57 protein-coding genes and 2 tRNA genes (2 of these 59 only partly in view) are annotated in these 56,903 nt (G+C 60.9%); 36 read left to right on the top strand and 23 right to left on the bottom strand.

Going from position 1 to position 56,903, the window contains the following annotated elements; all coding sequences use genetic code 11:
- The 10 genes in view from JOE32_RS20910 to JOE32_RS20865 are tightly spaced (at most 52 nt apart) and all read left to right on the top strand, a layout consistent with a single transcriptional unit that may run on beyond the window.
- A protein-coding gene (locus JOE32_RS20910; protein WP_209988368.1) for a DUF523 and DUF1722 domain-containing protein crosses the window boundary here: on the top strand, positions 1-782 show its 3' portion. The gene continues 178 nt to the left of window position 1, outside the view; only the last 782 of its 960 coding nucleotides appear in the window; its start codon lies off the left edge, out of view; the stop codon is at positions 780-782.
- Positions 783-785: 3 nt separating this feature from the next.
- Positions 786-1,712: a MerR family transcriptional regulator gene (locus tag JOE32_RS20905; protein WP_209988365.1), complete on the top strand. Its 927-nt coding sequence runs from the start codon at positions 786-788 to the stop codon at positions 1,710-1,712.
- Complete coding sequence (phrB, locus tag JOE32_RS20900; RefSeq protein WP_209988362.1) at positions 1,713-3,155, top strand: deoxyribodipyrimidine photo-lyase; 1,443 nt, start codon at positions 1,713-1,715, stop codon at positions 3,153-3,155.
- Positions 3,148-3,573, top strand: coding sequence for a nuclear transport factor 2 family protein (locus JOE32_RS20895; RefSeq protein WP_209988360.1), 426 nt, complete (start codon positions 3,148-3,150; stop codon positions 3,571-3,573). The genes phrB and JOE32_RS20895 overlap by 8 nt, the downstream gene beginning before the upstream one ends.
- The gene (locus JOE32_RS20890; RefSeq protein ID WP_209988357.1) at positions 3,570-4,352 is read left to right on the top strand and encodes an SDR family NAD(P)-dependent oxidoreductase; all 783 of its coding nucleotides are present in this window, start codon (positions 3,570-3,572) and stop codon (positions 4,350-4,352) included. The genes JOE32_RS20895 and JOE32_RS20890 overlap by 4 nt, the downstream gene beginning before the upstream one ends.
- Positions 4,349-5,596, top strand: a complete 1,248-nt coding sequence (locus JOE32_RS20885) for an FAD-dependent oxidoreductase (protein ID WP_209988354.1) — start codon at positions 4,349-4,351, stop codon at positions 5,594-5,596. The genes JOE32_RS20890 and JOE32_RS20885 overlap by 4 nt, the downstream gene beginning before the upstream one ends.
- Complete coding sequence (locus tag JOE32_RS20880; protein ID WP_209988352.1) at positions 5,593-6,402, top strand: DUF1365 domain-containing protein; 810 nt, start codon at positions 5,593-5,595, stop codon at positions 6,400-6,402. The genes JOE32_RS20885 and JOE32_RS20880 overlap by 4 nt, the downstream gene beginning before the upstream one ends.
- On the top strand, positions 6,389-7,660 hold the full coding sequence (locus tag JOE32_RS20875; protein ID WP_209988349.1) for a cyclopropane-fatty-acyl-phospholipid synthase family protein: 1,272 nt from the start codon (positions 6,389-6,391) through the stop codon (positions 7,658-7,660). The genes JOE32_RS20880 and JOE32_RS20875 overlap by 14 nt, the downstream gene beginning before the upstream one ends.
- Positions 7,653-8,162 (top strand): DUF2878 domain-containing protein, encoded by a 510-nt coding sequence (locus JOE32_RS20870; protein WP_209988347.1) that lies wholly within the window; start codon positions 7,653-7,655, stop codon positions 8,160-8,162. The genes JOE32_RS20875 and JOE32_RS20870 overlap by 8 nt, the downstream gene beginning before the upstream one ends.
- A gap of 52 nt (positions 8,163-8,214) precedes the next feature.
- A complete protein-coding gene (locus JOE32_RS20865; RefSeq protein ID WP_004372444.1) occupies positions 8,215-8,520 on the top strand; it encodes a YkgJ family cysteine cluster protein in 306 nt (101 codons plus the stop codon).
- Between the two features lie 56 nt (positions 8,521-8,576).
- On the opposite strand, the gene JOE32_RS20860 is transcribed toward JOE32_RS20865, so the two are convergent.
- From JOE32_RS20860 to hemA, 6 genes are all read right to left on the bottom strand, one after another.
- On the bottom strand, positions 8,577-9,095 hold the full coding sequence (locus JOE32_RS20860) for an acyloxyacyl hydrolase (protein ID WP_209988344.1): 519 nt from the start codon (positions 9,093-9,095) through the stop codon (positions 8,577-8,579).
- A 112-nt stretch (positions 9,096-9,207) separates the two neighbouring features.
- On the bottom strand, positions 9,208-10,002 hold the full coding sequence (gene murI / locus JOE32_RS20855) for a glutamate racemase (RefSeq protein WP_209988341.1): 795 nt from the start codon (positions 10,000-10,002) through the stop codon (positions 9,208-9,210).
- Entirely contained in the window at positions 9,995-10,750 is a 756-nt protein-coding gene (locus tag JOE32_RS20850) for a molybdopterin-synthase adenylyltransferase MoeB (RefSeq protein WP_209990654.1), read from the bottom strand. The genes murI and JOE32_RS20850 overlap by 8 nt, the downstream gene beginning before the upstream one ends.
- On the bottom strand, positions 10,744-11,574 hold the full coding sequence (gene prmC, locus JOE32_RS20845) for a peptide chain release factor N(5)-glutamine methyltransferase (protein WP_209988339.1): 831 nt from the start codon (positions 11,572-11,574) through the stop codon (positions 10,744-10,746). Before prmC ends, JOE32_RS20850 begins: the two co-directional genes overlap by 7 nt.
- On the bottom strand, positions 11,575-12,657 hold the full coding sequence (gene prfA, locus JOE32_RS20840) for a peptide chain release factor 1 (RefSeq protein ID WP_209988336.1): 1,083 nt from the start codon (positions 12,655-12,657) through the stop codon (positions 11,575-11,577).
- A complete protein-coding gene (hemA, locus tag JOE32_RS20835) occupies positions 12,654-13,943 on the bottom strand; it encodes a glutamyl-tRNA reductase (RefSeq protein WP_209988334.1) in 1,290 nt (429 codons plus the stop codon). Before hemA ends, prfA begins: the two co-directional genes overlap by 4 nt.
- Before the next feature lie 182 nt (positions 13,944-14,125).
- Between hemA and JOE32_RS20830 the strand changes: the two genes are divergently transcribed.
- From JOE32_RS20830 to hrpT, 17 genes are all read left to right on the top strand, one after another.
- Entirely contained in the window at positions 14,126-15,850 is a 1,725-nt protein-coding gene (locus JOE32_RS20830; protein WP_209988332.1) for a tetratricopeptide repeat protein, read from the top strand.
- Positions 15,851-15,854: 4 nt separating this feature from the next.
- Positions 15,855-16,472, top strand: a complete 618-nt coding sequence (lolB, locus tag JOE32_RS20825; protein WP_057007007.1) for a lipoprotein insertase outer membrane protein LolB — start codon at positions 15,855-15,857, stop codon at positions 16,470-16,472.
- Position 16,473: 1 nt separating this feature from the next.
- Positions 16,474-17,322, top strand: a complete 849-nt coding sequence (gene ispE / locus JOE32_RS20820; RefSeq protein ID WP_209988329.1) for a 4-(cytidine 5'-diphospho)-2-C-methyl-D-erythritol kinase — start codon at positions 16,474-16,476, stop codon at positions 17,320-17,322.
- 37 nt (positions 17,323-17,359) lie between these two features.
- Positions 17,360-17,434, top strand: a tRNA-Gln gene (locus JOE32_RS20815).
- 46 nt (positions 17,435-17,480) lie between these two features.
- Positions 17,481-18,422, top strand: a complete 942-nt coding sequence (locus tag JOE32_RS20810) for a ribose-phosphate pyrophosphokinase (RefSeq protein ID WP_003171603.1) — start codon at positions 17,481-17,483, stop codon at positions 18,420-18,422.
- A 138-nt stretch (positions 18,423-18,560) separates the two neighbouring features.
- Entirely contained in the window at positions 18,561-19,172 is a 612-nt protein-coding gene (locus tag JOE32_RS20805) for a 50S ribosomal protein L25/general stress protein Ctc (protein WP_004372493.1), read from the top strand.
- Between the two features lie 168 nt (positions 19,173-19,340).
- Positions 19,341-19,925, top strand: coding sequence for an aminoacyl-tRNA hydrolase (gene pth, locus JOE32_RS20800; RefSeq protein WP_209988326.1), 585 nt, complete (start codon positions 19,341-19,343; stop codon positions 19,923-19,925).
- A 21-nt stretch (positions 19,926-19,946) separates the two neighbouring features.
- On the top strand, positions 19,947-21,047 hold the full coding sequence (gene ychF, locus JOE32_RS20795; RefSeq protein WP_057007010.1) for a redox-regulated ATPase YchF: 1,101 nt from the start codon (positions 19,947-19,949) through the stop codon (positions 21,045-21,047).
- 255 nt (positions 21,048-21,302) lie between these two features.
- A complete protein-coding gene (locus JOE32_RS20790) occupies positions 21,303-22,217 on the top strand; it encodes a sigma 54-interacting transcriptional regulator (protein ID WP_209988321.1) in 915 nt (304 codons plus the stop codon).
- Between the two features lie 214 nt (positions 22,218-22,431).
- Positions 22,432-22,587, top strand: coding sequence for a hypothetical protein (locus JOE32_RS20785; protein WP_209988320.1), 156 nt, complete (start codon positions 22,432-22,434; stop codon positions 22,585-22,587).
- 86 nt (positions 22,588-22,673) lie between these two features.
- Positions 22,674-23,039: a hypothetical protein gene (locus tag JOE32_RS20780; protein WP_209988317.1), complete on the top strand. Its 366-nt coding sequence runs from the start codon at positions 22,674-22,676 to the stop codon at positions 23,037-23,039.
- A 4-nt stretch (positions 23,040-23,043) separates the two neighbouring features.
- Positions 23,044-23,817: a type III secretion inner membrane ring lipoprotein SctJ gene (gene sctJ / locus JOE32_RS20775; protein WP_209988314.1), complete on the top strand. Its 774-nt coding sequence runs from the start codon at positions 23,044-23,046 to the stop codon at positions 23,815-23,817.
- The gene (locus JOE32_RS25065) at positions 23,810-24,391 is read left to right on the top strand and encodes a type III secretion protein (RefSeq protein ID WP_245229084.1); all 582 of its coding nucleotides are present in this window, start codon (positions 23,810-23,812) and stop codon (positions 24,389-24,391) included. Before sctJ ends, JOE32_RS25065 begins: the two co-directional genes overlap by 8 nt.
- Positions 24,369-24,959: a type III secretion system stator protein SctL gene (gene sctL / locus JOE32_RS20765; RefSeq protein WP_209988311.1), complete on the top strand. Its 591-nt coding sequence runs from the start codon at positions 24,369-24,371 to the stop codon at positions 24,957-24,959. The genes JOE32_RS25065 and sctL overlap by 23 nt, the downstream gene beginning before the upstream one ends.
- A 99-nt stretch (positions 24,960-25,058) precedes the next feature.
- On the top strand, positions 25,059-25,292 hold the full coding sequence (locus tag JOE32_RS20760; RefSeq protein WP_209988308.1) for a hypothetical protein: 234 nt from the start codon (positions 25,059-25,061) through the stop codon (positions 25,290-25,292).
- Positions 25,293-25,562: 270 nt separating this feature from the next.
- On the top strand, positions 25,563-27,695 hold the full coding sequence (gene sctC, locus JOE32_RS20755; protein WP_209988304.1) for a type III secretion system outer membrane ring subunit SctC: 2,133 nt from the start codon (positions 25,563-25,565) through the stop codon (positions 27,693-27,695).
- Positions 27,692-27,895: an HrpT family type III secretion system protein gene (gene hrpT / locus JOE32_RS20750; RefSeq protein ID WP_209988301.1), complete on the top strand. Its 204-nt coding sequence runs from the start codon at positions 27,692-27,694 to the stop codon at positions 27,893-27,895. Before sctC ends, hrpT begins: the two co-directional genes overlap by 4 nt.
- Before the next feature lie 83 nt (positions 27,896-27,978).
- Here the strand turns inward: hrpT and sctU are convergent, their stop codons facing one another.
- The 11 genes from sctU to JOE32_RS20695 are packed head-to-tail and all read right to left on the bottom strand — an operon-like array spanning position 27,979 to position 38,095.
- Positions 27,979-29,076 (bottom strand): type III secretion system export apparatus subunit SctU, encoded by a 1,098-nt coding sequence (sctU, locus tag JOE32_RS20745; protein ID WP_209988298.1) that lies wholly within the window; start codon positions 29,074-29,076, stop codon positions 27,979-27,981.
- Positions 29,073-29,861, bottom strand: a complete 789-nt coding sequence (gene sctT / locus JOE32_RS20740) for a type III secretion system export apparatus subunit SctT (protein WP_209990649.1) — start codon at positions 29,859-29,861, stop codon at positions 29,073-29,075. The genes sctU and sctT overlap by 4 nt, the downstream gene beginning before the upstream one ends.
- Before the next feature lie 10 nt (positions 29,862-29,871).
- Positions 29,872-30,135 (bottom strand): type III secretion system export apparatus subunit SctS, encoded by a 264-nt coding sequence (gene sctS, locus JOE32_RS20735; RefSeq protein ID WP_015371072.1) that lies wholly within the window; start codon positions 30,133-30,135, stop codon positions 29,872-29,874.
- A 7-nt stretch (positions 30,136-30,142) separates the two neighbouring features.
- Positions 30,143-30,796, bottom strand: coding sequence for a type III secretion system export apparatus subunit SctR (sctR, locus tag JOE32_RS20730; RefSeq protein ID WP_209988295.1), 654 nt, complete (start codon positions 30,794-30,796; stop codon positions 30,143-30,145).
- Positions 30,793-31,806 carry a FliM/FliN family flagellar motor switch protein gene (locus JOE32_RS20725; RefSeq protein WP_209988292.1) on the bottom strand — a complete coding sequence of 338 codons (1,014 nt, stop codon included), beginning with the start codon at positions 31,804-31,806 and terminating at the stop codon, positions 30,793-30,795. The genes sctR and JOE32_RS20725 overlap by 4 nt, the downstream gene beginning before the upstream one ends.
- Positions 31,803-32,261, bottom strand: a complete 459-nt coding sequence (locus tag JOE32_RS20720; protein WP_209988290.1) for a type III secretion system HrpP C-terminal domain-containing protein — start codon at positions 32,259-32,261, stop codon at positions 31,803-31,805. The genes JOE32_RS20725 and JOE32_RS20720 overlap by 4 nt, the downstream gene beginning before the upstream one ends.
- Positions 32,258-32,671 carry a YscO family type III secretion system apparatus protein gene (locus JOE32_RS20715; RefSeq protein WP_209988288.1) on the bottom strand — a complete coding sequence of 138 codons (414 nt, stop codon included), beginning with the start codon at positions 32,669-32,671 and terminating at the stop codon, positions 32,258-32,260. The genes JOE32_RS20720 and JOE32_RS20715 overlap by 4 nt, the downstream gene beginning before the upstream one ends.
- Entirely contained in the window at positions 32,658-34,016 is a 1,359-nt protein-coding gene (locus JOE32_RS20710; protein WP_209988285.1) for a FliI/YscN family ATPase, read from the bottom strand. The genes JOE32_RS20715 and JOE32_RS20710 overlap by 14 nt, the downstream gene beginning before the upstream one ends.
- Positions 34,013-34,912, bottom strand: coding sequence for an FHA domain-containing protein (locus JOE32_RS20705; RefSeq protein ID WP_209990646.1), 900 nt, complete (start codon positions 34,910-34,912; stop codon positions 34,013-34,015). Before JOE32_RS20705 ends, JOE32_RS20710 begins: the two co-directional genes overlap by 4 nt.
- A gap of 37 nt (positions 34,913-34,949) precedes the next feature.
- Positions 34,950-37,043, bottom strand: a complete 2,094-nt coding sequence (gene sctV / locus JOE32_RS20700; protein WP_209988282.1) for a type III secretion system export apparatus subunit SctV — start codon at positions 37,041-37,043, stop codon at positions 34,950-34,952.
- Positions 37,040-38,095, bottom strand: coding sequence for a TyeA family type III secretion system gatekeeper subunit (locus tag JOE32_RS20695; RefSeq protein WP_209988279.1), 1,056 nt, complete (start codon positions 38,093-38,095; stop codon positions 37,040-37,042). The genes sctV and JOE32_RS20695 overlap by 4 nt, the downstream gene beginning before the upstream one ends.
- A gap of 263 nt (positions 38,096-38,358) precedes the next feature.
- Between JOE32_RS20695 and JOE32_RS20690 the strand changes: the two genes are divergently transcribed.
- From JOE32_RS20690 to ggt, 4 genes are all read left to right on the top strand, one after another.
- Positions 38,359-38,910 (top strand): RNA polymerase sigma factor, encoded by a 552-nt coding sequence (locus JOE32_RS20690; protein WP_209988276.1) that lies wholly within the window; start codon positions 38,359-38,361, stop codon positions 38,908-38,910.
- 290 nt (positions 38,911-39,200) lie between these two features.
- Positions 39,201-39,277, top strand: a tRNA-Met gene (locus JOE32_RS20685).
- A gap of 147 nt (positions 39,278-39,424) precedes the next feature.
- The gene (locus JOE32_RS20680) at positions 39,425-40,204 is read left to right on the top strand and encodes a PhzF family phenazine biosynthesis protein (RefSeq protein WP_209988274.1); all 780 of its coding nucleotides are present in this window, start codon (positions 39,425-39,427) and stop codon (positions 40,202-40,204) included.
- A gap of 54 nt (positions 40,205-40,258) precedes the next feature.
- Positions 40,259-42,070, top strand: coding sequence for a gamma-glutamyltransferase (ggt, locus tag JOE32_RS20675; protein ID WP_209988270.1), 1,812 nt, complete (start codon positions 40,259-40,261; stop codon positions 42,068-42,070).
- Between the two features lie 226 nt (positions 42,071-42,296).
- Here ggt and ddlA read toward each other — a convergent pair whose 3' ends face one another.
- The gene (gene ddlA / locus JOE32_RS20670; protein WP_209988266.1) at positions 42,297-43,391 is read right to left on the bottom strand and encodes a D-alanine--D-alanine ligase; all 1,095 of its coding nucleotides are present in this window, start codon (positions 43,389-43,391) and stop codon (positions 42,297-42,299) included.
- Positions 43,392-43,522: 131 nt separating this feature from the next.
- Between ddlA and JOE32_RS20665 the strand changes: the two genes are divergently transcribed.
- The gene (locus tag JOE32_RS20665; protein WP_209988263.1) at positions 43,523-44,332 is read left to right on the top strand and encodes an AraC family transcriptional regulator; all 810 of its coding nucleotides are present in this window, start codon (positions 43,523-43,525) and stop codon (positions 44,330-44,332) included.
- A 13-nt stretch (positions 44,333-44,345) separates the two neighbouring features.
- Here JOE32_RS20665 and JOE32_RS20660 read toward each other — a convergent pair whose 3' ends face one another.
- Positions 44,346-44,666, bottom strand: a complete 321-nt coding sequence (locus tag JOE32_RS20660; RefSeq protein WP_209988260.1) for a DUF2790 domain-containing protein — start codon at positions 44,664-44,666, stop codon at positions 44,346-44,348.
- 221 nt (positions 44,667-44,887) lie between these two features.
- Here JOE32_RS20660 and JOE32_RS20655 point away from each other — a divergent pair, with 221 nt between their 5' ends.
- The 3 genes from JOE32_RS20655 (at position 44,888) to JOE32_RS20645 (ending at position 48,667) form a co-directional block, all read left to right on the top strand.
- Entirely contained in the window at positions 44,888-46,207 is a 1,320-nt protein-coding gene (locus JOE32_RS20655) for an OprD family porin (RefSeq protein WP_209988257.1), read from the top strand.
- A 343-nt stretch (positions 46,208-46,550) separates the two neighbouring features.
- On the top strand, positions 46,551-47,225 hold the full coding sequence (locus tag JOE32_RS20650; protein ID WP_209988254.1) for a heavy metal response regulator transcription factor: 675 nt from the start codon (positions 46,551-46,553) through the stop codon (positions 47,223-47,225).
- On the top strand, positions 47,222-48,667 hold the full coding sequence (locus tag JOE32_RS20645; RefSeq protein ID WP_209988251.1) for a heavy metal sensor histidine kinase: 1,446 nt from the start codon (positions 47,222-47,224) through the stop codon (positions 48,665-48,667). Before JOE32_RS20650 ends, JOE32_RS20645 begins: the two co-directional genes overlap by 4 nt.
- Here JOE32_RS20645 and JOE32_RS20640 read toward each other — a convergent pair.
- The 3 genes from JOE32_RS20640 to JOE32_RS20630 are packed head-to-tail and all read right to left on the bottom strand — an operon-like array spanning position 48,573 to position 54,097.
- Complete coding sequence (locus JOE32_RS20640; protein ID WP_209988248.1) at positions 48,573-51,728, bottom strand: CusA/CzcA family heavy metal efflux RND transporter; 3,156 nt, start codon at positions 51,726-51,728, stop codon at positions 48,573-48,575. The genes JOE32_RS20645 and JOE32_RS20640 overlap by 95 nt on opposite strands.
- An 18-nt stretch (positions 51,729-51,746) precedes the next feature.
- Complete coding sequence (locus JOE32_RS20635) at positions 51,747-52,859, bottom strand: efflux RND transporter periplasmic adaptor subunit (RefSeq protein ID WP_209988245.1); 1,113 nt, start codon at positions 52,857-52,859, stop codon at positions 51,747-51,749.
- 17 nt (positions 52,860-52,876) lie between these two features.
- A complete protein-coding gene (locus JOE32_RS20630; protein WP_209988242.1) occupies positions 52,877-54,097 on the bottom strand; it encodes a TolC family protein in 1,221 nt (406 codons plus the stop codon).
- A gap of 298 nt (positions 54,098-54,395) precedes the next feature.
- Between JOE32_RS20630 and JOE32_RS20625 the strand changes: the two genes are divergently transcribed.
- Positions 54,396-55,766: a gluconate:H+ symporter gene (locus JOE32_RS20625; protein WP_209988239.1), complete on the top strand. Its 1,371-nt coding sequence runs from the start codon at positions 54,396-54,398 to the stop codon at positions 55,764-55,766.
- Positions 55,767-55,769: 3 nt separating this feature from the next.
- Here JOE32_RS20625 and JOE32_RS20620 read toward each other — a convergent pair whose 3' ends face one another.
- On the bottom strand, positions 55,770-56,903 hold the 3' portion of the coding sequence (locus JOE32_RS20620) for an MFS transporter (RefSeq protein WP_209988237.1). 156 nt of this gene lie beyond the right edge of the window; 1,134 of the gene's 1,290 nt are visible here — the last part of the coding sequence; the start codon falls outside the window, past its right edge; its stop codon occupies positions 55,770-55,772.

Below are 56,903 nucleotides of genomic sequence, written 5' to 3'. Positions count from 1 at the left end.
TCCGCCTGGTCGGCGACGCCGCCAACCCGCAGGCGGTGGGCACCGTGCACCGTGAGCTGAACGTCACCCAGCCTCTCGACGAATACGGCCAGCAGATGGCCCGTGAACACACCGACCTGTGCGGCTACATCTTCATGCAGAAGTCGCCGTCCTGCGGCCTGGAACGGGTCAAGGTGTACCGTGACAACGGCGCCCCGGTCGACGGCGGCGGGCGCGGCATCTACGCCCAGGCATTCTGCGCGCGCCACCCCAACCTGCCGGTGGAAGAAGACGGCCGGCTGAACGATCCGGTGCTGCGGGAAAATTTCCTCACCCGTGTGTTCGTTTACGACAGCTGGCAACAGCTGCTGGCCGAAGGCCTGACGCGTCATCGCTTGCTGTCCTTCCATGCGCGCTACAAATATTTGCTGATGGCCCACAGCCCGGCGCATTACAAAAGCCTGGGTAACCTGCTGGGCAGCATGAGCAAGGGCGATAACCTCTCGGAGTTGGCCGACTGTTATTTCAGCGACCTGATGACCGGCCTGAAAAAATGCGCCACCCGCGGCACCCACACCAACGTGCTGCAGCACATCAGTGGCTACCTCAAGCAGGCCATCAGCAGCGACGACAAGCAGGAAATGCAGACCGTCATCGACCAATACCGCCACGGCATCGTGCCGCTGGTGGTGCCACTGACCCTGCTCAAGCACCACTTTCGCCAACACCCGGATCGCTACATCGCGCAGCAGGCCTACCTGCAACCGCACCCGGAAAACCTCAGCCTGCGAAATGCGATCTAAGCCATGAAAGCCGCCCTGCTAGACGAACCCGATGACATCGCCCAAGCCCTCGAAGACGGCTGGCTGCCGATTCGCGAGGTGGCGCGCCAGACCGGCGTCAACGCGGTCACCCTGCGCGCCTGGGAGCGGCGCTACGGCCTGATCGTGCCGCAGCGTACGCCCAAGGGGCATCGGCTATTTAGCGACGTCCATGTGCAACGCATCCACACCATCCTTACGTGGCTCAATCGAGGCGTGCCGGTCAGCCAAGTGAAAAACCTGATCGACTCTGCGCAGACCGGGCCGGACGCCGTGGAAAACGAATGGCACGCGCTGCACCAGAACCTGCTGACCGCCATCAGCGAACTGGCCGAGCGCCGGGTCGACGACGCCTTCAACCAGGCCATGGCGCTGTACCCGCCGCGCACGCTCTGCGCGCAATTACTGTTGCCGCTGCTGCAGGCGCTGGAGCAACGCTGGCAGGGCCAGTTCGGCGCGCAGATGGAGCGGGTATTTTTCCTGTCCTGGCTGCGCAGCAAGTTCGGTGCACGCATCTACCACACCAATCGCCAGTTACAGGGCGCGCCACTGCTGCTGGTCAATCACTCCGACCTGCACCTGGAGCCGCACCTGTGGCTCAGCGCGTGGCTGGCCAGCAGCGCCGACTGCCCGGTGGAAGTCTTCGACTGGCCGCTGCCTGCCGGCGAACTGGCCCTCGCGGTGGAACACCTGCAACCGCGCGCGGTGCTGCTGTATTCGAGCAAGGCCCTCAATGTGCCGGCGTTGACCAAACTATTGGGCGGCGTCAGTTGCCCGATTTTGCTCGCCGGACCAACGGTGTGCATCCACCACGCCGAACTGGCCGTACTAACCCAGGACATCCCTGACCTGTTCGTCGCCGAAGACCCCTTGGCGGCCCATCAGATACTGATTGAGCGTGGAATTGTCTAAATGCATTTGATCTGGCTGCGCACCGACTTGCGCCTGCACGACAACACCGCCCTGGCCGCCGCGAGCCAGCGCGGCCCGATGGCCGCCGTGTATCTGATCACGCCCGAGCAATGGCTGGCCCACGACGATGCCGCGTGCAAGGTCGACTTCTGGCTGCGCAACCTGCAGTCCCTGAGCCAGGCGCTGGGCACACTCAACATTCCCTTACTGATCCGCACCGCCCCGACCTGGCACCAGGCACCCGCCGTGCTGAGCACGCTGTGCCAGGAACTGTCGGTGGAATCGGTGCACATCAACGAGGAATACGGCATCCACGAAAGCCGTCGCGACCAGGCCGTGGCCCAGGCACTGGAAGCCTGCGGCGTGACGTTCCACCGCTACCTCGACCAACTGTTTTTTCAACCCGGCAGTGTGCTGACCAAGACCGGCACCTACTTCCAGGTCTTCAGCCAGTTTCGCAAGGTGTGTTACAGCCGCTTGCACAGCGCGCTGCCGCGCTTGGTGGCAACGCCGAAAGCCCAGCAAAAACTGCCGTTCGCCAGCGACCCGATTCCGCACAGCGTGCCCGGCTTCGAAACGCCCAGCGACAGCCTGCGCGCACTCTGGCCGGCCGGCGAAGACGAAGCCCGACGCCGCCTCGACGCCTTCACCGACCAGCAGATCGGCTATTACAAGGACGAGCGCGACTACCCGGCCAAACCGGGCACCAGCCAGCTCTCCGCCTACCTCGCCGCCGGTGTGGTGTCGCCGCGTCAGTGCCTGCACGCGGCGTTGCAGAGCAACAGCGGCGAGTTCGAAACGGGCAACGTTGGCGCCGTCACCTGGATCAACGAATTGCTGTGGCGTGAGTTCTACAAACATATTCTGGTCGGCTACCCACGGGTATCGCGCCACCGCGCATTCCGGCCCGAGACCGAAGCCGTCGCCTGGCGCCACGCGCCCGAGGACCTGGCGGCGTGGCAGGAAGCGCGCACCGGCCTGCCGATCATCGACGCTGCCATGCGTCAGTTGCTGGAGACCGGCTGGATGCACAACCGCCTGCGCATGGTGGTGGCGATGTTTCTGACCAAGAATCTGCTGATCGACTGGCGCGAGGGCGAGCGTTTTTTCATGCGCCACCTGATCGACGGCGACCTCGCCGCCAACAACGGCGGCTGGCAGTGGAGTTCTTCCACCGGCACCGACTCGGCGCCCTATTTCCGCATTTTCAGCCCGCTGAGCCAGTCGGAAAAATTCGACGGCGAGGGCGTGTTCATCAAGCACTGGCTGCCGCAGTTGGCGGCGCTGAACAAAAAGGACGTGCACAACCCCGAGGCCGCCGGTGGGCTGTTCGGCGTGGCGGACTACCCGCGTTCGATCGTCGACCTGAAAAAATCCCGCCAGCGCGCCCTTGCCGCCTTCCGCAGCCTGCCGTCCCGTCAAGCGGTGGCCGCGCATGAGTGACTTTCTGCGCCGCTTCGCCCAGGCCTTTGCCACGCTGGACAAGCACAACCTGCACCTGCTCGACAGCCTGTACAGCCAGGACATCGCCTTCGCCGACCCGCTGCATCAGGTGCATGGCCTGCCTGAACTGCGCCGCTACTTCAGCGAGCTGTACAGCCAGATCAGCCAGCTGCGTTTCGACTATCAGGGTTTCGATGAGGTGGCCGAAGGCGAAGGCTACCTGCGCTGGAAAATGAGTTTTTGCCACCCGCGCCTCAACGGCGGCAAGGTCATCCGAGTGGAAGGCTGCTCGCACCTGATGTGGCGCGACAACAAGGTGTACCGCCATCGCGACTATTTCGATGCCGGCGCCATGCTCTATGAACACCTGCCGGTAGTCGGCCGAGCCATAAGCTGGCTGAAAAGGAGAATCGCATGAGCCTGACCTCGCCCCGCCGTTACTGGTTGACCGGTGCCAGCAGTGGCATCGGTGCCGCCCTGGCCCTGGAGCTGCTCGACAGCGGCGCCCACGTGGCCGTCAGCTCGCGCTCCCAAGGCCCGCTGGACGCGCTAGCCCGGCGCTACCCCGGCCAGGTGCTGGTGGTGGCCGGCGACCTGACCAACAGCCAGACCGTGCGCGAAATCGGCGAGCGCATCGGCGAAGCCTGGGGCGCGCTGGACACCGTGATTCTCAATGCCGGCACCTGCGAATACGTGGATGCGCGTCAGTTTGATTCGTCCATCGTCGAACACGTGGTGCGCACCAACCTGTTGGCCAGCAGCTACTGCATCGAAGCCGCCCTGCCGCTGCTGCGCGCCGGGCGCACGCCGCACCTGGTGGGCGTCGCCAGCGCCGTGACCTACTTACCGATGCCACGGGCCGAAGCTTATGGCGCGTCCAAGGCCGGTTTGCGTTACCTGTTCGAATCCCTGCGCATCAGCCTGTCGCCGGAGCATATCGACGTCACCGTGATCAGCCCGGGCTTTGTCGATACACCGCTGACCGAACGCAATGATTTCCCGATGCCCTTGAGCTGGCCGGCCGACAAAGCGGCACGGCACATTTTCGCCAAGCTGGACAAACGCCCGCTGGAGATCGCGTTCCCGGCCATGTTCATCGCCGCCCTGTGGCCGCTGTCGAAACTGCCGAACCGCGCGCAACTGATCATCGGCAAGCGCATGCTGCGCAGCCCGCCGCCGCAGAAGGACGACCTGTGAAGATCGCCATCATCGGCAGCGGCATCGCCGGCCTGACCAGCGCCTACCTGCTCAGCCGTCGCCACGACATCAGCGTCTTCGAAGCCAACGCCTGCATCGGCGGGCATACCCATACCGCTCATGTGACGGTCGATGGCCAGCCTTACGCGGTGGACACCGGTTTTATCGTGTTCAACGACTGGACCTACCCCAATTTCATCCGGTTGCTGGGGCAAATCGGCGTGACATTCAAACCCACCGAAATGAGTTTTTCAGTGAACGACCAGCGCAGTGGCTTCGAATACAACGGCAATAACCTCAATAGCCTGTTCGCCCAACGCCGCAATATGCTCTCGCCGGGGTTCTGGGGCATGTTGCGTGACATCTTGCGCTTCAACCGCCAGGCGCCGCTGGACCTTGAACAGCAACGCATCAGCGCCGACATGACCCTGGGCGACTACCTGGCAGCCGGCGGCTACGGCCCGCGATTCATCCGGCATTACATCGTGCCGATGGGCGCAGCGATCTGGTCGATGTCACTGGCGGACATGCTCGGTTTTCCGTTGCAGTTCTTTGTGCGTTTCTTCAAGAATCACGGCCTGCTGTCGGTGAACAATCGCCCGCAATGGTGCGTGATTGAAGGGGGCTCCAGCGCCTACATCGAACCGCTGACCCGCGGCTTTCGCGAAAAAATCCGTCTCGATTGCCCTGTGCACAAGGTCGAGCGCAACGCTGATGGCGTGGTGATCCACAGCGCCGCTGGCAGCGAGACATTCGACCGCGTGGTGTTCGCCTGCCACAGCGACCAGGCCCTGGCCCTGCTGGCCGACCCGAGCGAGGCCGAGCAAGCCATCCTTGGCGCCCTGCCCTACGCCGACAACGACGTGGTGCTGCACACCGACACCCGCCTGCTGCCCACGCGCAAACTGGCCTGGGCCAGCTGGAATTACCGCCTCACCGGCAGCGCCGACACCCAGGCCGCCGTCACCTACGACATGAACATCCTGCAAGGCATCGACAGCGCCACCACGTTTTGCGTCAGCCTCAACCAGACGCCAATGATCGATCCGCGCAAAATTCTTGCGCGCTTCACCTACGCCCATCCGCAATACAGCCTGGCGGCGGTGGCCGCGCAGGAACGCTGGGAAGAGTTGAACGGCGCGCGCAATACCTTTTACTGCGGCGCCTACTGGGCCAACGGCTTTCATGAGGACGGCGTGGTCAGCGCGCTGCGCGTGGCCCAGGCCTTCGGGGAAACCCTGTGAACAGCGCCCTGTACAGCGGCTGGATCGCCCATCGCCGGTTTGCGCCCAGGGCCCACGCCTTTCGCTACCGCATCGGCCTGCTGTACCTGGACTTAAGCGAGCAGGACCAGGTGCTCGCGCTCTCGCCCCTGGCCGGCACCCATCGCCTGGCGCCGTTCGGCTTTCGCCAGCAGGATTACCTGCGCACCTTGACCCGCCACGGCATGAGCCTCACCGACGCGGTGCGTCTTGAGGTGGGCAAGGCGCTGGGGCGCACGCCCCAGGGCGCGATCTGCCTGCTGACCCAGGCCCGCAGTTGGGGCCTGGCGTTCAACCCGGTGAGTTTCTTCTACTGCTACGAGGCAGGTGGGGAGCTGGCCGCGATTTTGTGTGAAGTCACCAACACCCCGTGGCGCGAGCGCTATCACTATGTGCTGCCGGCCCTGGCCCTTGGCGCAGGCGAACATCAGCACTTCGCGGTGGCCAAGGCGTTCCATGTGTCGCCATTTTTGCCGCCCGACCTCGAATACCGCATGAGCTTCAGCCCGCCCGCCGACCGGCTGGGCGTGCACATGGCCGACTGGCAAGGCGAACTCAAAGTCTTCGACGCCACGTTGAGCCTGCAAAAAGAGCCGCTCACCCGCGCCAGCCTGCACCGTTACCTGCGGCGCTTCCCGTGGATGACCGCCAAGACCTGCCTGGCCATTTACTGGCAGGCCGTGCGCCTGTTGCTCAAACGCACACCGATTTTCCCCCACCGAGCCGCCGATGGCGCCTCTCGCACTGCAGTTGGGTATACCAAGGATCGCCGCCATGAAATCCCCTAATGTATCGGTCAAGGCCACCCGCCTGAACGTCAATGGCATGACCAGTGCGCTGCTGCGCAAGGGCGTGCTGCGTCAGCTCAGCCAATTGCGCCACGGCCAGTTGGTGCTGATCGAGGACGGCGAGCGCCACGTATTTGGCGCACGGGAAGCGCATCTGTTGGGGGAGATCCATATCCTCGACGCCGCCGTGTGGGGCCTGGTGGCGGCCAACGGCTCTATCGGTGCGGGTGAGGCATTTATCCACGGTTATTGGACCAGCCCCGACCTCACCGCCGTGGTGCGCGTGATGGTCAGCAACCTCGACGTGCTCGATGCGATGGAAGGCGGTCTGGCGCGCCTCGCACGGCCGTTCACCCAGGGCCTGCACTGGCTCAACCGCAATACGCGCAAGGGCTCGCAGAAAAACATCGCGGCGCATTACGACCTGGGCAACGACCTGTTCGAGGAATTCCTCGACCCAACCATGATGTACTCGGCGGCGCAGTTTCTTAAGGCCGACGACACCCTGGAACAGGCGCAACTGAACAAGCTGGAACGCATCTGTCAGAAACTGTCGCTCAAGCCCGGCGACCACCTGCTGGAAATCGGCACTGGCTGGGGCAGCATGGCGCTGTACGCGGCGCAGCATTACGGCTGCAAGGTCACCACTACCACCTTGTCCAAGGAACAGTTCGCCTACACCGAACAGCGCATTGCCGCCCTGGGTTTGCAGGACCAGGTGACACTGCTGCTGAGGGACTACCGCGACCTCACCGGCCAGTTTGACAAGCTGGTGTCCATCGAGATGATCGAAGCGGTAGGCCACCGCTTCCTGCCGACCTACTTCAAGCAATGCGCGCACCTGCTCAAGCCCGACGGGCTGATGCTGCTGCAGGCCATCACGATTCGCGAGCAACGCTTCGAGCAGGCCAGGAACAGCGTCGATTTCATCCAGCGCTACATTTTCCCCGGTGGGGCGCTGCCCAGCGTGCAGAACATGTTGCACATCGTCAGCCGCGACACCGACATGAACCTGCTGCACATGGAGGATTTCGGCCTGCACTACGCGCGCACCCTGCGCCTGTGGCACGAGAACTTTCGCCGTGCTCATGGCCGTCTTGCGGAATTGGGCTACGACGAATATTTCCTGCGCCTGTGGGAATTTTATCTGTGCTACTGCGAAGGCGGCTTCATGGAACGCACCATTGGCACGGCGCAGTTGCTGTTGGCCAAGCCGGCGGCGATCAACCCGCCATTGCTCGGGCGCTTCGATGCTTAAATCGTTGGCCAACGCGGCGCTGTTCCAGTGCGGCTGGTTCGCCTGCGTGCTGGGCGGTGACAGCCTGTGGTTGCTGGTGGGGCTGGCGGTACTGGCCATTCACCTGCTGTGGATCAGTTCGTCGGCCGAGGATGGCGTGCTGATCATCAGCGTCACGCTGGTGGGCACGCTGTTGGACACGGCGTTACGTGCCCTTGGCGTGTTTCACTTCAACGAGCCGGGCCCACTGATTCCGTTCTGGTTGATGTTGCTGTGGGCTCTGCTGGCAACCACGCTGCACCATTGCCTGGCCTGGAGCGCGCGGCCATGGTGGCGCGCGGCATTGCTGGGGGCGATGGGCGGCCCGGCGTCCTACTACGCGGGGAGCCAATTGGCCGGCGTGCAGTTCGGTTACGCCACAGGCCCGACGATGGCCGGGTTGGCGGTGCTGTGGGCGTTTGTGTTCACGCTGCTGACCGCAGCAGCCGCCAGCGACAAGTTTCAAGCGGCAAGCAAAAGATGAAGCCGGTCGGCTTCTACTTGCAGCTTGCCGCTTAAAGCTGGAAGCTGCCCCCATGACCACCATCCCTCACATACAGCTCAACGAACCCGCCGTCACCTGCTCGACGTGCGCGGCCTGTTGCTGTCAGCTGGAAGTGCTGCTGATCACCGACACCGGCGTGCCGGAACGCTACATCGACACCGATGACTGGGGCGGCGAAGTGATGCTGCGCCTGGATGACGGCTGGTGTGCAGCGCTGGACCGCGACACGATGATGTGCACGATTTACGAGCGACGCCCGCTGATCTGTCGGGAGTTCGAGATGGGTGCACCGGAGTGCCTTGAAGAGCGCCAGGGTATTGCGACGGCGTATCGCTGAGGCTTAATCGAAAGTCGCCATGTGGGAAGGGCTTGCCCCCTCCCACACTTCAAGCATTACAGCGGCAGGGTGTAGTGCACCGCGTAGCTTTCCACACCATCGTTGTTGCTGCTCATGCCGGCATTGGAATAGTGCGTGGCACGAATGCCCACTTCATGCCCGCCGGCAAAGCGCAGACCAAAGCCGATACGGTCTTCGAACTGGAAGGCCTGGCCGATGTTGTTGTCTTCCAGCTGAGTGCGCGAGAACACGGCCAGGCCGATGCCCGCTTCGATGTAAGGCTTGACCGACTGCCCGGCAAACTCATACACAAACACTGGCGAGAACGACAGGCTGCTGGCACCGGCAGTCTTGTCGCCGTCCCAGTAGGTGTAGGCGCCGCTCCAGTAGCCGGTCAGCCGACCCACGTCGCTCTGCCACCAGCTTTTGTCCCAATCGGAGGTCAAGCCAAGCCGATAGGTCATGGTTGAATCGCTCGTTCCCCCCACTCCAAATTCCAGGCCGGCAGCATTGGCCGAAACAGAGTGTCCTACCACAGCGGCCACAATCGCGGCCAAACAGAACAAGCGCTTCATAAGAAACATCCTTTCCAAACGAAGTTATAGAGTGTTGTACAGGCTATCTCGCTATAGAAGCTGGCACATAGACGGAAGTTCCACACCAATAGCGAGCTATTTCACGAATTTTTCACGCGCCAAATATTCGCACAACGCTCGGATATTTCCATAGTGTCGGTAGGATATTTCTTAGGTGATACAGATCACCGCTGGTCCAGAACTGGGCCGGACTCGGGTTGCCCGTCGCTAAAAGGTCGCGCTGGCCCAGTAAATGCTTGAGCTGACGGGCCACGGCGGCGCCGGTATCGATGAGGATGACGCTGGGTGGGAGCATCTGCGCCAGCAGCGGTTTGAGAAAGGGATAGTGGGTGCAGCCGAGAATAATGGTGTCGCAGCCCGCGTTGAGCAACGGCTCGATATAGCCCTGCAACAGCTGGCGCAGGGCCGGGCTGGTCAAGTCGCCGGTTTCAATCAACTCCACCAGACCCGGGCACGGCTGCGTGATCACCCGCACATCGGTGGCGAACCGATCAAGCAAGGCGGCGAACTTGGCGCTTTGCAGGGTGCCGGTGGTGGCAAGCACTCCGACGACCCCGCTGCGGGTGGCGGCGGCGGCAGGCTTGACGGCGGGCTCCATGCCCACCAACGGCCAGTCCGGGAAGTCCAGACGCAGGTCGGCCACGGCCGCCACTGTCGCAGTGTTGCAGGCAATCACGAAGGCCTTGGCGCCTTGACTGCGGAAAAACTCGGCCACCAGGCGCGAGCGTTCGAGAATGAACGCGGGGGTTTTCTCGCCATAGGGAATATGCCCGCAGTCGGCCACATACAGCAGTGATTCGTGGGGCAGTAACTGCTGGATTTCGTCCAACACCGACAGGCCGCCGACGCCGGAGTCGAACACGCCGATTGGCGCATCCTTAAGCATGCGGCGCCCCGCATACGCTGCAAGCGGGATCGCGCTTGACGCGCAACTCACGAAAACGCGTGGTCAAGGCATCGATCAGCAGCAAACGGCCCACCAGCGGCTCACCGAACCCGGCCAGCAGTTTCAGCGCCTCCAGGGCTTGCAGGCTGCCAACCAGTCCCACCAGCGGGCCGATCACGCCGGCTTCGCTGCAGGTGAGTTCGGTATCGCTGCCGTGCCCGTATAAACAGTGATAGCAGGGGCTGTTGGCGCGGCGCGGGTCGAACACCGACAATTGCCCTTCCAGGCGAATCGCTGCGCCGCTGACCAATGGCCTGGCGGCGGCCACGCAGGCCGCATTGACCGCTTCGCGGGTGGAGAAGTTGTCGCTGCAATCGAGCACCACGTCTACGGCCGCCACGGCGGCGGCCAGGGAGCCGGCGTCCAGCGCGCTGCGGTGGGTAACCAGCCTGACCTCAGGATTGACGGCGGTCAGGCGGCGCACGGCCGAGTCGACCTTGGTCTGCCCGACGCTGTCGGTGTCGTGGATGATCTGGCGTTGCAGGTTGGTCAGGTCGACCGTATCGAAGTCGGCCAGGTGCAGCTCGCCCACGCCGGCTGCGGCGAGGTAAAGCGCCACCGGCGCGCCCAGGCCACCCAGGCCGACGATCAATGCGCGGCTGTTTTTCAGGCGCAACTGGCCTGCGATGTCCACCTGCTGCAACAGAATCTGCCGGCTGTAGCGCAACAGCTCCTGGTCGGTCAGCACGGCCATTGCCCCAGGCTGATGCGTTCGTGACCGCCGAGGTCGATGCGGCTGTGAACGCCCTCGAACCCCTGGCTCAGCAGCAGATCGCGCACGGCCTGCGCCTGGTCGTAACCGTGTTCGAGCAACAGCCGGCCTCCGGCATTCAGGTGAATCCCGGCCTGCTGGATGATCAAGCGCAGATCGTCCAGGCCATCGCGGCCTGCCACCAGCGCGCTGGCCGGCTCGAAACGCACATCGCCCGCCACCAGGTGCGGGTCGTTGTCGGCAATGTAGGGCGGGTTGCTGATGATCAGATCAAATGTACGACCGCCCAGGGCGCTGAACCAGTGACTGCTCAGCACCGTGGCGTTATCAAGGTGCAGCCGCTGGCGATTGCGCTCGGCCAGGGCCACGGCCTCCAGCACGCGATCAACGGCGGTCACCTGCCAGGCCGGGCGCTCGCTGGCCAGGGCCAGGGCAATGGCGCCGCTGCCGGTGCCCAGGTCGAGCACCGTAGCGGGCGTGGCCGGCAGCAATTCCAGTGCGGCCTCCACCAGCAGTTCGGTGTCCGGGCGCGGGATCAGCGTGTGCGGCGCCACTTCCAGGTCCAGTTTCCAGAAGCCCTGCTGGCCGAGGATATAGGCCACCGGCTCGCCGGCTCGGCGCCGTTGCAGGTAACCGGCAAACGTGAGCGCCGCTTCGCTGCTGACGATTTTTTCCGGCCAGGTGTGCAGGTAGCTGCGCGACTTGCCCAGCGCAGCCGCCAGCAGCAGCTCCACATCCAGACGCGCGGTGGGCGAGTCTGGCAGGTCAGCGGCGCGCAACAGGCTGGCGATGATGGTCATTTATTCACCAATGGCTGCGAGTTGATCGGCCTGGTATTCGGCCAGCAACGGCTCGATCACCGCGTCCACGCCGCCGGCAAGGATTTCGTCGAGCGAATAAAGGGTGAGGTTGACGCGGTGGTCGGTGACGCGGCCTTGGGCAAAATTGTAGGTGCGGATACGCTCGGAGCGATCGCCCGAGCCCACCAGCAGCTTGCGCTCGCTGGCAATGGCGTTGGCGGCGGCGCTGGTCTGCTGGTCGTTGAGCTTGGCCGACAGCCAGGACATGGCCCGCGCACGGTTCTTGTGCTGGGAGCGTTCTTCCTGGCATTCCACCACGATGCCCGACGGCAAGTGGGTGATGCGGATCGCCGAGTCGGTCTTGTTCACGTGCTGACCACCGGCGCCCGAGGAGCGGTAGGTGTCGACGCGCAGATCCGCCGGGTTGATCTCGATGGTTTCCTGCTCGTCCGGCTCGGGCAACACCGCCACGGTGCAGGCCGAGGTATGGATACGGCCCTGTGACTCGGTCGCCGGCACCCGCTGCACGCGATGTGCGCCGGACTCGAACTTGAGCTTGCCGTAGACGTTGTCGCCCTCGACCCGCGCGATGACTTCTTTATAGCCACCATGCTCGCCTTCGTTTTCCGACAGGATCTCCACCCGCCACCCGCGCCGCTCGGCGTAGCGCGAATACATGCGGAACAGGTCGCCGGAGAAAATGGCCGCTTCGTCGCCGCCGGTGCCGGCACGGATTTCGAGGAATACGTTGCGCCCGTCGTTGGGGTCCCTGGGCAGCAGCATGCGTTGCAGGTCGCCTTCCAGCTCAGTCAGCTTTTCCTTGGCCTCGCGGACTTCTTCCACGGCCATTTCGCGCATGTCCGGGTCGTTGTCCTTGAGCAGCGCCTGGGCGCCTTCGAGGTCGGCCTGCACTTTCAGCAAATTCGTGTAAGTGGCAACCACAGGCTCAACTTCGGCGTATTCCTTGGAATAGGCGCGGAATTTGGTCTGATCGGAAATGACTTCGCCATCGCCAAGCAAGGCGGTCAGTTCTTCGAAACGGTCCTGGAGCACGTCCAGTTTATTGAGCAGTGAGGCTTTCATTGCGGTTTTTTATCCGAAGAGCTGTCTGACGCGCCCTCACCGAGGGCAAAGAGTTCCTGGGCCATGGCCAGCGCATCGAGGCGGCCTTCGGCAGTCAATTTTTTTAGCTGTACGCTGGGCGCGTGGAGCAGTTTGTTGGTCAGGCCACGCGCCAGCTGCATCAGCACCTCTTCGGCGCTGCTGCCGTTGGCAAGCAGACGCTGGGCCTTGATCAACTCCTCGTCACGCAGGCGTTCGCCCTGTTGACGATAGGCCTTGAGCACGTCCACCGCCGCCAGTTCGCGCAGGCGCACCATGAAATCTTCGGCGCCGACGCTGACCATCTCCTCGGCGGCCTGGGCGGCGCCCTGGCGGCTCTTGAGGTTTTCGGCGACCACTTCGTGCAAGTCATCGACGCTATAGAGGTAAACGTCGTCCAACTCGCCGACTTCGGGTTCGATATCCCGTGGAACGGCAATGTCCACCATGAAGATCGGCTTGTGCTTGCGCAGCTTCAGTGCACTTTCTACCGCGCCTTTGCCCAGTATCGGCAATTGACTGGCGGTGGAGCTGATCACGATATCACTGCGCACCAGTTCGGCCGGAATATCCGACAGCAACACCGCGTGGGCACCGAACTGTTCGGCCAGGCTGCTGGCGCGTTCCAGGGTGCGGTTGGCGACGACGATGCGCTGCACACCCAGCTCGTGCAGATGGCGGGCGACCAGGGTGATGGTCTCGCCGGCGCCGATCAGCAGGGCCTGGCTGCGTTGCAAATCGCTGAAAATCTGTTTGGCCAGGCTGACCGCCGCAAAAGCGACGGACACCGGGTTTTCGCCGATGGCCGTGTCGGTGCGCACCTGCTTGGCAGAATTGAACGTGGCCTGGAACAGACGGCCCAACAGCGGGCCGACCGTGCCGGCCTCGCGCGCGACGGCATAGGCGGACTTCATCTGACCAAGGATCTGCGGTTCGCCCAATACCAGCGAATCAAGCCCGGAGGCGACGCGCATCATGTGACGAACGGCCGCATCCTCTTCGTGCACATACGCGCTGGCGCGCAGGTCGTCGAGGCTCAAATGGTGATAATCGGCGAGCCAGCGCAGCACTACATCCGCTGACAGATGTTCCTGCTCTATATAGAGCTCGCTGCGATTGCAGGTCGAAAGGATTGCAGCTTCGCGGCTGTCGGTGAGCCGGCAGAGCTGTTGCAAGGCCTCAACCAACTGCTCCGGCGTAAACGCCACGCGCTCGCGCACGTCGACTGAGGCAGTCTTGTGGTTAATACCGAGTGCGAGGAAGGCCATTCAATATCGCTGATGAGGTCGGGAAGCCGGCAATTGTCCTACTTCGAAAGATCCAGAACAACCACCGTCGTCTATTGTCCTAGTAGCTTGTGCCTATAAAGGCGCCCACTGAGACTCGGTTATGTTTGGCCGAAGGCTTGTGTCATGATGATCCGACCGCAGGTTAGTCGTCCTCTTCCTATATGAATAGATCCTCCGCGTTGCTCCTAGCTTTTGTCTTCCTCAGCGGCTGCCAGGCCATGGCACCCGTGCCGCCGGGCGATACGCCACCGGCAGAAGACACCGCCCCCGCGCCTGAAAAGCCCAAGGTTTACTCCTCGTTCAGTGAGGAAACGGTGTTCAGCCTGCTGAGCGCTGAACTGGCCGGGCAGCGCAATCGCTTCGATATTGCGCTGGATAACTATGTGACTCAGGCCATCAACACCCAGGACCCGGGTATTTCCGAGCGGGCGTTTCGCATCGCCGAGTACCTCGGAGCCGATCAGGCGGCGCTGGACACGTCGCTGATCTGGGCGAAAAACGCGCCGGATGACCTCGAAGCGCAACGGGCCGCGGCTGTCCAGCTGGCGCGCGCCGGGCGCTACGACGATTCCATGGTGTATATGGAAAAAGTCCTGCAGGGCAAGGGCGACACGCACTTCGATTTCCTCGCGCTGTCGGCCGCCGACACCGACCAGGACACGCGCAATGGCCTGATGAAGAGCTTCGACCGCCTGCTGCAAAAGCATCCGAAGAACAGCCAGCTTATTTTTGGCAAGGCCTTGCTGCTGCAACAGGATGATGAAGCCGAAGCCGCCCTCAAGCTGCTGGAACAGAACCCGCCGGAAGACGGCGAAATCGCGCCGATCCTGCTGCGCGCGCGCCTGCTGCAGAACCTCAATCGCGGCAAGGAAGCGATTCCATTGCTGGAAAAAAGCATCAAGCAATACCCGGAAGACAAGCGCCTGCGCCTGACTTACGCGCGCATGCTGGTGGAACAGGACCGCATGGCGGACGCCAAAGTGCAGTTCGCCAACCTCGTCCAGCAATATCCCGACGATGACGAATTGCGTTATTCCCTGGCACTGGTGTGCCTGGAAGCCAAGGCGTGGGAGGAAGCCAAGGGGTATCTGGAAGAACTGATCCAGCGTGAGAGCCACGTTGATTCGGCTCACCTGAACCTTGGCCGCATCGCTGAAGAGCGCAACGACCCGCAGGCCGCCCTGCTCGAATATGCCCTGGTCGGCCCGGGCAATGACTACCTGCCGGCTCAGCTGCGCCAGGCCGATATCCTGATGAGCAACGGTCGTACCGACGAGGCGGAAAAACGCCTGGCGGCGGCGCGCGATGCCGAGCCGGACTACGCCATCCAGCTGTACCTGATCCAGGCCGAGACACTGTCGGCCAACAAGCAGGGCGAACGCGCCTGGAAATTGCTGCAACAAGCCTTGCTGCAATACCCCGACGACCTGAACCTGCTGTATACCCGCGCCATGCAGGCAGAAAAACGCAATGACCTGGCGCAGATGGAAAAAGACCTGCGCCTGATCATCAAGCGCGACCCGGACAATGCCATGGCCCTCAACGCTCTGGGCTACACCCTGTCCGACCGCACCACGCGCTATGCCGAGGCCAAGGCACTGATCGAGCAGGCCCACAAGCTCAATCCGGAAGACCCGGCCGTGCTCGACAGCCTGGGCTGGGTGAATTACCGCCTGGGCAACCTGGACGAGGCCGAACGCCTGCTGCGCCAGGCGCTGGAGCGTTTTCCCGATCAGGAAGTCGCTGCCCACCTGGGTGAAGTGCTGTGGGCCAATGGCAAACAGCGCGAAGCCCGGCAAGTCTGGGAAAAATTCCTCAAGGAACAACCCGAAAGCCCTCTTTTGCGCGGCACCATCAAGCGCCTGACCGGATCCGAGACCCTTTAAGCTTATGTTCCTGCGCCACATTGTTGTATTCAGTCTTATCGCCCTGCTCGCCGGTTGCGCGGGCACAGGCAGCCGCGAATCCGTTGAAGGCCAGGGCAACCCGGCGCAATGGCAACAGCACAAGGACCAGCTCGGCAGCATCGACGGCTGGCAGATAGAAGGCAAGGTCGGGGTGCGCGCGCCGAAAGATTCCGGCAGCGGCACCCTGTTCTGGCTGCAACGTCAGGATTACTACGACATTCGCCTGTCCGGTCCGCTGGGCCGCGGCGCGGCACGCCTGACCGGCCGCCCGGGGCAGGTGAGCCTGGAAGTCGCCAACCAGGGCCGCTACGAGGCGACGTCTCCGGAAGCATTGCTGGAGCAGCAGATCGGCTGGAAGTTGCCCGTGTCGCATCTGGTCTGGTGGGTGCGCGGGCTGCCGGCACCGGACAGCAAGAGTCGCCTGAGCCTCAACGGCGACAGCCGTCTGGCCACGCTGGAGCAGGATGGCTGGAAGGTCGAGTATTTGAGTTATGTACAGCAAGGCGGCTACTGGCTGCCCGAACGCATCAAGCTGCATGGCACCGACCTTGACGTCACGCTGGTGATCAAGGACTGGCAACCGCGCAAGCTGGGGCAGTGACGTGAGCGAGCGCCTGACCCTGCCCTCCCCGGCCAAGCTCAACCTGATGCTGCACATTCTGGGTCGCCGTGAAGACGGCTACCACGAGTTGCAGACGCTGTTTCAATTTCTCGACTATGGCGATGAACTCACCTTTGCCCTGCGCGACGACGGCGTGATTCGACTGCACACGGAATTTGAAGGCGTACCTCACGACAGCAATCTGATCGTGAAGGCAGCCCGCAGACTTCAAGCGCAATCCGGCTGCACATTGGGCATCGATATCTGGATCGACAAGATCCTGCCCATGGGCGGCGGTATCGGTGGCGGCAGTTCGAATGCGGCGACCACCCTGCTGGGTCTCAATCACCTGTGGCAACTGGGCTGGGACCAGGATCGCCTGGCAGCCTTGGGCCTGACACTGGGTGCCGACGTTCCGGTTTTCGTGCGCGGGCACGCGGCTTTTGCCGAGGGCGTGGGCGAGAAACTCAGCCCCGAATACCCCGAAGAGCCTTGGTATGTTGTGCTTGTTCCGCAAGTATCTGTAAGTACAGCAGAAATTTTTTCAGATCCGCTGTTGACACGTAACTCTCCTCCCATTAAAGTGCGCCCCGTTCCCAAGGGAAACAGTCGAAATGACTGCTTGCAGGTTGTGGCAAGGCGTTATCCAGAAGTACGTAACGCTTTGAATTTGTTAGGTAAATTTACCGAAGCAAAATTAACCGGCACTGGAAGTTGTGTGTTTGGGGGCTTCCCAAGCAAAGCTGAAGCTGATAAAGTCTCGGCCCTTCTTACAGAGACCCTTACAGGGTTTGTAGCAAAGGGAAGCAACGTTTCGATGTTGCATCGCAAGCTGCAAAGTCTGCTCTAAAAGGAATCGAGTACTGGGTACTCGTTGCAACAGATACAGGGGCGTCGCCAAGCGGTAAGGCAGCAGGTTTTGATCCTGCCATGCGTTGGTTCGAATCCAGCCGCCCCTGCCATTTTCCTATACTCATCCAGGTTACCCTCAGCCTCTAGGTACTGCGCGTGTCCAAGATGATGGTCTTTACGGGGAACGCCAACCCCGATCTGGCTCGACGTGTCGTACGTCAGCTGCATATCCCTCTCGGTGACATCTCTGTCGGTAAATTCTCCGACGGCGAAATTACAGCCGAGATCAATGAAAACGTTCGCGGTAAAGACGTCTTCATTATTCAGCCGACCTGCGCTCCGACCAACGATAACCTGATGGAACTCGTCGTGATGGCTGATGCCTTCCGCCGCTCCTCAGCAACTCGAATCACAGCTGTAATCCCTTACTTTGGTTATGCCCGTCAGGATCGCCGTCCGCGCTCCGCACGTGTGGCCATCAGCGCGAAAGTCGTTGCTGACATGCTGACCGTGGTAGGCATCGACCGTGTGCTTACAGTTGACCTGCACGCTGACCAGATCCAGGGATTCTTCGATATTCCGGTAGATAACATCTACGGCTCCCCCGTTCTGGTGGATGACATCGAAGACCAGCGCTTTGAAAACCTGATGATCGTGTCCCCGGACATTGGCGGCGTCGTGCGTGCACGGGCTGTTGCCAAATCCCTGGGCGTTGATCTCGGGATCATCGACAAACGCCGCGAGAAAGCCAATCACTCTGAAGTGATGCATATCATCGGTGATGTCGAAGGGCGTACCTGTATTCTGGTTGATGACATGGTCGACACCGCCGGCACGCTGTGCCATGCGGCAAAAGCCTTGAAAGAGCACGGTGCGGCCAAAGTCTTCGCCTATTGCACACACCCTGTGCTGTCGGGCCGAGCGATCGAGAACATCGAGAATTCCGTGCTGGACGAACTGGTGGTGACCAACACCATCCCGTTGTCCGCCGCTGCTCAAGCCTGTGCGCGTATCCGTCAACTGGATATCGCACCGGTCGTTGCCGAAGCGGTTCGCCGTATCAGCAACGAAGAATCGATCAGCGCGATGTTCCGTTAAGGCTCAGGCCTTGGCGACATCAACCTGACGAAAAGCGCCCCGCCCCAGCATTCTGTTGGGGCGGGGCTTTTTTGCCCATATCGCCTTTAGCGCTGGTCGCAAACGCTGGGGCGAATGTGGTTAATTTGGAGATACAACATGAACGATTTTACTTTGAATGCTGAACTGCGTTCCGACCTGGGGAAAGGTGCGAGCCGCCGCCTGCGTCGTCTCGCAAGCCTGGTTCCAGCTGTAGTCTACGGTGGCGACAAAGCCCCTGAGTCCATCAGCATGCTGGCCAAAGAAGTTGCCAAACTGCTCGAAAACGATGCTGCCTACAGCCACGTTATCGAACTGAACGTTGGCGGCAAGAAGCAGAACGTTATCATCAAGGCTCTGCAGCGCCACCCGTCCAAGGGTCACGTCCTGCACGCTGACTTCATCCGCGTTGTAGCCGGCCAGAAACTGACCGCTATCGTGCCTGTGCACTTCATCGGTGAAGAAGCTCCGGTCAAGAAAGGCGGCGTTGTATCGCACACCACTACCGAACTGGAAGTGACCTGCCTGCCGAAAGACCTGCCTGAGTTCATCGAAGTCGACCTGTCGGCTGCTGAAATCGGCACCATCATTCACTTGTCCGACCTCAAGGCCCCTAAAGGCGTTGAGTTCGTTGCACTGGCTCACAACGACGACAAGGCTGTTGCCAACGTCCACGCGCCACGTGTTGTAGAAGAAGATGATGCTGCTGAAGGCGAAACCGCTGCAGAGTGATGCACTCTGTAACGTCGGAGCTTGAGGAAACATCGCGGACCGGAACGTAGCGAGAAAGCGGGCGATAACGCGAAGTTTATCTCTGGATAAGTGAGCTCCTGTCGTCCCCTTTCGCCGCACACCTTGCGCGGCGATGTTATCCACAACTCCAAAGGAAGGGCCCCTGTCGTGACTGCCATCAAACTGATCGTTGGCCTGGGAAATCCAGGCGCCGAATACGAACAGACCCGGCATAACGCGGGGGCCCTTTTTGTTGAGCGTATTGCCCACGCCCAAGGCGTAAACCTTGCGGCCGACCGCAAATATTTTGGCCTGACCGGGCGCTTCTCGCACCAGGGTCAGGATGTTCGTCTGCTGATTCCCACCACCTACATGAACCGCAGCGGCCAGGCTGTCGCGACGCTTGCGGGATTCTTCCGGATCAAACCCGAAGAGATCCTGGTGGCCCATGACGAACTGGACCTGCCACCCGGCGTCGCCAAGCTCAAGCTGGGCGGCGGGCATGGCGGGCACAATGGTCTGCGCGACATCATCGCGCAGTTGGGTAATCAGAATAATTTCTACCGCCTGCGGCTTGGCATTGGCCACCCGGGCGTTGCCAGTATGGTTTCAAATTTCGTCCTGGGTCGTGCGCCACGCGCCGAACAGGAAAAACTCGATGCCAGCATCGACTTTGCCCTCGGCGTGCTGCCGGATATCTTCGCCGGTGAATGGAACCGCGCGATGAAAAACCTGCACAGCCAGAAGGCCTGACTCTTACCGAGGGGAAACACCATGGGATTCAATTGCGGCATCGTCGGCCTGCCCAACGTCGGCAAATCCACCTTGTTCAACGCTTTGACCAAGTCCGGTATTGCGGCGGAGAACTTCCCCTTCTGCACCATCGAACCCAACAGCGGTATCGTACCGATGCCGGACCCGCGCCTGGACGCCCTGGCGGCTATCGTCAACCCCAAGCGCGTCCTGCCGACCACCATGGAGTTCGTCGACATCGCAGGCCTGGTGGCCGGCGCGTCGAAAGGTGAAGGTCTGGGCAACAAGTTTTTGGCCAACATCCGTGAAACCGATGCCATCGCCCACGTGGTCCGCTGCTTTGAAGACGAGAACGTGATTCACGTCTCCAACAGCGTCGACCCGAAACGCGACATCGAGATCATCGACCTGGAGCTGATCTTTGCCGACCTCGACAGCTGCGAGAAGCAACTGCAGAAAGTCGCGCGCAATGCCAAGGGTGGGGACAAGGACGCCGTGGTCCAGAAAGGCCTGCTGGAACAGTTGATCGCACACTTCACCGAAGGCAAGCCGGCACGCAGCCTGATGAAAAAAATGGGCGTCGACGAGAAGGCGGTGATCAAGGGTTTCCACCTGCTGACCACCAAGCCGGTGATGTACATCGCCAACGTCGCCGAAGACGGCTTTGAGAACAACCCGCTGCTCGACGTGGTCAAGGCCATTGCCGACGAAGAAGGCGCCATTGTCGTTCCGGTGTGCAACAAGATCGAAGCAGAAATCGCCGAACTCGATGACGGCGAAGAAAAAGACATGTTCCTCGAGGCCCTGGGCCTGGAAGAGCCTGGCCTGAACCGTGTAATCCGTGCCGGCTACGAAATGCTCAACCTGCAGACCTACTTCACCGCTGGCGTTGAAGAAGTCCGCGCGTGGACCGTCAAGGTTGGCGCTACCGCGCCACAGGCTGCCGGCGTGATCCACACCGACTTCGAAAAAGGCTTTATCCGCGCCGAAGTGATCGCCTACAACGACTTCATTCAGTACAAGGGCGAGGCGGGTACCAAGGAGGCCGGTAAATGGCGCCTGGAAGGCAAGGAATACATCGTCAAAGATGGCGACGTGATGCACTTCCGTTTCAACGTCTAAAGATTGCCTGCGGCGTTGACCGCAAATAAAAAAGCCGATGCACTGCATCGGCTTTTTTGTGGGCGGCTCTTCAGGTAAACGTTTAATGTGTAAGCATCGGGTAAAAATAAAACATCCCCCTATCTAATTTATCCTACATCACTCGCGCAAGTTCCTACTTTAAGACTCACGCGCGGAATCTATAATTTGCACGCCACAGACCAGCAGTTGATGACTGCTTTCTTAATTGCATATAAATAATGGAGCACTCTTTCGATGCCGGACTCCTTTCCTGGGGAAATTGAAAACGATTTTTCATTCCTGGAAGGCTCAGACATTGAAAGCACGCTTCATCGTACTGCGCCACTCAATATAGATATCCTGTTACTCGGAGAAACCGGCACAGGCAAAGACACGCTGGCGCAACGAGTGCATTACTTGTCGGGGCGACGAGGTAACTTCGTTGCCGTGAACTGTGCGGCCATTCCCGAAAGTCTCGCAGAAAGCCAACTGTTTGGAGTCAACAGCGGTGCCTTTACCGGGGCGATGCAGTCCCGGGCCGGCTTTGTAGAGGCCGCCCATCTGGGCACTCTTTACCTCGATGAGATCGACAGCATGCCTTTGAGCCTGCAGGCCAAACTGCTGCGTGTGCTGGAGTCGCGCGGTGTGGAACGCCTGGGCTCGACGCGCTTCATCCCCGTGGACATGCGAGTCATCGCCTCGGCCCAGAGTTCGCTGCACGAGATGGTCGAACAGGGCACTTTCAGGCGTGACCTGTTCTTTCGCCTGAATGTCGTCAATATTCAGCTTCCGGCCCTGCGGGACAAGCGAGAAAGGATCGTCCCGTTATTCCTGCAGATGGTCCAGCAAGAAGCCGAGCTTTTCGAATGCGCTGCTCCGACACCTACCGCCGAGCTGTTGCAACAGCTGTTGTGCCAAGGCTGGTTGGGCAATATCCGTGAACTACGCTCGACGGCCAAGCGATTCGTACTGGGCCTGCCACCGCTCTCGCTGCCCCTGAGCAAGCCGCAAGGCCATGAAATGAGCCTGAAAGCGCGTCTGCAGGAAATCGAAAAAGCACTGATCGAAGAGTCATTGCTGCGCAACGACCGCTGCGTGGATCGCGTGGCCATTGAGATGGGCATTGCCAAGCGCACGCTCTACCACCGGATGAAGCAACTCGCTATCTAAATCAGCGTAAGGAATTTCCCTCCTCGCGGTAATTTTTAGTTTTCCAATCGTAATCCATTACGCCGAAATAATTTTAGACGCATCACCTCCGAGACAAATTGGAACGCTTCACTTCTTTCCCACCACGAATGAAATGAGCACTTAAAAAATCGCTCAAAAAAAATGAGATAGTGAAAAAAACTATCAGACTTTATTACTATTCAAGAGGTGAACTATGTCTGTAGGTGGCCTGGGTACAAGCCCACAAGATGTCGCAGCAAAAGGCATCGAAGAGCAAAAGAAATGGGAAGCAGTGAAGAAGGCGAAAGAAGGCGCCGAGAATGAAAAATTCTCTGCCGCGATAACCAATATCAAATCTATTCGTTTTTAAGCGGTGCGGTCCTCTCAACTCAACCGTTGAGGGGACTTTCCTCCCAATTGTGCTTGCCGCACTCGACACCCACAAGAGAGAAACGAATGTTCATCACCCCCTCAGCGTTTACAACAAGCGAAAAAATCACCACTCGCTCGGACACGCCTGCTCTGAACGATCGTGCGTCTGACATTAATTTTTTTCTCTCTGAAATACACCAGACCGACAAAATCGATAAACGAACCGTGCACGCCGTCGCCTCTTCCGACTCCACGTGGGCCGCTACGGGGTCGACGACGATAGCGAGACAACTGTCCAAAGGGTTTCGTGACGCAAGCCAGAACAAGCAGACAACGGACGCGAGCAAGTTTCCCCAACTTCTTGCCGAGTCGCAGGTAAACGTGATGTCCCAGATCAAGGTCGTTGGCGCCATCGCAAAAGCCTGCGACAAAATTTCAAGCATGGGGTAGAGGTATGTTCCGCCGTCTAAGCACCCTGTTATTTCTTTCATTGGCGCTGATGCTGACGGGCTGCGGTGAAAGCGTCGAACTTCATCGCAATATTTCCGAACAGGAGGCCAATGAAATCATTGCTGAACTGGCGGATAAACAAATCCGGGCTCAAAAGATTCAGGGAAAAGACGGCGTCGCCGTTCGTGTCAAAGCAAGTGACATCAATCGCGCGGTTCGGACACTGGACGCTGTGGGACTTCCCAAGGTGGCACGCTCGACCTTGGGGCAGATCTTTCGCAAGGAAGGCGTCATCTCTACCCCACTGGAAGAACGCGCACGCTACATCTATGCGCTGTCTCAGGAGCTGGAGGCGACCTTGTCGAATATCGACGGTGTAGTCGTCGCACGGGTGCATGTGGTGTTGCCTGAACGCATAGCGCCAGGCGAGCCCGTACAACCGGCATCCGCCTCAGTATTCATCAAGCACGACCCTCGGCTGGACCCTGACAACATCAATGCGCGCGTGCGCAGGATGGTGGCCAGCAGCCTCCCCGGCATGGCCTCAGCGATAGACAATACGGTAAAGCTTACCGTCGTTTTCGTACCGGCCACGGCTTACAAGGAAACACAACAACTCGCCTACCTCGGCCCTTTCCTGCTACCCGAGCACGATCTCGCATTCTGGCGTATAAGCCTGTTCATGCCGCTGGTCGTCCTCGTGTCGGGCGGTGTCGCCTGGTTGCTGTGGCGACGAAAGACAAGGTACGACCCTGCGATAACACGCACTCATGAGTGACGATCTCAATTGGGTCAGGTGGTGGGCCTTCCCGTGGCAGCAAGCCCACATCGACTGGCTCACGCAAACCGGTTTTGTGGACACAGCAGCGCTTTCACGCAGCCACCATGGTCGGGTGAGCAGGATGTTCGATATCCAACCCGAGCTTCCTCCACCCATGAGTCCGGCCCTGCTGCAACTGGCGCAAATCGACGCGCAATCACGAGATCTCATACTCCTACTCGTCAATGAGGTCTACAACGCACCTCACCACAGTCGGCTCAATCAGGAACAGCTGCTTTGGTGCCAGCGCCTGGCCAAGGCACTGCCGCCTGACCCGACACCGGCAACCATCGACGACCCGCTGCACTACCTGCGGGCGTGGGTTTCACCGCCGGTGTGGCAGCGGCTGCGCCTGAGCTTTGCCTGTCAGAGGGTGCTTGAGCTGGAGCAATACCCAAAGCTTGAGGACACTCAAGGCCGGCTGGGTATTTTATGGCAAGCCGCCATTTGGCGTGCGACCTCGACCCCCACCGTTGATGCGCTACACGCCCCCCCGGAGAACGCCAAGCATGTTTTGCGCCCGCAAGATTGAGCTGCACACCCGCCCCGACGACCTGCCGACAGCGCTGATATCCAGGGAAATGCTAGTCGAACATACCCACGCCCGTCAGATGCTTGAACAGGCCGAAGCTCAGGCACAGGCGCTCATAAATCAGGCCCATGCCAAGTGCCAACAGCTGCTGGACAACGCCAGCAGTGAGTTCTGGCAACGCGCCAATGCCCAACTTCATCGTTGGGAGTCAGAACGCCTGGCAATGGCCGAGAATCTTGAGCGCGTTGCCACCTCAGTCATCAATACGGCCATTAGAAGCTTGCTCGATGAGGCCCCACCTGCCCAACGCATCAGTGCACTGCTCGATAAATTACTGGCAGCCGGATTGCCGCCGGTCGAGGCCAACTTGCTGTGCAATCCGCAGGACCGCGAATCCGTCGAGCACTGGCTCATCCAACACTGTGATGTGCCCTGGACGCTTCGGGTTGAAGCCGGGCTTGCCGCCCAGTCGCTGATTGTTGAAACAGACGATGGCGGGTATCACATCAACTGGACGGATGCGGTGGACAGCCTGGTGCCGATCCCGCCCCAGGGCCAAATCAAATGATCACTCTGTTCTGCTTTTTTGTTAACAAATTAATCCGCCGAAGGAACTGGACACCTATCAGTTGCCACACAGGAGTAGACCCCCACCGGAGTTAAAGCAATGAATAATGACGCCCGCATACTTGATAGCCTCTACCGCCAGCGGAGCCGCTCCGATAAGGCTTTTGGACAGATCGACGAGGATATTTCCGCTGGAGGTGACGACGAGGAACTCTCAAGAGTCTTCGACCAGCTTATGCAGGAGAAGATCGTCGTTGCCAATAGCTACGCCGTGACCTCGGTCTATGTCAATTACAAACACGAAACCCTGAAAAACGCCATCAACGTCGCCTAGTGACTGGCAGCAACGTCACGGGAGCCTCCAGGGCAGTTCAGCCCGGGTCCCCCGCACGGCGCGTCGGGCTTTTCGCCGGGCGCCGGTCACCTCTGCTTGCTGCAATCCCTGCTACGCGATTGCAGTCAGCTGCAGCGGTTGAACCCCCTTTAATCGCAATGCAACCCAGACGAGACCTGGCGCAGCGTAACGGCGCGCCTGACGAAGGCCGGGTGCGAATCAACGCTCACTTCATCAAGTGCGCTCGCGCACTGAAACAGAGACCCTGTCATGCATAGCAAGACCCACAAGCACACCCGCTTGCGTTTAAATTCGCCCGCACACCAGGCTAAGCGCACTCAATGGCGCCTCCTGCTCGCGCTGCCCTTTTTATTGGCACCGCTTCACAGCGCCGTCGCCGCTATTCCCTCCGACTGGAAAAACACCGCTTACGCCTACGAGGCCGAACATAAGCCCCTGCGGGATGTGCTGGAAGATTTCGCTCAGACATTTGGCACACAGTTGCAGATCGATGGCCTACTGGACGGCATCGTAAATGGCAAGATACGCGCCAATACCCCGCAGTCATTACTCGACAGACTGGGGGTGGAACACCGCTTCCAGTGGTACCTCTACAACAACACGCTTTATATCAGCACGCTGGACCTGCAAGAGTCCGCACGCCTTGAAGTCTCCGCCGAAACCGTCGCCGACCTCAAGCGAGCCCTGACCGATATCGGCCTGCTCGACAGCCGTTTCGGTTGGGGCGAACTGCCCGATGACGGCGTGGTGCTGGTCTCCGGTCCCAAGCGTTACATTGACCAGATCAAGCAATTCAGTAGCCAGCGTAAATCAGCCGACGAAAAACAGAGCGTGCTCAGCTATCCGCTGAAATTCGCCAACGCAGGAGATCGCCAGATAGATTATCGCGGCGAGAAAATATCCATTCCTGGCGTCGCCAGCATGCTGCGCGGGTTGTTGGAGCCTCGGTCACCTTCCACACTGTCGACGATGAGTCCACGGTCCTCTTCATCCAAGCCGTCGCCCATCACGCCGAGTTATCCAAGGTTGAACAATCCGATGCTGGGGCAGATGCTCGGCCAGACAGCGAACGGCGGGCCGTTGGAGACCGGCGCAACGCTTACCCCGCGAGCCCCCGTGTCGTCCGGCCGAATCCGCGTCGAAGCCGATGTGCGTAACAACGCCGTGCTGATCTATGACCTGCCGGAGCGGCAAGCGATGTACCGCGAGCTGATTTCCCAGCTCGACGTCGCGCGAAAAATGGTGGAAATCGACGCCATCATCCTGGACATAGAACGCAGTCAATTGCGCGAATTCGGGGTCAACTGGGGCAACAGTCGTTTCAGCAGCGACATGAGGCTGGCACCGGGAAGTTCATCGCAGCTGTCGATCGAAAACCGTGACCGTTTCTTTGCCAAAATACGGGCGTTGGAGCAACGCGGCCTGGCAACCATGGTCTCCAACCCCTCGGTCCTCACCCTGGAAAACCAGCCTTCGGTGATTGACTTCAATCGCACCCAGTACCTGACAGCAGGCACCGAGGTCGCGACTATACTGCCCATTACTGTGGGCACCAGCCTGCAAGTGGTGCCGAGGGTGATTACCACCCGCGGCACTCATCAGGTTCACCTGCTGGTGGACATCGAGGACGGCAACTTCGACGAGTCGGACCCCAATCGCCTGGGCCCCGATGTGCGCCGGGGCAATGTCAGCACGCAGGCGGTGATGGCGGAAAAACGCTCGCTGGTGGTCGGTGGATTCCATGTCACCGAAAGCACCGACAGGCGCAACAAGATCCCTTTGCTGGGGGATATACCGCTACTGGGCAAGGTGTTGTTCTCCTCCAGCGAACGCAAGAACAATCGTCGCGAACGCCTGTTCATCCTGACCCCGCGCGTGATCGGTGATCAGGCCGATCCCTCACGTTACCTGCCGCAGGACGACCAGGCCGAACTGCAGGCAGCCCTCAAGCCGCTGGCCAGGCGTTATGCCGAACACGCGCCCGTCATCAACCGCAGTGACATCACCAGCACGCTGGCGAATTTGGTGACCGGGCGAGTGCCCCTGGCCTTCAAGCCGGCCCCAATGCCCCTGGGCCTGGACACCTTGTGCAGCACCCGCGACTTACTGGCCATGAATACCGAACGCAGCCAGTGGTACGCCGGCCCGCAGTTCAATGTGGCCGTGGTCGTGCTGCGCAATCAGCTCAAGCGCAATGTGCGTATCGACGAAAAGGAATGCAGCACCTCGCAAACCCTGGCCGTGACCGTGTGGCCGCGAGCCTGGCTCAAACCAGGTGAAGAAGCCGAGGTATTCATTGCCATGCGCCCGGTGGTTAAAGATGAACACCTGAGCGTGCCGCGCCCCTCCTTGCTCACTCCAGCTAAAAAGGCCACGCCATGAAACACCGCTTGTTGTGCGTCACTCTGATCAGCGCAGTGCTGCTCATCACCGGCTGCAGCCCCACGTGTAAAGGCGACTCCTGCTCGCGTCCGCAATCGACCAAAGACACGCTGGTGATCTGGTGGCCACCGCAGATGCGCGTCGAGCCCGGCCCGTCCGGCGAACGCGCGGACTACCAGACGATCTCGCTGGAACGATAAGCTCAGTGATCAACGCCCGGTGTTACCGGGCGTCTGATCTGCAGATGGATAAGAGCGTCGCCTGACGGCGCGCAAGGCGCTGATCAGCGCAACTCCAGCGCCGGCAACTCCAGGGTTTCGCGCTTGGCGTCATCGTCAAGCTCGCGCAAGGTGCGGTAGATCAAGGCCACCGCCTGCAAGGTCTCGCGGGGAATACCAGCGCCCAGTTTGTGTGTATAGAGTGTACGGGCCAGCCAGACACACTGGATCACCGGCACCTCGGCCGCCTTCGCCTGGCGGATCAACTCGCGGGCCTCGTCGTCCGTCCCCTTGTTGACCAGCACCGGCAGCGGCGTTTTGCCAGGGCGGTAATACAGGGCCACAGCAAAGTGCGTCGGGTTGACCACAAGCATGTCGGACTCCTCGAGCTTGGGCAGCTTGACCTTCGGTTCCTCCTGGGCCAACTGCTGTGCCAACGCGCGGCGCTTGCCCTTTACATGCGGATCGCCTTCCATGTCCTTGTACTCTTTGACGACCTCGACCTGGGTCATGCGCATGCGTTTGGCGAAAAAGTGCTTTTGCAGAACCAGGTCAATGAGTGCCAGCACCAGCAGCAGCGCCAGGCAGGCGTGCAGCAAGTAGCGGAACAGCACGATCAACGCCAGGATGTAGGTTTGCAGGTCACTGTTGGCCAGGTTGATCAGCGCACCCAATGAAGGTCTGATCACCAGATACACAACCAAGCCCAGCAGCAGCGCCTTGGCGATGCTCATCAACAGATTCATGACCGATTGAGCAGAGAACATCTGCTTGAGCTGCTTGAGCGGGTTGACGCGGTTGAAGTCGAGCTTCAACGTCTCCGGCGCGAACAACAATCCGAACTGCATCCAGCTGCTGATCAGCTTCATGAGAATGGCCGTCGCGACCATCAGCAGGGCGAACGAGAAAAACACCGTCAGCCCCTCGAACAGCACTTCCTCCAGCGCCCGCGTGAAAGGCTGGGCCATGCTCGACATGGGCAAACTGATCAGTTGCTGGAAGCGTTGCAAACTGGCTTCGGCAGTGAACAACGCAATCTCGCTGATGGCAGCCAACGCCATCAGCTTGCCGATGTCCTGACTCTGGGAAACCTGGCCTTTCTTGCGCTGATCGCGCAGTTTTTTGGCTGACGCGGGGTGTTTCTTTTCACCTGAGTCGCTCATGGCGTCGAGACCTGGAACATCAGCCCGAGTGAATGCTTGAGATCGCTCAACAGGTTAAGGCGCCCGACCATCAAGTCCTGCAGCAACGCAAAGTACAGCAACAAAATGCCAATGCCTGCGAGGCACTTTACCGGTGGCGCCAGCGTGCTCACCTGTAGTTGCTGACTGTAAACCCCGAGCAGCGCAATGCCGAACTCCATAAACAACAGCACCGCAATAAAAGGCGCGGCGTAGAGCATCATGTGGGTAAAGGTATCGCCGAGTATCCCCAGGAACACGCCGAATCCGTTGACTGCCGGCAGCGGTATCCAGGCCGTGGCCGGCCAGATCCGATAGCTGTCCCAAATCACTTGCATGAGGACACTCAGACCCAGCACAGCGATCAGCAGGTAAATCACCAGTTGCTTGAACAAATGCCCGACTGGCGTTGCGTCCGGCCCCAGCGAAGGGTTGAGCTGACCACCGGCCAGGGCGCCGCGCTGGTTGTCCAGCAGGGCACCGACCGACTCGAACATCCAGAAGGGCATCGCCAACAGGACACCCAGCAAAATACCCAGGGCCGCCTCTTTGCCTATCAGCCCGATGATCATCAGCGCCGAGTAGTCCTGGCCCGCGAGTACGGCATGGATACCCGGCGCCGGAATGAAGGCCATGACCATCACGACGGCGTGACGGGGCAAGCCGCGTATGTGCTGGAAACAGAACGCCGGCACCAGAATGGCACAGGGATAGATACGCGCCATGCCAATCAACAGGCTCGTTAGTAAATCGAGATAAAGCACCACGGACATGCCCTCAGTTCAATGCCGAGCGAGCGATCATGTCGAACATCAGGTTGATCAGTTGAATCAACTCCACGCCGATCCAGCGTCCCGTCAATATCAGTGTGATACCCACCGCAACCAGCTTGATGCCAAAGGGCAGGGTCTGATCCTGGATCTGCATCAGCGCCTGAACCAGCGACGTCAATACGCCGACCACCACTGCCACGATCAGTGGCGGTGCCGTCAACACCACGACCAGCAGCATGCCCTGCTTGAACAGCACGATCGGTTCCATAGGGTACTCAGAGGTAAGAAAGGAAAAGGCTGTCGAGCAACCGCGACCAGCCGGAAACCATGACGAACAGCAGCAGCTTGAGTGGCAGGGAAATGGTCATGGGCGAAACCATTTGCATGCCCAGCGCCAGCAGCAGGTTGGACACGATCAAATCGATGACGATAAACGGGATATAGATCAGGAAGCCGATCTCGAACCCGGCCTGCAACTGCGACACCACAAACGCCGGAATCAACAGCACCAGGTCTTCGCGCTGGGTGCTTTGCACCATTTCCGGCGGCCACATGCGCGCGCTGTTCTCCTGCAGATGGGTGAGCACATCCGGGTCGGTATTGCGCTTCATGAAAGTGCGCAACGGCTCTATTGCCACAAGGCCCGTTGCCTGAAGCGTCTGTACATTGCTCATGTCCAGCGGGGATGTCTTGAGGTTCTCGGCGATCTGATAGCCCACCGGGGCCATGACAAAGAGCGTGGCAGCCAACGCTATACCATTGATCGCCATGCTCGGAGGCACCTGCTGCACGCCGATGGCGTTACGCGTAATCATCAGCACAATGACAATCTTGAGAAACGCCGTACAGACGACCAACAGCATCGGCAGCACCGACATTGCACCGAAGAACAGCGCGAGTACAACGGGATCAACGCCCTGGAACATCATCGGGAGAACACCACGCGCGTCAATTGCAAGCCGAGTCGACCTTCCACTTCCACCAACTGCCCTTGCCCAATGGGACGGTCACCGTAATACAGGCCGGCGACGCCGGGGGCGTACCCGGTAATGCCCACCACGGTACCGGGAGCCAGGTTGCGCAATTCGCCCAGGGTCAGCGTGAGGACACCACAGCGCACGGTCAACGCCATGCTCAACTCGTCAAAGGGCTCCCGGCCGAAGGCATCCTCCACCGGGTGGTCAAGCTCAGGCCCCGGGTATTCTTGTATGACAAACTCTTCGTCCACGGACGCTTCCTTGATCGCAATAAGGTTCAGGCATAACCGCCCGGATTCATCTTCAATACGCCCTTGCAACAAACGACTCCCAACAGGCAAGTGGCCAAGGCCCTGCACATCGAAAAAGGCCTGTTCGAGCATCAACACATCACCCGCTCGCAGATCGCGCACTTGTGCGACGGGCAGGCTCAAGCCGCCCAGCTTCACGCTGATTGCCAATGGAAAAGACACGGGCAGCGCAGCGGCCATCTGCTCCCAGGGGCCGGCCGCATAGGCAGCCAGCAAACTTTCGGGGGCCAGCCACAGGTGACCTGCAACCCTGGAGAGCCCCAGCGTCACGGTAAAGCGACAACCAAAGTCTAGCTTTCTGGGTGCGGGCAGCAAGCGCAGATAGCCAAACAACGACGACACCTGCGGGGCGAGGTGAAGCTGGAACAATTCCCAGAACCAGGATTTGGGATCGTTGCCAACCTGCGCCAGGGTGACCGGGCATTCCCCCATCAAGCTGAACATCGCTTCCGGGTCAGAAAACGCCAGCACGCCCAGAGCGCTCTCGAAACACAACGGGTTCACCCCTACGGGCGTGAGGCCGGGCTCAAGCAAAAAAGCACCACGCTGATCACCCACCTGGAACGACAGGCGCAAGCCGCGCCCCAGCCGATGCAGCGCTGCCGCCCTTCCCGCCTCGACCCTTGGCAATGTCAACGCCGACATGATCATGCCGGGCTCACGCGCGCGAGCTGAACGTCGACAGGCTGCCCCAACGCCTCGACCAGCCTGCTCTGAAGGCTTTTCTGCACCGTACCGAGCCACTGCGTCGTGTGCGCCTCTTCGGCTTGCAACTCGATGTCCCAGCTACCCGGCGATCTCTGCACACGGGCGTTGATCCGCCCTCGATGCGGCAGGTAAAGCACTGCCAGCAAGGGCCATTGCGCAGTTGCCTGTATTCGCGACGCCAACTGCCCAGCCAAGGCTTCGAGCATCAATTTATTCGTCGACACGATTGAGCCTGGCAGGCCGGAAACATAACCGCCTTCGCCTTGCTCGTAGGTAAACAGGTGGGTGAACAGACTTGCGTAGTTCAGGGGCAACACACCTTCGATAGCCGATTCGTCTTCTCGTCCGTACTCGCGCGCACGCGGCCGCTCGGGCTTGCTTGCAGGTATTTCTTTCATGTCTCTTCCTGCGCCAGTAAACGGGACAATTCCAGAATTTTTTCAACCTCACGCAAACATTGGGTGACCTGCTTCTGCGCAAGGTCGACCTCGGTCACTTGCTGCTCCTGCTGCCCGTGCAATCCTTGCAATTGGGCTTCTTCGCGCTGCGTCGTGGCGGACAATGAGCGTTCCTGGTTATTCCACGACTTGAGCGCCTGAAACGAGATCACCTGTCCTTGATGCTGGCTCAGAAGCTGTGCACCCGCCTGGGCTTCCTGCAGGCGGGTTTGCTCGAGGACTTGCTGTGCCTGCTCAACTTGCAATTGCAGGGCTCGCTGATGCCTTTTGGCCTTGCCCAATACGCGCTCGGCCCGGTCCGCCCGATGCTTGCGCAGACGCCGCAAGGTTTCCAATTCAGAAAGGAACATGGGCGGTAAGCTCCGTCAGTTGATCCAGGGTCGAGTCCATCAGCGCGGGCTCGCGCAAGTCCTGGCGCAGAAAACCATCCACGCGCGAACGGCTGTCCACCGCCATGTCGGTCAGGGCGTCACTGCCAGGCTGGTACTCACCCAACTTCAGCATCAGCTCGATCTGCTGGTACGCCGATAACAGACGACGCAGTGCCGTACCGGCCCGAATATGCTCGGGCGTGGCGACGTTGCTCAAAATTCGCGACAGACTGGCCAGTACGTCAACCGCCGGGTAGTGACCTCGCTCGGCCAGCTTGCGGGACAGCACAATGTGGCCATCGAGCAGCGAGCGAACTTCGTCAGCCACGGGGTCGCTCATGGAGTCCTGTTCGATGAGCACGGTGTAGATCGCCGTGATAACGCCGTCCTGGGTCAAGCCGGCGCGCTCCACTAATCGCGGCAGCAGGCTGTAAACCGAGGGCGGCAGGCCGCCTCGTCCCAGCGGTTCACCGGCTGCCAGACCGATTTCGCGCTGGGCGCGCGCAAACCGCGTCAGGGAGTCGATCAGCAGCAGCACGCGCTTGCCCTTGCGGCGATAGCCCTCTGCCAGGGCCGTCGCCGTGAAGGCCGCGCGGGCGCGCTCCATGCTTGAACGATCGGACGTCGCGCACACCAGCACGGCCTTGGCGCGCAATTGGTCATCCAGTTCGTGATCGAGAAACTCGCGCAGTTCGCGTCCGCGCTCGCCGATCAGGCCAAACACAATCACATCGCACTCGACGTTACGGGCAATCTCCGCCAGCAAGGTGGTCTTGCCGCAGCCAGCGCCGGCAAACAGCCCCACACGCTGGCCCTCGCCAAGCGTCAGCAAGCCATCGATTGAGCGCACTCCGGTCGCCAATGCGCGATGGATCCTGGGACGTTCGGTCGGCAGCGGCGCCTCACACAACACCATGCTTGCATCGGGACTGTCGGCCTCGACAAACGCACTGGGGCCAACGCCACTGATCGGCCGGCCGAAACCATCCAGCACCTGGCCCAGCAACTCATCACTGACCAGCACCCGGTGCGACACCCCCAGGCGCTGTACGCTGGCGCCCACACGTATCCCTTCAAGATTGCCAAGGGCGCTGAGTACGGCGTCCTGCTGATCAAAACCGATGATCTCAGCCAGCATGTAGTCGTCGACGGACTTTTCTACCTGGCACAGGTCACCGATACGCGCGTCAGGCAAACGACATTGCAACAGCATGCCATTCACGCGCTGCACTCGACCGCGCATCGTCACCGGCGTGAAGTTGGCCAGCGACCGCGTCTGGCGCTGCTCCCAGGCCGCCAGACGCGCCTGCAGTTCCGTACTCACCAGCGCACCTCATAGCGCTGCGCGCCATCGAAAACCACCTTGGTGTTGTCGATCAACACCAGGCGCAAACCATCCACCTCGTCCCCCACGAACAGCCGGCTGCCTTCCTCAAGAACGACGTGGCCGTTCGGCCCGCCGACGATCTGCACGATCTTGAACGGCAGCGCCCCATCACGGGCGCGTACACGGCTGATCACCGGGACCGCACTGTCGAACAGCTCGCCAAAACGGCTGAGCATGCGCGCGACCAGTTCCATATCGTCCGGGGATACAACGCCATTGAGCGCGATCTGGCCATTGATCACCTCCAGGCTGACCCTTTGGCTCAGCTCGCGCTCGCTGAGCATTTTCAATAATTGCTGACGGACTTCAAACGGCGAGGCCAGTTGTTGTTTAACCGCCACGGGAGGCATCAGGGAAGCCTGCGCATCACGTTCTCCGGAGGACACCATGCTCACCACCACACCGATGACCGCCACCAACAGCACCGCGCTGATCAGGCGTTTTTGCTGCCTGTTGGAGATGGAGGACAACTGCAGCGTCGGTGATGCCTCGCTTGCTCGCGGCGCGGGCGCAGGGGCCGGGGCGGGTGTTTCAGGCCAGGGTTGATCGGCCAGGCTGACGTAGAGTCGAATGGCCCCTACCGAAAAAGGGACGTTCAACGCCAGGCTCGCAATCTGTGCCAGCACTTGCCCCTGGGCGTCGTGCAGCAGTCCGGCTTCAGCCTGCACCGACCATTGCGAGTCAGCCAACCGCAGCCGCGCATGCTGCTCGGCGATACCGGGGTCGTTGAGCATCAGGTCGGCATCAGGGTGAGCACCGATGCTCCACTGCTCGCCAAATAGCGGTAACGCAGCCCCCTGGCGCTGACCATTAAGCACTCGCAGCTCAAACATCATCGAGCCCTCCCGTGCGTTGAACCCGGGTGAAAAATCATGCCGCCGCACCGCGCATCAATTCGTCCTGCCCCAGATCAAAACGCCCCAGGACCTTTACCTTGGACGTGCTTGCCAACTCGGCAAACGACAGCACAGGTACGTGGTTGAACTCCTCCAGCAACAAGGCGCGTAGAGGGCTGCGCAGGTCCTGCGCCACCAACATCACGCTCTTGCTCCTGGCGCGCACGGTGAATGCCTGGTTGAGGAGGTTGACCAACGCGGCGCTGCTTTCGTTATCAAGCGCAAAGAACACCCCGGTCTGGGTCTGGCGCAACGCCTCGCGCAGGATGTTCTCGGTATGGGGAGACAACAACCAGGCATGCAGACCATCGTCCTCGCTGTACTGCTGGAAGATCTGCGCCTTGAGGGCAATGCGCGCATAGTCGGCGAGCGCGTCGGGTTCGCGCTCATGCTGGCCGTGCTCGATCAGCGACTCGACAATCAGCCGCACCGCACGCAGCGGCACGCCCTCACTGGCCAGGCGCTGCAAAACCGCCGAAAACCGCGATAGCGGCATGATACGTTGCAACTCCTGCACCAGCTCCGACTGGTTGTGCTCAAGCCAGCTGAGGATCGCCTTGCTCTCCTGAATACCCAGGAACTGCGGTCCGCTGAGCATCATTGCCTGCCTCATGCGATCAAGGATCAGGCTTGTCGCGGTAAAGCGTTCAAGCGCGGGGTCGGCAAGCAGCGGATCATCAGGTGGCAACCAGAGCCAATCCTGCTCATCACGCTCGGCCAGTCCTGGTATCGCGTGCTCCGGCTCGACCGCCAGCGCCTTACGTTCAACGGCAACGAGCGTGACCACCGAGGCCTTGACCATCGGTACCTCATGCACACAAAAACGCATTTCATCGGCGGCCAGCGAGTCGTCGAGCTCGACTTCGAACGGCGGCAAGGTCAGGCCAATATTGGCGACCAGCGAATTTCGTGCCTGGCGGATCCCGTGAATAAGGTCCGTAACCTCAGGCGTCCCCCGTAAGGACGGAGGAAACTGCAACAGATAAGGCCGCGATGGATCGAACCCACGCAAGTCCTCATTACCGTTCTCTTCGGGGCGCACCACATTGGCAACGTCCTCCTTGGGCTTTTCTTCGCGTTGACGCTGACGCATCAGGAAATAGCCCAGGGAGCCGGTGGCCGCCGAGATCAGGATAAACACCAGGGTAGGCATGCCGGGCACCACTGCAAACGCGAGCATGCCGACCGATGCAATCATCCAGCTCTTGGGTTCACTGGTCATTTGCCGGGCGATTTCAGCGCCCATATTGCTCGCACCGTTGCGTCCGTCCGGCGCCACACGGGTGATGATCATGCCGGCCGTCAAGGAGATCAGCAGGGCTGGAATCTGCGCAATCAGGCCGTCGCCGATGGTCAGTACCGAATACAGCTGTATCGATTCGGCCGCGCTCAGGTCGTGTTGAAACATACCCGTGGTGAAGCCGCCCAGCAGGTTGACCACAACGATGATCAAACCGGCGATGGCATCCCCCTTGACGAACTTCATGGCTCCGTCCATGGCACCGAACAACTGGCTCTCGCGGGACAACTGCTCGCGTTTATCGCGTGCCTGCATACCGTCGATCAGACCGGCACGCAGGTCACTGTCGATGGACATCTGCTTACCCGGCATCGCATCCAGACTGAACCGCGCGGCGACCTCGGCGACCCGCTCCGAGCCCTTGGTGATCACCAGAAAGTTGACCAGGGTGAGGATCAGAAAGATCACCATGCCGACGGCCAGATTCCCCCCCACCACGAAGTTGCCGAACGCCTCGACGATATGGCCGGCGTCCTGCTCCAGCAAAATCAGACGCGTCGTGGCAATCGACAACGCCAAGCGAAACATGGTGGTCAGCAGCAAAATCGAAGGAAACGAGGAGAACGCCAAAGGCCCTGGCAAATACAGCGCCAGTACGATCAACAGGCATGATATGCAGATGTTGATTGCAATCAGGATGTCTACCAGCCAGGTCGGCAGCGGCACGATAAAAATGAATACGATGCCCAGGACCACCACGGCGCCCAGCACTTCGGCACGCTGTGCCACTTTGAGCAACGCCAGGTTGATGGTAGACAGTACCGTCACGCCAGCGCCCCCAGGTCACCGGCAAAGCGCGAGGGTTTGCGCTCACTGCGTTCCAGTTCGCCCATTACCGCCAGGAAGCAGTCCAGGGCGTCCTGCCGCACTCGACTGTCCGGCCACAACGCCAGGGGCAAATCGCGCATCAGCGGATAAAGTGCGTTGAGAAGCACCACTTGCCGAAGCGTCGGATGACCTCCCAGATCATGCCCAAGCCGCAGGATTTCACCTGCATCGATACCGCTGCCGGCATATCCCAGCAGGCGCTGCAGAAGACTTACGCCGTCGCAATCGAGGCCCAGCCGCTCGATCACCGCATTGCAACTGGCTAATACCGTGCCTAATTGCCCACAACTTTGCAGTGCCAGTAACAAGGTGCGCAATCGGGGCGTGGTCATTGCCGAAACCAGGGTCGCGATGTCGTCAGCCAAAGCCTTGCGCATGTTGCCGAGCCTGGCGGAAAACGTGTCGCCACCGTACTCGCCCAGCAAGGCCTGCATTATCGTCGCCAGGGATTGGCGCGTGGAGATGCTGGCATAATAGAGCGTACGCAGCGCCTGGCGCTCTTGCGGATCGCCACCTGCCTTCAGCAGCGCACCGGCAAATGTAAGGCCCGCCTGGATTTCCCCCTTGAAACCCACCGACAACAGGGCAATGGCCTCCCGCGCCCTCGCAGCTTCGGAGGGGCGTGCCTCACTGTCCAAATGCACTTCCAGATGCTTGAGCACCACGAACGCACGCGCGGGATCCCCCTCGGCAAGTTCCACCCACTTGTCGACACTGACGTTGTGCTGCAACTGCTGCCTGAACCGCCGCGAAATGGCTGCCAACGACTCCTGGGCCGGATAACCCAGCTGATCGTAAAGCTGCGTCAACTGCGCGGAGGGAGGTATGCGTATCGCCATGGCCTGCTGGGCCTGGTTAACGGCAAGAACCTCATGGTTGAAGATCTGGACAAGCTCATCGACTTTCGCCAGCGCGGACGCGGAGACAAGCGAAGTGGCGGACTGATCCAGATGCCGGGCAGATGACACATCGTTGGGAGATTCGACTTTCATGGGCATGCCAATACAGGAAGAGTGTGCTTCGTGTGTGGTTACGCCCGCCGATGCAGTTCCATCAAAACGCGTCTATCGATGCGTTTGACAAGACTGGCACGCGCCATCGGTACTTTTTGCAAGTTGCTGCGTAAAAACGCGGCATTTCAATATATTTATCTATCAAAATCATGAGGTTGCAGGTTTTTTCCGTTTGGCACAGCCAGTGCTAAAGGGGTTTCCATCGAAATTTTTTCGATAGCGTTTACCCTGAGGAAAAAATCGTGAATATCCCTATTGAAGCTTTAGCGCAGCTCGTTGGTAACTCGCCTCAATTCATGCTCCAACTGACGGACGAACAGCAGAAAAAACTCCGACGTTTTATTCACAAACGCGTGCTTAACCCCGAAGATGCCGACGATATCCTGCAACTCACCTACCTGGAGGCATGGCGCAACAGGGAACGATTCAGTGGTCAGGCGAGCCTCAGCACCTGGATGTGCGGCATTGCGCAGAACCTGGTCCGCAACCACTTCCGACGCCTTTATGCCAAACCGGTGCATTGCGAATTCGATGAGTCGCTGTGGCATGGACAGGAGGAAAACAAAAACCTGGATTGGGAGTTCGAAATCAACCGCAGACTGGAGAAAACCCTGAGCGCCATCGACCACCTGCCTGCAGAAATGCGCAAGACGCTGTACGCCTCACTGGAGACCGACGGCAGCTATCAGGACACTGCCAACGCGTTGGACATCCCCATCGGGACCGTTCGTTCACGCCTGTCTCGGGCGCGCGAACACCTTAAACGCGTCACGTATAACCCGCTGCAACCGTAAGCGCCTGGGAGCAAGCGTTGGGCGGCAGGGATATCTGCCCAACCGAATGTAAAACGAATTTCTTTAATAACGCCTCTGCAACGATCCCCTCTCTCGCCTCGTCTTCAAAGATGCCCAACTCGAAACTACCGGCCAATCAAAGCGCGTCAGCCGCCCTGCTCGATCGCCGCGCACACCTGATCGCCCGTCTTCAGCGGCGCCAGCTCCGGTTAAACAATTGAAAGCGTAGAAAAAATCTCAACAAAATTGCTTGACGCATTCTCGTTCTGCGCGAATAATGCGCGCCACTTGGCTACGTAGCTCAGTTGGTTAGAGCATAGCATTCATAATGCTGGGGTCCGGGGTTCAAGTCCCTGCGTAGCCACCAAGTACTAAAAACGGCTTACCGAAAGGTAGGCCGTTTTTTTATGCCTTGAGAAAAGTGCCTGAAGCGCACAAAAACTTCCCAACTGTATTTTGACGCCCTCCAACCCCACTGTTAGTGTCCTGCCTCCCCCACATGGAGCGCCCCACGGTGAAACTGGACATCTACCAAGTCGACGCCTTCAGCCAGCATCCGTTCGGCGGCAACCCCGCAGCCGTCTGCCCGCTCACCGAATGGCTGCCCGACGAGCAACTGCAGAACATTGCCGCTGAGAACAACCTCTCGGAAACCGCGTATTTCGTGCCCCGTGGCGAGCACTATGAGTTGCGCTGGTTTACCCCTTCAGTTGAAGTCGACCTGTGCGGCCATGCCACGCTGGCGGCAGCCTGGGTATTGTTCCATATGCTGGCGGATGCGCCGCAGGTGCTGCGCTTCGCCACTCGCAGCGGCGAGCTACGGGTGACGCGCCAGGGCGAAGAACTGGCAATGGACTTCCCGGCCCGGCAACCCGAACGCTGTGAGCCGCCCGCCGGACTGCTGAGCGCGTTGGGGATTGAGCACGCCGAGGTATTCAGCACCGATGACTACATTGTGCTGGTGAGCGACGAGGCTCAAGTCGCTGCACTGACGCCGGATTTTGCAAGCCTCAAGGGCTTGCCCAAACGCGGCATTGCCGTGACCGCCAAAAGCACGGGGTTTGATTTCATCTCGCGCTGGTTCGGGCCGAATGTGGGCGTCAATGAAGACCCCGTCACGGGTTCCGCGCACACGTCACTGGCGCCATTCTGGGCGGCACGCCTGGGCAAATCGCAATTGACTGCCGAGCAGGGCGGTGCGCGCAAGGGCCAGTTGCGCTGCGAGCTTGAGGGTGAGCGCGTGATTATTTCCGGCAAGGCGGTGCTGTACATGCAAGGCACGATTTACCTGTAAAACGCACGACCCAAAGGACGGTCGAGCATTCTCAACGTAAACGGAGTTCAACACGTGTTTTCAATTTCCCGCCGCCCTTTGTCGATCATCGCCGCAGCCTTCGCCCTGTCGGCCTGTCACACCGCGCTCAACGAACCGCCTCCCGCACCGGAGTCGGGATCGGGTTATCGCAACGACCTCACCCTGCGCCATGCCGAACGCCACATGGCGGCCGCTGCGAACCCGCTGGCCGCCGAAGCCGGGCGGGAGATGCTGCGCCAGGGCGGCTCGGCGATTGACGCGGCGATTGCCATGCAAGCCGTACTGACCCTGGTGGAGCCGCAGTCGTCCGGCATCGGCGGCGGCGCATTCATCATGCTGTGGGACGGCGAAAACGTGCACGCCTATGACGGTCGCGAAACCGCGCCAGCCGCAGCGACCGAGCGTCTTTTTCTGAACGCCGATGGCACCCCGATGGCTTTCACCGATGCCCAGATCGGCGGGCGCTCCGTCGGCACACCCGGTGTGTTGCGCGCATTGGAGATGGCGCACAAAAAGACCGGGCACCTGCAATGGGCCAAACTGTTCGAGCCGGCGATTCGTTTGTCGGAACAGGGTTTTGCGATTTCCCCACGGTTGCACAGCCTGATCGCGGCCGACCGTTTTATTGCGCAGTCGCCGGACATGGCCGCCTATTTCCTGAAGGCGGATGGCACGCCGAAAGATACCGGCACGGTGCTGAAAAACCCGGCGCTGGCCGCTGTGTTCAAACGCATCGCCAAGGAAGGCCCGGACGCGCTGTACCGTGGTCCGATTGCCGAAGAAATTGCGCGCAAGGTGCAGAGCCACCGTAATGCAGGTGGCTTGTCCAAGTCCGACCTCGCGGGTTACGTCGCCAGGGAGCGGGCGCCGCTGTGCACCGACTACAAGCGCTGGAAAATCTGTGGCATGCCGCCGCCGTCGTCCGGCGCGATTGCGGTGGCGCAGATCCTCGGCACCTTGCAGGCGCTGGAAACCCGCGACCCGCGCCAGGCCCTCGCGCCGATGACCCCGGTCAAGCTTGCCACCCCGGCCGGGTTCGAACCCACGCCGCAGGCCGTGCACCTGCTTGCCGAGGCCGGCCGCCTGGCGTTTGCCGACCGCGCGCAGTATGTGGCCGATGCTGACTTTGTGCCGGTGCCGGTTGCCGGTCTCGTTGCGCCGGATTATCTGGCGCGGCGTGCCGACCTGATCGGTGAGCGCAGCATGGGGATCGCCAAACCGGGACAGCCGGCGGGCATCCAGGTGGCCTACGCGCCGGACCGGTCGCCGCTGCGCATTTCCACCTCACAGGTGGTGGCCGTGGATGACCTGGGCGGCGCCGTATCGATGACCACCACGGTGGAAGCGGCCTTTGGCTCCCATGTGATGGTCCAGGGCTTCTTGCTGAATAACCAGATGACCGACTTTTCGTTCATCCCCGAAGAGCACGGTCAGCCGGTTGCCAACCGTGTGCAGCCTGGCAAACGCCCGCGCTCGGCCATGGCGCCCACACTTGTATTCGACCGCCAGAGCGGTGAACTGCTGGCCACGCTGGGCTCGCCCGGCGGCTCGCAGATCATCGAATATGTGAGCAAGACGCTGGTGGCAATGCTCGACTGGAACCTTGACCCGCAAGCCGCCATTAACCTGCCCAATTTCGGCAGCCGCAATGGCGCGACGGAACTGGAGGCCGGATTGTTCAGCCCGGGCACGAAAAAGGCATTGAAGGAAAAAGGCCATGCACTGAGCGAGATCGACATGACCAGCGGCGTGCAGGCGATTGTTCGCGCGCGCGATGCCCAGGGAAAAGTGTCGCTGAGCGGCGGCGCGGCCCCTCGGCGTGAGGGTGAAGCCTTGGGTGACTGACCTGATGCCATAAACTGTGCAAAACCTGCTCCCCCATGTGGCGAGCAGGCTTGTCCTGCGTTGGGGTGCGAAGCGCCCCCAATCGAGCAAAACGCGGTGTACCGGATACGGCTCAGCGCCTGGCTTTGGGGCTGCTGCGCAGCCCAACGCAGGACAAGCCTGCTCGCCACAGGGAATCTGCGCTTAACTGAACGGCATTAGGGCAAGCCCGCTCGCCACACAGCTGTCAGCGACTGATCTTCAAGCCCTTGCGCCCCGCATGCCGCTCCAGCGCCAGGTCGATCAGCCGGCTCACCAGTTCGCTGTAACTCATCCCGGCAGCCTGCCACAGCTTGGGGTACATGCTGATGCGGGTGAAGCCGGGCAGTGAGTTGACTTCGTTGATCAGTACTTCGCCGTCGTCCGTGAGAAACACGTCAACCCGCGCCAGCCCGGCGCAACCCAGCACCTCGAACGCCTCGACCGCCAGGCTGCGAATGCGCTCGCAGGCTTCAACGCTGATATCCGCCGGCACCACCACCTGCGCGGCATGCTCGTCGATGTATTTACTGTCGTAGGAGTAGAAGCCGCTGCTCACCACGATCTCGCCGCAACCGCTGGCAATCGGGTGTTCGTTACCCAGCACCGCGCATTCGATTTCACGGCCACTGACGGCGGATTCCACCAGCACTTTTTCATCAAACCCGAGCGCCAGTTCTACCGCGGCGTGGTACTCGGCTTCGTCGGCAACTTTGCTGACGCCCACCGACGAGCCCTGGTTGGCGGGCTTGACGAACATCGGCAGGCCGAGTGTGTTCACCGCCGTGGCAAAGGATGTACGCGCCGCGGTGCGCCGGGTCAGCGTGATGAACGGGGTGACGGCTATGCCGGCGTCACGCAGCAGACGCTTGCTGATGTCCTTGTCCATGCACACCGCCGAGCCAAGCACGTCGGCGCCGACGAAGGGCAGGTCCGCCATGCGCAACAAGCCTTGCAGGCAGCCATCTTCGCCAAGGGTGCCGTGGACGATGGGGAAAATCACATCGATAGGTGCCAGCAGCCCCTGGCCGGAGGTTTCCACCACTTGCTGGCTGGCCTTGCCAGGCACGACCGCCAGCTCACGATTGGATTGGTTGAGGGCGATCAGGGCCGGGTTTTCCTGATTGATCAGAAAGTCCGAAGTGTCGTTCAGGTGCCAGTGCCCGGCCTTGTCGATCCCAATGAGGATCGGCTCGAAGCGCGACCGGTCCAGGGCATCGACGATGTTGCGCGCCGATTGCAGCGACACTTCATGCTCAGCCGATCGGCCACCAAAAATAATACCTACCCGCAACTTGCTCATGACCCGGCCTCAGTGTTGAACGTAGGGCTTCTTACCATGGGCTCTGCCCCTGCACAATCGTTCAAGACCCGCACAGACAAGCAGCGGCAGACTGGGTTAACGTCATTCCATCTCTTCTCGTGGCAATCATCATGGGTAAATCAACCGCCCCCCTTGACTGGCTTCACCGCGCGCCGCACGCCAGCGGCCTGGACCGTATCGAGGCATACTTTGCCGGCTTTGCGTTCGACCCGCATCGCCATGACACCTACGCCATCGGGCGTACCTTGTTTGGCGTGCAGAGTTATCACTACCGCGGCTGCATGATCCACAGCCTGCCGGGCACAACCATGGTGATTCATCCCGATGAAACCCATGACGGCCGCGCCAGCAGTGTGGAAGGTTTCAAGTACCGCATGATTTACGTGGAGCCTGCGCTGATCCAGCAGATTCTCGGCGGCCGGCCACTGCCGTTTATCCACAGCGGCCTGTCGACTGATCCGCGTCTGTTGCGTGCCAGCGAAGTGCTGCTGCAAGGCCTGGACTGCCCGATTGACCCGATGCAGGAGCAGGATGCCCTGTTCGACCTGGCACATGCGCTGAGCGCTGCGTCGGGCGCGATCATCAGCCGCAAGTCCTTCGACTATGTCGCCGCCGAGCGGGCCCGGGAATTTATCCACGGGGCCCTGGGCCGCAGCATTACCCTGGATGAAATGGCCGACCATGCCGGCCGCGACCGCTGGGCCCTGTCGCGGGATTTTCGCCTGCTGTTCGGTACCAGCCCCTATCGCTACCTGACCATGCGACGACTCGATCTACTGCGTAACCTGCTTGCCCAGGGCCAGTCGCTGGTGGATGCGGCGCTGACGGCAGGCTTCACCGACCAGAGCCACATGACCCGACAATTTCGCAGCACCTACGGCATGCCGCCGTCGCGCTGGGTGAAGATGCTGGGCCGCTGAGACTCAAGCGGCATCACTTCATGCGGCATACGCCCATCACTTGATACTCCAGGGTATTGAGCTTGCCGACCGAATCCCAATAGGTCATGCGCGACGGCACCGCGTTGCACGAGCGAATTGGCGGCGAGATGTTGACCACCTTGGCAATATCCAGATTCATGCCGTAGCGGTACACCTGCACCTGAGGTGCCGGCAGGCCTCTTTTCTCAGCGTAAGCCGCCATGGCGTCCTCGTTATCTTCCAGAAGCAACGCATAAGTGCGCTTGCCGTCCGCCACTGCGCCAAATGACAGCATTGCAACGAGCAATCCCAAGCCAACTGTCTGTAAGTTCATCACACGTGCCTCGACTGAAAAGTTCAGCGCCGAGACTATCCAGATCACCCTTGCCACAGGTTCGCTGCAAGATTACTTATTTGATAGATAACAGTAACTTTCCAGGATCGTAATGTTTGCGCCACTCAGTCGTTATTCGTCGTTTGCAACTATCGCTCTGGGCACTACAACGCCCACTCTCATAAATAAGAAGCTGGTTATTGCCAGACCCAGGAGCGAACATGAATATCCTCAACATGACTCTGCCTCTTTCGTTATGCGCCGCGTTGCCGCTGGCAGCGGTGGCGGCACAGGAGCATCCCGAAGGCTTTATCGAAGGCAGCAGCGTCAAGCTGTTGATGCGTAATTTTTACTTCAACCGCGATGATCGCAATGGTCGATCCAGCCCTACCGGCAATGGTTATTCCGAAGCCTGGGCCCAGGGCCTGATCGGCAAATTCGAATCCGGCTTTACCCAGGGCACCGTGGGCTTTGGCCTGGACGCGTTTGCCATGCATGGCCTCAGGCTCGATTCGGGCAGGGGCCGCAGTGGCGGCAAGGGCTCATTCAGCGTAATGCCGGTAGACAGTAGCAACCGCCCGGAAAGCACCTACAACAAGGTGGGTGGTGCCGCGAAACTGCGCTTTCTGGACACCGTGATCAAGGCCGGCGATGTGTTCCCCTACACGCCCGTCGTGGCGGCCGGCGACTCGCGCGTGTTGCCGGAAAGCTTTCGCGGCGTCACCGTACAGAACACAAGTATTGAAGGCCTGAGCCTGCAGGGCGGGCAATTGAGTGGCATGAGCCAGCCCTCCCAGAGCGGCCGGAACAAAGAGTTCGCCACGTTTTACGCGGGCAAGGTCGATTCACCCTGGGTTGGCTATTTCGGCGGCGATTACCAGTTCAATCCGCACCTGAGCGCGAGCGTCTATGGCAGTCGCCTGAAGGATGCCTGGGACCAGTACTACTTCGGCACTACCGCCAGCTATCCACTGGGCGAGGACGTGTCGCTGTTTGGCAATTTCAACTATTACAACGTGAAAGACGAAGGCCGCAAACTGCGAGGGGAACTGAACAACAACATCTGGAGCGCGCGCCTGGGGGTGAGGGTCGGCGCCCATCGTGTGACCGTTTCTCACCAGCGCAACAACGGCGACAACGACTTCGATTACCTGCGTCAGTCGGATTCCAACATCCTCGAAAACTCCATGCAGTACAGCGACTTCAACTCGCCCAAGGAGCGCTCATGGATGGTGCGCTACGACCTGGACATGCAACCCTTCGGCATCCCCGGCCTGTCGTTCATGACCCGCTACGGCAGAGGCTCGGGCGCCGACTATAGCAACGCCAATTCGGTCTATGTGCGCAATGATGCGGCAGGCAACCCGCTGACCGGGCAAAGCCGTTGGGAACGGGATGTGGAAGCCAGGTACGTGGTGCAAACCGGCAATTTGAGGGATTTATCCCTCAGGCTGCGTCAGGCCACCATCCGTTCAAGTGCGTTCGACGCAGACCTGGAAGAAGTTCGCCTTATCGTCGAATACCCATTAGCCATACTTTGAACCGGCGCCTTACATTCATTTACCGATGCCCTATATCTGCTGACGCGCTCAAGTCTGTCAGAACAGTAATATCGGACTCACCTTCTCGTTAAGTTGTAATTTTTAAACTCGCTTACTCGACATCCTTCATCTCTGCGGCTTTTGTATAGCTCCTTTGGAACAGAGATGAATATTTACGCCCCCGCCGGGGCGTTTTTTTTGCGTTGAACTTCAGCGGCCAAATGTCACACCTGCCTTACATCGCTTGACCCTAAAGCCTCTTCACGTTTGAGACTTCCCCTACAGCTTACTCAGAGCCTTTTGTGAGGCCATATCATTTCCCTATTCTTGAAGGAAAATCCCTATGCGCATCCTGGTTGTTGAGGACGAGCAGAAAACCGCCGACTACCTGCAGCAAGGCCTGACCGAAAGCGGTTACGTCGTCGACTGCGCCGCCAGCGGCATCGATGGCTTGCACCTGGCGCGGCAACACAGCTACGAACTGGTGATCCTCGATGTCAATTTGCCCAACACCGATGGTTGGGGCGTGCTTGAGCAATTACGCCGCGACGGCAACCAGCGAGTGATGATGCTGACGGCACGCGGGCGTCTGGCAGACAAGATCAAGGGCCTGGACATGGGCGCCGACGACTACCTGGTCAAGCCCTTTGAATTTCCTGAATTACTGGCCCGTGTGCGCACCTTGTTGCGCCGCAGCGAACACATCCCGCTGCCGGAGGTGCTGCGCGTCTCGGACCTGGAGCTGGACCCGCGAAGGCATCGAGCGTACCGCGGCAACCGACGTATCGACCTGACCACCAAGGAGTTCGCCCTGCTGCATGTATTGATGCGCCAGACCGGCGAGGTGATGACCCGCACGCAGATCATTTCCCTGGTGTGGGACATGAATTTCGATTGCGACACTAACGTGGTGGAAGTGTCCATCAGCCGCCTGCGCGCCAAGGTCGATGACCAGAGCGAGGTCAGGCTGATTCATACCATTCGCGGCGTGGGCTATGTGCTGGAGGCACGCCAATGAAAACCAGCAGCTTGTCGACGCGTCTGGGGCTGATGGTCAGCCTGATGGGCGCGGGTCTGGTGCTGCTGCTGGCGACTCTGGCCTTTCTGGTGCTCGATCACGAACTGGAAAAAATGGCGCGCAAGAGTCTGGAAAACAAGATGGAACTGATTCAGCACAGCCTGACCATGAATCTCAACACGCGCGAGATTGCAACGCGCAACCATCCTCTGCCGGACCTGGTGATGGGCCACGATAATTTCTACCTGACCATCGTCGGGCCATTGCCGACCACCGACGTGTTGCTCAGTGTTGGCACCAGGGTTCAGGCACCCTTGATGACAGACTTTACTGCCAGTGAAACCCTCGGCTACCTGACATGGGCCGACGGGCGCGGCAACCAGCAGCTCGGTGCCTCACGCCTGATGCGCCTGCGCAGCGGCGAAAATGTGCGGGTGCTGCTGACGCGAGACCGTGCCGATGACCAAGCGCTGCTCAGTGCCTATCTGCGCTCCACCCTGTTCGTGCTGCCGTTGCTGCTGGTGCTGATCGGCCTGGGTGCGTGGTGGCTGGTACAGCGCGGGTTGGCACCCTTGAAGCAGTTCAGCCACGTCGCGGCCAAAGTCACCACCCAGGACCTCACGCATCGTCTGGCGGTGGACAACCTGCCAAAGGAGCTGGCGGAGTTGGCGCAGGCGTTCAACGTAATGCTCGACCGGCTGGACGCGGGGGTGCAGCAGCTGTCGCAGTTTTCCGACGACCTTGCCCACGAATTGCGCGCGCCGCTCACCAACCTGATGGGCAAGGCCCAGGTAACCCTCTCGCGCCCGCGAGTGCCAGAGGCCTACAAAGCGGCGCTGGAGTCCAGCGTGGAAGAGCTGGAGCGCCTGGCACGCATCGTCTACGACATGCTGTTTCTGGCGCAAGTCAGCCATCCGTCCGCCCGCGCGTCGTTCACCACGGTGTCGCTGGCGCAGGAAGCCGAGCGGGTAATGGAACTGTTCGCCTTCAGCGCCGAAGAAAAGCACCTGAGCCTCTCCCTGAGCGGAAATGCCCAGGTACAGGGTGACCGCCTGATGATTCAACGTGCGCTCTCGAACCTGCTGTCCAACGCAATTCGCCATAGCCCGGAGGGTGGGTACGTGCCTCTGAGCGTAGAAGCAGGCGCCGACAGCATCTGCGTATTGGTTAGCAACGCGGGGGCAGGCATCGAAGCCCATCACCTGCCGCATGTGTTCGAGCGTTTCTACCGCGCCGACAGCAGCCGCGCGCGCACCGAGGGCGGCACTGGCCTGGGCCTGGCCATCGTGCAGTCGATCATGACCCTGCACCAGGGGCAGGCCGACGTACACAGCCAGCCAAGTGGATTTACGCAGTTTCGACTGGTGTTTCCTCGTCCTTGCGGTGCGCCCACTGATACAGCGCCGGCAGCACCAATAATGTCAGCAACGTTGATGAAATGATCCCGCCGATCACCACCGTGGCCAACGGCCGCTGCACCTCGGCACCGGTGCCGGTGGCCAGGGCCATGGGGATGAACCCAAGAGACGCCACCAGCGCAGTCATCAATACCGGGCGCAGGCGCGTCAGCGCACCTTCGTTGATCGCCAGCGCCAGCGAATACCCTTCTTCGCGCAGATTGCGGATAAAGGCGATCATCACCAGGCCATTGAGCACCGCCACGCCAGACAACGCGATAAACCCCACGCCCGCCGAGATCGACAGCGGGATATCGCGCAGCCACAGGGCCATGATCCCGCCGGTCAGCGCAAACGGAATCCCGGTGAACACCAGCAAGCCGTCCTTGATGTTGTTGAACATCATGAACAACAGGCCGAACACCAGCAGCAATGCCACCGGCACCACGATGCGCAGCCGCTCGGAGGCCTCCTTCAGTTGCTCGAACTGGCCGCCCCAGGAGGTCCAGTAACCTGCGGGCACTTTCACCTCGCCGCTGATTGCGGCCTCGGCTTCTTCCACAAACGAACCGATATCGCGCCCGCGCACGTTGGCACTGACGATTACCAGGCGCTTGCCGTTCTCGCGACTCACCTGATTGGGGCCCAGTACCAGGTCGAGGCTGGCCACCTGTGACAACGCGATAAATCCCAGTTGCCCGGAAGGGCTGCCCGCCAACGCCGGCACCGGGATCAACAGGCGTGACAGCCCGTCGATATCGGTGCGCAGCGTGTCGGACAAGCGCACGACCATGTCAAATCGGCGGTCACCTTCGTACAGCGTACCGGCCTTGCGACCACCGACTGCGACGGCAATGGTGTCCTGCACATCACCGGTATTGAGGCCAAAACGCGCCGCCTTTTCGCGGTCGATATTGATCGTCAGCACCGGCAGGCCGGATGTCTGCTCTACCTTGACTTCCGAAGCGCCATCAATCCCGCGCAGGGTCCCGGCGATCGCGCCGGCGGTGCTGTTGAGCACCGCCATGTCATCGCCAAATACCTTCACCGCTACATCGCTGCGCACGCCTGAGATCAGCTCGTTGAAACGCAGCTGGATCGGTTGCGAGAGTTCATACGCGCTGCCCGGCACTATTTCACTGGCGCGCTGAATATCGGCGATCAGTGCCTCACGGGATTTGTTGGGGTCGGGCCATTGCTCCTTTGGCTTGAGCATCAGGTAACTGTCGGAAATATTCGGCGGCATCGGGTCGGACGCAATCTCAGCCGTGCCCGTACGCGCGAACACCCGCTCGATTTCCGGCACCTGTGCCAGCAAGGTCTTTTCCAGTTGCTGCTGCATCTGCACCGATTGCGTGAGGCTGGTGCCGGGCACGCGCAGGGCCTGCTGGGCGAAATCGCCTTCGCTGAGGCTGGGGATAAACTCGCTGCCCATGCGGCTGGCCACCAGACCGGTGCCGACAATGGTCAGCGCCGCCAGTGCGAAGACCAGCGGCCGACGCGCCATCACCCAGTCCAGCACCGGCGCGTACACCCGACGCGCGCTGCGCATCACCAGATTTTCCTCTTCCTTGACCTTACCGGTGACAAACAGCGCAATCGCCGCCGGCACGAAGGTCACCGACAGGATCATCGCGCCCAACAGGGCGATGACCACAGTGAACGCCATCGGGTGGAACATCTTCCCGGCCACGCCGGTGAGGGCAAAAATCGGCAGGTACACCACCATGATGATCAGTTGCCCGTAGATCAGCGCCCGCCGCGCTTCCTTCGCGGCGGCGAATACCTCGTGCAGGCGCTCGCTGCGGGTCAGCAGGCGGCCGTGTCGATGTTGCGCATGGGCCAGGCGGCGGATCGAGTTCTCGACGATCACCACTGCGCCGTCGACGATAATGCCGAAATCCAGCGCGCCAAGGCTCATGAGGTTGGCGCTGACTTTGTAGGTGAACATGCCGGTGAACGTGAACAGCATCGCCAGCGGAATGACCATCGCAGTGATCAGCGCCGCGCGGATATTGCCCAGAAACAGAAACAGCACCGCGACCACCAGCAGCGCCCCTTCGAAGAGGTTGCGCTTGACCGTGGCAATGGCTTTTTCGACAAGGTTGGTACGGTCGTAGACGGTAACCGCTACCACGCCTGCGGGCAGCGAACGGTTGATCTCCTCGAGTTTCTTCGCCACCGCCTGGGACACACTGCGACTGTTCTCGCCGATCAGCATGAACACCGTGCCCAGCACCGCTTCGCGGCCGTTCTCGGTGGCTGCGCCGGTGCGCAGTTCGCGGCCGATCTCGACCTGCGCCACATTGCGCACGCGAATCGGCGTGCCCTCCGTCGAGGTGATGACGATATTGGCAATATCCTCGATGGACGCCACCTGCCCCGGTGCGCGGATCAGCAACTGCTCGCCACTGCGTTCGATATAGCCGGCGCCGACGTTGGCATTGTTGCGCTCCAGCGCCGTGACCAGGTCGTTCAATGTCAGGTTGTAGGCCGCCAGGCGCTTGGGGTCCGGGGCGATCTGGTATTCCTTGGCGAACCCGCCAATCGTATTGATCTCCGCCACGCCCGGCACGTTGCGCAGTTGCGGCTTGATGATCCAGTCCTGGATCACGCGCAGGTCCGTCGGCGTGTAGGGCGTGCCGTCGTCCTTGCGGGCGCCCTCCTCGGCCTCCACGGTCCACAGGAAAATCTCCCCAAGCCCGGTGGAAATCGGCCCCATGGTGCTCTCGATGCCTTCGGGCAATTGATCGCGGGCCACTTGCAGACGCTCGTTGACCAATTGCCGGGCAAAGAACAGGTCGGTGCCGTCCTTGAAAATCACCGTCACCTGCGACAACCCCGAACGCGACAACGAACGCGTCTGCTGCAGGCCCGGCAACCCGGCCATGGCGGTTTCAATGGGAAAGGTGATGCGCTGCTCGGTTTCCAGCGGCGAGAAGCCCGCCGCCGCCGAGTTGATCTGCACCTGCACATTGGTGATGTCGGGCACGGCGTCGATGGGTAATTTCTGATAGCTGGCGATGCCGACACCGGCCATCAACAGTACCGCCAGCAGCACAATGATGCGCTGCTCGATGGCGAATTGAATAAGGCGCTCAAACATGAAAAATCACTCGCGGAATCAATGGCCGTGTTCGGCCGAACCTTTGCCCAGTTCGGACTTGAGGATAAAGCTGCCGACCGTGGCCACCTGCGCGCCTGCGTCGAGCCCCTGGCGCACTTCGACGTAGCCGTTCTCGCGCATGCCCAGCTCCACATGGCGGGTGATGAAGCCGCTCGGGGTACGCTCGAATACCGAAGGTTTGTCCTCGACCGTCTGGATCGCCTCCTGTGGCACGGTGACGCTGGCCTGCGTGGTGTCGGTGGCCAATTGCACGCTCACAAACAGGCCCGGGCGCCACGCGCCGTCAGGGTTGGGCACGCTGACACGCACAGTGGCGGTACGCGTCTGTTCGCCCAGCAGGTTGCCCACATAGGCCACGGTGCCTTGCACCCGAGTGTCCATTTCCGTGGAGCTGACGATCACCGGCTTGCCAGCGCGGACCTTGTTCAAGTCCTTGGGAAAGACCCCGAACGTGACCCACACCTGGGACAGGTCCGAGAGGGTGAAGGCGTTGCTGGTCTCACTGACCACTTCGCCGACACCCAGATGTTTTTCCACCACCACCCCGGCGAACGGGGCGCGCAGTTCATAACGATTGCCGCCGGCCGAGCCCGCGTTGCCGCTGAGGGCGGTCATCTTCTGGCGGGCGTTATTGCGCGCGATCTCGGCCTCCGCCAACGTCTGGCGTGCGAGCAGGTAGTCCTGCTCGGCAGAGATTTTGTCCTGCCACAACTGACGTTCGCGCTGGAAGGTTATGCGCGCCAGCTCGACCCGCCGCTCACTGGCGGCCAGCTCGCTGCGTTGATCGGAAATCTGCTGGCTGGCAATCACCGCCAGCAACTGCCCCTGCTTCACCGATTGGCCAAGGTTGACGCTCACCGACTCCACCACACCCGCCGCGCGCGGAATAATGTGCGAGGTACGGTCTTCGTCAAAACGCACTTCGCCCGGCAGTGTCAGCAGCGTACTGATCGGACGGGACTGGGCCCTGGCAAGCTGAATACCGGCGGCCTGGACCTGCTGTTCGGTGAGTTCAAGCGTGCCCTCCTCCTCGTCGCCATCGGCAAAGCCGGCTACCGGCCAGGCCAGTATCAGGGCGATGGCAAGCGCCACACCGTGTGGTTTGTTCATGGGTTGCTCCTGAAAAATCAAAACTGGACGAGATCGCCGTATATCCGTTCGAGGCGCACCCAGGCGTCGATCGCCTGGGCGGTGGCCGTCAGGTACTGGGTACGGGCGGCAATCAAGGTGCGCTGGGCGTCGAGCACGTCGAGGAAGTTGAACTTGCCCATCTCGAAGCCACGGGTCGCGCTGTCCACGGCGCTTTGCGCGGCGGGCAGGATTTGTTGGTTGAAGGTGTGCACTTCGGTATTGGCGGTTTGCCACAAGGCCAGGGCCTGAAGGGTTTCGGCGCGCAGCCGCAGTTCGACGGCGTTGCGCAGGTCGCGCGCCTGGTCGGCGCGGCGGTTGGCGGCGAGCACGTTGCCCTGGTTGCGGTTGAACACGGGGATCGGCATCGAGACGCCAACGAGATTTACGCGCTCGCGCGTGCTGGCGTCGTACTGGCTGCCAATGGACACATCCAGATCGGGAATACGCTGGGCTTTCTCCAGCGTCACGCTGGCTTCGCCCTCGCGGATACGCAGTTCGGCCAGTCGCAATTGCGCAGTTTGCTCGACCCGTGCCAGCAGTTGTGCGCGGGGCGGCAGCGACGGCACGGGCCGGTTTTGCGCGGCGACAGCGTCGAAGTCCGGGGCGGCGCTGCCGGTGCTGGCGGCGAGTTGGCGGTAGGCATCGTTGAGGCCGACCTGCGCACGATTCAGCTCCAGGCGAATCTCCGACAATTGCACCTGTGCTCGGGTGGCTTCCACCGGCGACGACTTGCCGGCGGTAACCCGGCCGTTTGCAATCACCAGCCCGCGCTCGGCAAGCGCCAGGGAGCGTTGCGCCAGATCCAGCCGTTCCTGGGCACGCAGGGCGCCGTAGTAGCGGTCGATCACATCGGCGCGCAGGCTGTTGCGCTGCTGCTCCAACGTCAGCGCCGCAGCGACCTGGGCCTGGGTCGCCAGGTCAATCCGCGCACCGCGCTTGCCGCCCAGTTCAAGGGTCTGGCTGAGCTTGACGGTGGTGGTACGGGCATTACGGCGCGTGTCTTCGACGTCCCAGGAGGCAACCGGATTGGGGATCAACCCGGCCTGCTGGCGACCGCCGCGGGCGATATCGATTTCCCATTGCGCAGCTGCCAGATCCGGATTGTTGGCAAAGGCGGTCTGCAGCGCTGCATCGAGGGTGAGGGTTTGCGCCTGGGCAACACTTGCGGTTATCCACAACGCCGCAGCCCCCAACAATGTTCCAACGGTTATGTACATAACGACAGTTCCACGCCCATGAAGTCGCTGAGGGTTCCCAGCGAGGGCAATGTAGCTATCGCGACTTATCAGGGGGGTGGAGGCAGGATTACAAACCTGACAGGCAAGCGGTCGGGCATACACGTAGTCATGTTCATCGTAATGGGCCACGTGCTTTCGACCTGCAAGGTGACGTGGAAAATATCAACTGTTCGCGCGGCCACACCCGGAAACCGATAGCGGCCGCCTTATAAGGTATGCTCGCCATCAGAAACATAAAGAAACATATCAGCCAAGCCGTTCGCCAAGGAGTCCCGTTTTGGAGTTATCGACTGCCGCGTGGATGTTCCACGACACACGCCTCATGCTCTGCGTCCTGCTCGCCATCGCCAGCATTATCGTGCTGATCAGCGCGACCAGGCTGCCGCCGTTCCTGTCGATTCTGATCGGCACCTTTATCGCCGGCGTCGGCGCCGGCCTGCCGCCGGAGGAGGTTGCCAAGGCCTTCAGCAAAGGCGCCGGGGCGATTCTTGGCGAGGCCGGGATCATCATTGCGCTGGGCGCGATGCTCGGCGCGTTGATGGCCGAATCCGGCGCGGCCGACCGTATCGCCACCACCCTGCTCGGGCTGGGCAAAGGAAAGTCACTGCCGTGGGTGATGGCGCTGGTGGCGATGGTGATCGGCTTGCCGCTGTTCTTCGAAGTGGGCCTGGTGATGATGGTGCCGATCATCTTGGTGATGGCCAAACGCTCGAACCAGCCGCTGCTGAAAATCGCCATTCCGGCCCTGGCCGGCATGACCACCCTGCACGCCCTGATGCCACCGCATCCGGGACCGCTGATCGCAGTGGGTGCGCTGCACGCCGACCTGGGCCTGACCATGTTGCTGGGTTTTTGCCTGGCCGTGCCTGCGGTGATACTTGCCGGTCCGATCTATGGCAACTGGCTGTCCAGGCGCCTGCACGTGGATGCACCGGCCGACATCGGCGCGTTGTTCAGCGCACCGCCCAAGGCACCGCGCCAACCCGGCTTTGCGGTGTCGTTGCTGATCATTCTGTTGCCGGTGATTCTGATGCTGGGCAGCACGCTGGCCAAAGTCGCACTGCCGACGGAAAGTAGCCTGGGCCTGACGTTGAAGTTCCTCGGCGAGCCGCTGATCGCCCTCGCCCTGGCGGTAATCGCCGCGGTGATCTGCCTGGGCTGGGCCGCCGGCATGCCTCGCGCCGACGTCGGCAACACCTTGCGCAAAGCCATCGCCCCCATCGCGGTGCTGTTGCTGACCATCGGCGCCGGTGGCGGCCTCAAGCAGACCCTGCTCGACGCGGGCGTGAGCCAGACCATCAGCAAGGTCGCCGAAGGCGCGCACATGCCCTATCTGCTGCTGGCGTGGCTGATCGCCGTAGCGCTGCGTCAGGCCACCGGTTCGGCGACGGTCGCGACCACTACCACGGCCGGCATCCTCGCGCCGATGATGGCGGGACTGGCGGCCACACAAAGCTCACTGGTAGCGCTGGCGATTGGCGCAGGCTCGGTGTTCTTCTGCCACGTCAACGACGCCGGCTTCTGGATGGTGCGCGAGTATTTCGGCTTGCAGTTAAAGCAGACGATCTGGGTGTGGTCGGTGCTGCAGACGATTGTTTCGGTGGTGGGGTTGGTCGGTACGTTGGTGCTTTGGCACTTTTTGACCTGAGCCTCAGCCCGCCAGCGTGTGGCGCTTGCCAAACAACGCCACACTCGCCACGCCCACAGCCCCCATCACCACGCCATACCCCACGCACACCCACGGGCTGGTCGGCATCAGCGCGATCAGCAACAGCGGCGTGGTACTCGCCCACAGTGCATAGGCGACGTTGTAGGTGAAGGAAATCCCCGACACCCGCACCGGCGCCGGAAACAGCCCGACCATCACCGAAGGCACCGCGCCCACCACGCCGCAGCACAGGCCCGCCAACGCATACGCCGCGCCGAGCCAGAGGCCGCCGTGGATCAGGCTGGTGTACAAAATCGCGATTCCCGCCGGCAGCAACAGGCTGTACACCAGCACCGCACGCCAGGCGCCGATGCGGTCGACCAGCAGGCCCGCCAATACGCAGCCGATGTTCAGAAACACGATGCCCAGCGCGCTGAGGGCGAACGTGTGGCCGGGGCTCATGCCGAAGGTTTTCTGCATCATCGTTGGCGTGATGACCACCAGCACCACCACCGCCGAGGTGAGCACGCAGGTGAGAATCATCGCCGGCAGCAACACGGCGCGGTGCTCGCGCAGCACGGTGCGCAGCGGCAGTTCGGCAGCGGCCTGGCGGCGCGCCTGCATGTCGAGGAACACCGGGGTTTCGTTGAGCCAGCGGCGCAGCCACACACCGATCACGCCGAAGACGCCGCCAAGCAAAAAGGGCAAACGCCAGGCGTAATCGAGGATTTCTGCCGGCGTGAAGACCTGCGCCAGCAGCGTCGCGGTGAGCGCGCCGAGCAGGTAGCCGAAGGTCAGGCCGGCCTGCAGGAAACCCAGGGCATAGCCGCGATGAGCAGGCGGCGCATGCTCGGCGACGAAGGTCCAGGCACTGGGCACTTCACCGCCCACGGCCGCGCCTTGCAGCACGCGCAGTGCCAGCAGAATCAGCGGTGCGAAATAGCCGATTTGCGCGTAGGTGGGCATGATCCCGATCAGCAGACAGGGTAAGGCCATCATCAGGATGCTCAGACTGAACACGCGCTTGCGCCCCAGATGATCGGCAAAGTGCGCCATCAGGATGCCGCCCAACGGGCGCGCGAGGTAGCCGGTGACGAAAATGCCGAAGCTCTGCAGCAGGCGCAGCCACTCAGGCAT

Source organism: Pseudomonas sp. PvP025 (genome assembly GCF_017832155.1).
Classification (GTDB): Bacteria; Pseudomonadota; Gammaproteobacteria; order Pseudomonadales; family Pseudomonadaceae; genus Aquipseudomonas.
This window is presented reverse-complemented; position numbering and strand designations above follow the sequence as displayed.

Coding starts and splice junctions, on each gene's coding strand:
- JOE32_RS20655 (WP_209988257.1), top strand. CDS start 44,888: ATGAATATCCTCAACATGACTCTGCCTCTTTCGTTATGCGCCGCGTTG.
- JOE32_RS20785 (WP_209988320.1), top strand. CDS start 22,432: ATGTCTGTAGGTGGCCTGGGTACAAGCCCACAAGATGTCGCAGCAAAA.
- prfA (WP_209988336.1), bottom strand. CDS start 12,657: ATGAAAGCCTCACTGCTCAATAAACTGGACGTGCTCCAGGACCGTTTC.
- hrpT (WP_209988301.1), top strand. CDS start 27,692: ATGAAACACCGCTTGTTGTGCGTCACTCTGATCAGCGCAGTGCTGCTC.
- JOE32_RS20870 (WP_209988347.1), top strand. CDS start 7,653: ATGCTTAAATCGTTGGCCAACGCGGCGCTGTTCCAGTGCGGCTGGTTC.
- JOE32_RS20860 (WP_209988344.1), bottom strand. CDS start 9,095: ATGAAGCGCTTGTTCTGTTTGGCCGCGATTGTGGCCGCTGTGGTAGGA.
- sctC (WP_209988304.1), top strand. CDS start 25,563: ATGCATAGCAAGACCCACAAGCACACCCGCTTGCGTTTAAATTCGCCC.
- JOE32_RS20665 (WP_209988263.1), top strand. CDS start 43,523: ATGGGTAAATCAACCGCCCCCCTTGACTGGCTTCACCGCGCGCCGCAC.
- hemA (WP_209988334.1), bottom strand. CDS start 13,943: ATGGCCTTCCTCGCACTCGGTATTAACCACAAGACTGCCTCAGTCGAC.
- sctU (WP_209988298.1), bottom strand. CDS start 29,076: ATGAGCGACTCAGGTGAAAAGAAACACCCCGCGTCAGCCAAAAAACTG.
- JOE32_RS20720 (WP_209988290.1), bottom strand. CDS start 32,261: ATGAAAGAAATACCTGCAAGCAAGCCCGAGCGGCCGCGTGCGCGCGAG.
- JOE32_RS20640 (WP_209988248.1), bottom strand. CDS start 51,728: ATGTTTGAGCGCCTTATTCAATTCGCCATCGAGCAGCGCATCATTGTG.
- JOE32_RS20760 (WP_209988308.1), top strand. CDS start 25,059: ATGAATAATGACGCCCGCATACTTGATAGCCTCTACCGCCAGCGGAGC.
- sctR (WP_209988295.1), bottom strand. CDS start 30,796: ATGATGTTCCAGGGCGTTGATCCCGTTGTACTCGCGCTGTTCTTCGGT.
- sctL (WP_209988311.1), top strand. CDS start 24,369: ATGTTTTGCGCCCGCAAGATTGAGCTGCACACCCGCCCCGACGACCTG.
- JOE32_RS20650 (WP_209988254.1), top strand. CDS start 46,551: ATGCGCATCCTGGTTGTTGAGGACGAGCAGAAAACCGCCGACTACCTG.
- phrB (WP_209988362.1), top strand. CDS start 1,713: ATGCATTTGATCTGGCTGCGCACCGACTTGCGCCTGCACGACAACACC.
- JOE32_RS20660 (WP_209988260.1), bottom strand. CDS start 44,666: ATGAACTTACAGACAGTTGGCTTGGGATTGCTCGTTGCAATGCTGTCA.
- ddlA (WP_209988266.1), bottom strand. CDS start 43,391: ATGAGCAAGTTGCGGGTAGGTATTATTTTTGGTGGCCGATCGGCTGAG.
- JOE32_RS20875 (WP_209988349.1), top strand. CDS start 6,389: ATGAAATCCCCTAATGTATCGGTCAAGGCCACCCGCCTGAACGTCAAT.
- JOE32_RS20865 (WP_004372444.1), top strand. CDS start 8,215: ATGACCACCATCCCTCACATACAGCTCAACGAACCCGCCGTCACCTGC.
- sctS (WP_015371072.1), bottom strand. CDS start 30,135: ATGGAACCGATCGTGCTGTTCAAGCAGGGCATGCTGCTGGTCGTGGTG.
- JOE32_RS20905 (WP_209988365.1), top strand. CDS start 786: ATGAAAGCCGCCCTGCTAGACGAACCCGATGACATCGCCCAAGCCCTC.
- JOE32_RS20895 (WP_209988360.1), top strand. CDS start 3,148: ATGAGTGACTTTCTGCGCCGCTTCGCCCAGGCCTTTGCCACGCTGGAC.
- JOE32_RS20695 (WP_209988279.1), bottom strand. CDS start 38,095: ATGAAAGTCGAATCTCCCAACGATGTGTCATCTGCCCGGCATCTGGAT.
- JOE32_RS20805 (WP_004372493.1), top strand. CDS start 18,561: ATGAACGATTTTACTTTGAATGCTGAACTGCGTTCCGACCTGGGGAAA.
- JOE32_RS20645 (WP_209988251.1), top strand. CDS start 47,222: ATGAAAACCAGCAGCTTGTCGACGCGTCTGGGGCTGATGGTCAGCCTG.
- JOE32_RS20830 (WP_209988332.1), top strand. CDS start 14,126: ATGAATAGATCCTCCGCGTTGCTCCTAGCTTTTGTCTTCCTCAGCGGC.
- JOE32_RS20890 (WP_209988357.1), top strand. CDS start 3,570: ATGAGCCTGACCTCGCCCCGCCGTTACTGGTTGACCGGTGCCAGCAGT.
- JOE32_RS25065 (WP_245229084.1), top strand. CDS start 23,810: ATGAGTGACGATCTCAATTGGGTCAGGTGGTGGGCCTTCCCGTGGCAG.
- JOE32_RS20705 (WP_209990646.1), bottom strand. CDS start 34,912: ATGTTTGAGCTGCGAGTGCTTAATGGTCAGCGCCAGGGGGCTGCGTTA.
- murI (WP_209988341.1), bottom strand. CDS start 10,002: ATGCTTAAGGATGCGCCAATCGGCGTGTTCGACTCCGGCGTCGGCGGC.
- lolB (WP_057007007.1), top strand. CDS start 15,855: ATGTTCCTGCGCCACATTGTTGTATTCAGTCTTATCGCCCTGCTCGCC.
- JOE32_RS20715 (WP_209988288.1), bottom strand. CDS start 32,671: ATGTTCCTTTCTGAATTGGAAACCTTGCGGCGTCTGCGCAAGCATCGG.
- JOE32_RS20630 (WP_209988242.1), bottom strand. CDS start 54,097: ATGTACATAACCGTTGGAACATTGTTGGGGGCTGCGGCGTTGTGGATA.
- ychF (WP_057007010.1), top strand. CDS start 19,947: ATGGGATTCAATTGCGGCATCGTCGGCCTGCCCAACGTCGGCAAATCC.
- JOE32_RS20725 (WP_209988292.1), bottom strand. CDS start 31,806: ATGATCATGTCGGCGTTGACATTGCCAAGGGTCGAGGCGGGAAGGGCG.
- JOE32_RS20635 (WP_209988245.1), bottom strand. CDS start 52,859: ATGAACAAACCACACGGTGTGGCGCTTGCCATCGCCCTGATACTGGCC.
- sctJ (WP_209988314.1), top strand. CDS start 23,044: ATGTTCCGCCGTCTAAGCACCCTGTTATTTCTTTCATTGGCGCTGATG.
- prmC (WP_209988339.1), bottom strand. CDS start 11,574: ATGACCATCATCGCCAGCCTGTTGCGCGCCGCTGACCTGCCAGACTCG.
- JOE32_RS20780 (WP_209988317.1), top strand. CDS start 22,674: ATGTTCATCACCCCCTCAGCGTTTACAACAAGCGAAAAAATCACCACT.
- JOE32_RS20790 (WP_209988321.1), top strand. CDS start 21,303: ATGCCGGACTCCTTTCCTGGGGAAATTGAAAACGATTTTTCATTCCTG.